The sequence below is a fragment of the Aminipila butyrica genome, from assembly GCF_010669305.1.
GTDB classification, from domain to species: domain Bacteria; phylum Bacillota; class Clostridia; order Peptostreptococcales; family Anaerovoracaceae; genus Aminipila; species Aminipila butyrica.
Genome location: NZ_CP048649.1, coordinates 1,555,273 through 1,612,943 on the forward strand (window position 1 = coordinate 1,555,273; position 57,671 = coordinate 1,612,943).

General features: G+C 45.9%; 59 protein-coding genes (2 of these 59 only partly in view). 55 read left to right on the plus strand and 4 right to left on the minus strand.

Annotated elements, in window-relative coordinates; all coding sequences use genetic code 11:
- The 41 genes from Ami103574_RS07375 to Ami103574_RS07575 form a co-directional block, all read left to right on the plus strand.
- Positions 1 to 93, plus strand: partial view of a S41 family peptidase gene (locus Ami103574_RS07375; RefSeq protein WP_163066160.1) — the final stretch only. Its footprint begins 1,086 nt before the window's first position; only the last 93 of its 1,179 coding nucleotides appear in the window; its start codon lies off the left edge, out of view; the stop codon is at positions 91 to 93.
- 223 nt (positions 94 to 316) lie between these two features.
- The gene (locus Ami103574_RS07380) at positions 317 to 1,567 is read left to right on the plus strand and encodes a sensor histidine kinase (RefSeq protein WP_163066162.1); all 1,251 of its coding nucleotides are present in this window, start codon (positions 317 to 319) and stop codon (positions 1,565 to 1,567) included.
- A gap of 35 nt (positions 1,568 to 1,602) precedes the next feature.
- Positions 1,603 to 2,646 carry an AraC family transcriptional regulator gene (locus Ami103574_RS07385; protein WP_163066164.1) on the plus strand — a complete coding sequence of 348 codons (1,044 nt, stop codon included), beginning with the start codon at positions 1,603 to 1,605 and terminating at the stop codon, positions 2,644 to 2,646.
- Between the two features lie 392 nt (positions 2,647 to 3,038).
- A complete protein-coding gene (gene pduB, locus Ami103574_RS07390; RefSeq protein WP_163066166.1) occupies positions 3,039 to 3,830 on the plus strand; it encodes a propanediol utilization microcompartment protein PduB in 792 nt (263 codons plus the stop codon).
- Between the two features lie 20 nt (positions 3,831 to 3,850).
- A complete protein-coding gene (locus Ami103574_RS07395; RefSeq protein WP_163066168.1) occupies positions 3,851 to 5,518 on the plus strand; it encodes a propanediol/glycerol family dehydratase large subunit in 1,668 nt (555 codons plus the stop codon).
- 11 nt (positions 5,519 to 5,529) lie between these two features.
- A complete protein-coding gene (locus Ami103574_RS07400; protein WP_163066170.1) occupies positions 5,530 to 6,198 on the plus strand; it encodes a propanediol/glycerol family dehydratase medium subunit in 669 nt (222 codons plus the stop codon).
- 12 nt (positions 6,199 to 6,210) lie between these two features.
- Positions 6,211 to 6,723 carry a diol dehydratase small subunit gene (locus Ami103574_RS07405; protein WP_163066172.1) on the plus strand — a complete coding sequence of 171 codons (513 nt, stop codon included), beginning with the start codon at positions 6,211 to 6,213 and terminating at the stop codon, positions 6,721 to 6,723.
- A gap of 27 nt (positions 6,724 to 6,750) precedes the next feature.
- Positions 6,751 to 8,568: a diol dehydratase reactivase subunit alpha gene (locus tag Ami103574_RS07410; RefSeq protein ID WP_163066174.1), complete on the plus strand. Its 1,818-nt coding sequence runs from the start codon at positions 6,751 to 6,753 to the stop codon at positions 8,566 to 8,568.
- Positions 8,569 to 8,570: 2 nt separating this feature from the next.
- Entirely contained in the window at positions 8,571 to 8,930 is a 360-nt protein-coding gene (locus Ami103574_RS07415; protein ID WP_163066176.1) for a glycerol dehydratase reactivase beta/small subunit family protein, read from the plus strand.
- A 36-nt stretch (positions 8,931 to 8,966) separates the two neighbouring features.
- Positions 8,967 to 9,647 (plus strand): BMC domain-containing protein, encoded by a 681-nt coding sequence (locus Ami103574_RS15955; RefSeq protein WP_207710528.1) that lies wholly within the window; start codon positions 8,967 to 8,969, stop codon positions 9,645 to 9,647.
- A gap of 58 nt (positions 9,648 to 9,705) precedes the next feature.
- Complete coding sequence (locus tag Ami103574_RS07425) at positions 9,706 to 9,984, plus strand: BMC domain-containing protein (protein ID WP_216859248.1); 279 nt, start codon at positions 9,706 to 9,708, stop codon at positions 9,982 to 9,984.
- 18 nt (positions 9,985 to 10,002) lie between these two features.
- A complete protein-coding gene (gene pduL, locus Ami103574_RS07430) occupies positions 10,003 to 10,650 on the plus strand; it encodes a phosphate propanoyltransferase (protein ID WP_246213216.1) in 648 nt (215 codons plus the stop codon).
- A 34-nt stretch (positions 10,651 to 10,684) separates the two neighbouring features.
- Entirely contained in the window at positions 10,685 to 11,515 is an 831-nt protein-coding gene (locus Ami103574_RS07435) for a flavoprotein (RefSeq protein WP_163066178.1), read from the plus strand.
- Positions 11,516 to 11,525: 10 nt separating this feature from the next.
- Positions 11,526 to 11,795, plus strand: a complete 270-nt coding sequence (locus Ami103574_RS07440; RefSeq protein WP_163066180.1) for a EutN/CcmL family microcompartment protein — start codon at positions 11,526 to 11,528, stop codon at positions 11,793 to 11,795.
- A 13-nt stretch (positions 11,796 to 11,808) separates the two neighbouring features.
- A complete protein-coding gene (locus Ami103574_RS07445; protein ID WP_163066182.1) occupies positions 11,809 to 12,822 on the plus strand; it encodes a cob(I)yrinic acid a,c-diamide adenosyltransferase in 1,014 nt (337 codons plus the stop codon).
- A gap of 2 nt (positions 12,823 to 12,824) precedes the next feature.
- The gene (locus Ami103574_RS07450) at positions 12,825 to 14,231 is read left to right on the plus strand and encodes an aldehyde dehydrogenase family protein (RefSeq protein WP_163066184.1); all 1,407 of its coding nucleotides are present in this window, start codon (positions 12,825 to 12,827) and stop codon (positions 14,229 to 14,231) included.
- 15 nt (positions 14,232 to 14,246) lie between these two features.
- Complete coding sequence (locus Ami103574_RS07455; RefSeq protein ID WP_163066186.1) at positions 14,247 to 15,572, plus strand: SLBB domain-containing protein; 1,326 nt, start codon at positions 14,247 to 14,249, stop codon at positions 15,570 to 15,572.
- A 35-nt stretch (positions 15,573 to 15,607) separates the two neighbouring features.
- Positions 15,608 to 16,480 carry a hypothetical protein gene (locus Ami103574_RS07460; RefSeq protein ID WP_163066188.1) on the plus strand — a complete coding sequence of 291 codons (873 nt, stop codon included), beginning with the start codon at positions 15,608 to 15,610 and terminating at the stop codon, positions 16,478 to 16,480.
- Between the two features lie 31 nt (positions 16,481 to 16,511).
- Entirely contained in the window at positions 16,512 to 17,060 is a 549-nt protein-coding gene (locus tag Ami103574_RS07465) for a BMC domain-containing protein (RefSeq protein ID WP_163066190.1), read from the plus strand.
- 85 nt (positions 17,061 to 17,145) lie between these two features.
- The gene (gene eutS, locus Ami103574_RS07470; protein ID WP_163066192.1) at positions 17,146 to 17,490 is read left to right on the plus strand and encodes an ethanolamine utilization microcompartment protein EutS; all 345 of its coding nucleotides are present in this window, start codon (positions 17,146 to 17,148) and stop codon (positions 17,488 to 17,490) included.
- Between the two features lies 1 nt (position 17,491).
- On the plus strand, positions 17,492 to 17,938 hold the full coding sequence (locus Ami103574_RS07475) for a EutP/PduV family microcompartment system protein (protein ID WP_163066194.1): 447 nt from the start codon (positions 17,492 to 17,494) through the stop codon (positions 17,936 to 17,938).
- A gap of 22 nt (positions 17,939 to 17,960) precedes the next feature.
- Entirely contained in the window at positions 17,961 to 19,217 is a 1,257-nt protein-coding gene (locus Ami103574_RS07480; protein ID WP_163066196.1) for a phosphotransferase, read from the plus strand.
- A 158-nt stretch (positions 19,218 to 19,375) separates the two neighbouring features.
- Positions 19,376 to 19,675: a YerC/YecD family TrpR-related protein gene (locus tag Ami103574_RS07485; protein ID WP_163066198.1), complete on the plus strand. Its 300-nt coding sequence runs from the start codon at positions 19,376 to 19,378 to the stop codon at positions 19,673 to 19,675.
- A 105-nt stretch (positions 19,676 to 19,780) separates the two neighbouring features.
- The gene (locus Ami103574_RS07490; protein ID WP_163066200.1) at positions 19,781 to 20,488 is read left to right on the plus strand and encodes a 4'-phosphopantetheinyl transferase family protein; all 708 of its coding nucleotides are present in this window, start codon (positions 19,781 to 19,783) and stop codon (positions 20,486 to 20,488) included.
- A 74-nt stretch (positions 20,489 to 20,562) separates the two neighbouring features.
- The gene (locus Ami103574_RS07495; RefSeq protein WP_163066202.1) at positions 20,563 to 21,198 is read left to right on the plus strand and encodes a regulatory protein RecX; all 636 of its coding nucleotides are present in this window, start codon (positions 20,563 to 20,565) and stop codon (positions 21,196 to 21,198) included.
- 228 nt (positions 21,199 to 21,426) lie between these two features.
- A complete protein-coding gene (locus Ami103574_RS07500; protein WP_163066204.1) occupies positions 21,427 to 21,951 on the plus strand; it encodes an RNA polymerase sigma factor in 525 nt (174 codons plus the stop codon).
- The gene (locus Ami103574_RS07505) at positions 21,920 to 22,987 is read left to right on the plus strand and encodes a DUF4179 domain-containing protein (RefSeq protein ID WP_163066206.1); all 1,068 of its coding nucleotides are present in this window, start codon (positions 21,920 to 21,922) and stop codon (positions 22,985 to 22,987) included. The genes Ami103574_RS07500 and Ami103574_RS07505 overlap by 32 nt, the downstream gene beginning before the upstream one ends.
- 488 nt (positions 22,988 to 23,475) lie before the next feature.
- Positions 23,476 to 26,604 carry an isoleucine--tRNA ligase gene (gene ileS, locus Ami103574_RS07510; protein ID WP_163066208.1) on the plus strand — a complete coding sequence of 1,043 codons (3,129 nt, stop codon included), beginning with the start codon at positions 23,476 to 23,478 and terminating at the stop codon, positions 26,602 to 26,604.
- Positions 26,605 to 26,715: 111 nt separating this feature from the next.
- The gene (rlmN, locus tag Ami103574_RS07515; RefSeq protein WP_163066210.1) at positions 26,716 to 27,759 is read left to right on the plus strand and encodes a 23S rRNA (adenine(2503)-C(2))-methyltransferase RlmN; all 1,044 of its coding nucleotides are present in this window, start codon (positions 26,716 to 26,718) and stop codon (positions 27,757 to 27,759) included.
- Between the two features lie 124 nt (positions 27,760 to 27,883).
- Positions 27,884 to 28,306: a hypothetical protein gene (locus tag Ami103574_RS07520; protein WP_163066212.1), complete on the plus strand. Its 423-nt coding sequence runs from the start codon at positions 27,884 to 27,886 to the stop codon at positions 28,304 to 28,306.
- Positions 28,307 to 28,428: 122 nt separating this feature from the next.
- Positions 28,429 to 29,337 carry a DMT family transporter gene (locus tag Ami103574_RS07525; protein ID WP_163066214.1) on the plus strand — a complete coding sequence of 303 codons (909 nt, stop codon included), beginning with the start codon at positions 28,429 to 28,431 and terminating at the stop codon, positions 29,335 to 29,337.
- Positions 29,309 to 29,950 carry an NUDIX hydrolase gene (locus Ami103574_RS07530; RefSeq protein WP_163066216.1) on the plus strand — a complete coding sequence of 214 codons (642 nt, stop codon included), beginning with the start codon at positions 29,309 to 29,311 and terminating at the stop codon, positions 29,948 to 29,950. Before Ami103574_RS07525 ends, Ami103574_RS07530 begins: the two co-directional genes overlap by 29 nt.
- A gap of 138 nt (positions 29,951 to 30,088) precedes the next feature.
- Complete coding sequence (locus Ami103574_RS07535) at positions 30,089 to 30,970, plus strand: CAP domain-containing protein (RefSeq protein WP_163066218.1); 882 nt, start codon at positions 30,089 to 30,091, stop codon at positions 30,968 to 30,970.
- A 233-nt stretch (positions 30,971 to 31,203) separates the two neighbouring features.
- Positions 31,204 to 32,310, plus strand: a complete 1,107-nt coding sequence (locus tag Ami103574_RS07540; RefSeq protein ID WP_163066220.1) for a BMP family lipoprotein — start codon at positions 31,204 to 31,206, stop codon at positions 32,308 to 32,310.
- Between the two features lie 122 nt (positions 32,311 to 32,432).
- Entirely contained in the window at positions 32,433 to 33,962 is a 1,530-nt protein-coding gene (locus tag Ami103574_RS07545; protein ID WP_163066222.1) for an ABC transporter ATP-binding protein, read from the plus strand.
- Position 33,963: 1 nt separating this feature from the next.
- Positions 33,964 to 35,097, plus strand: a complete 1,134-nt coding sequence (locus Ami103574_RS07550; protein WP_163066224.1) for an ABC transporter permease — start codon at positions 33,964 to 33,966, stop codon at positions 35,095 to 35,097.
- Positions 35,094 to 36,053, plus strand: coding sequence for an ABC transporter permease (locus Ami103574_RS07555; RefSeq protein WP_163066226.1), 960 nt, complete (start codon positions 35,094 to 35,096; stop codon positions 36,051 to 36,053). The genes Ami103574_RS07550 and Ami103574_RS07555 overlap by 4 nt, the downstream gene beginning before the upstream one ends.
- 30 nt (positions 36,054 to 36,083) lie before the next feature.
- Positions 36,084 to 38,009 carry a YgiQ family radical SAM protein gene (locus tag Ami103574_RS07560; RefSeq protein WP_163066228.1) on the plus strand — a complete coding sequence of 642 codons (1,926 nt, stop codon included), beginning with the start codon at positions 36,084 to 36,086 and terminating at the stop codon, positions 38,007 to 38,009.
- A 3-nt stretch (positions 38,010 to 38,012) separates the two neighbouring features.
- Positions 38,013 to 39,335, plus strand: coding sequence for a DNA methyltransferase (locus Ami103574_RS07565; RefSeq protein WP_163066230.1), 1,323 nt, complete (start codon positions 38,013 to 38,015; stop codon positions 39,333 to 39,335).
- Positions 39,336 to 39,380: 45 nt separating this feature from the next.
- The gene (locus Ami103574_RS07570) at positions 39,381 to 40,268 is read left to right on the plus strand and encodes a YitT family protein (RefSeq protein ID WP_163066232.1); all 888 of its coding nucleotides are present in this window, start codon (positions 39,381 to 39,383) and stop codon (positions 40,266 to 40,268) included.
- A gap of 13 nt (positions 40,269 to 40,281) precedes the next feature.
- Positions 40,282 to 42,039, plus strand: coding sequence for an ABC transporter ATP-binding protein (locus tag Ami103574_RS07575; protein ID WP_207710529.1), 1,758 nt, complete (start codon positions 40,282 to 40,284; stop codon positions 42,037 to 42,039).
- Positions 42,040 to 42,186: 147 nt separating this feature from the next.
- On the opposite strand, the gene Ami103574_RS15665 is transcribed toward Ami103574_RS07575, so the two are convergent.
- Both Ami103574_RS15665 and Ami103574_RS07580 read right to left on the minus strand, forming a co-directional pair.
- Positions 42,187 to 42,339 carry a hypothetical protein gene (locus Ami103574_RS15665; RefSeq protein WP_170295610.1) on the minus strand — a complete coding sequence of 51 codons (153 nt, stop codon included), beginning with the start codon at positions 42,337 to 42,339 and terminating at the stop codon, positions 42,187 to 42,189.
- Positions 42,340 to 42,358: 19 nt separating this feature from the next.
- The gene (locus Ami103574_RS07580) at positions 42,359 to 42,973 is read right to left on the minus strand and encodes an HDIG domain-containing metalloprotein (protein ID WP_163066234.1); all 615 of its coding nucleotides are present in this window, start codon (positions 42,971 to 42,973) and stop codon (positions 42,359 to 42,361) included.
- Between the two features lie 188 nt (positions 42,974 to 43,161).
- On the opposite strand from Ami103574_RS07580, the gene Ami103574_RS07585 reads away from it, so the two are divergent.
- From Ami103574_RS07585 to Ami103574_RS07630, 10 genes are all read left to right on the plus strand, one after another.
- Positions 43,162 to 43,839, plus strand: a complete 678-nt coding sequence (locus Ami103574_RS07585; protein ID WP_163066236.1) for a hypothetical protein — start codon at positions 43,162 to 43,164, stop codon at positions 43,837 to 43,839.
- A gap of 33 nt (positions 43,840 to 43,872) precedes the next feature.
- Entirely contained in the window at positions 43,873 to 44,604 is a 732-nt protein-coding gene (locus Ami103574_RS07590) for a SanA/YdcF family protein (RefSeq protein WP_163066238.1), read from the plus strand.
- A 118-nt stretch (positions 44,605 to 44,722) separates the two neighbouring features.
- The gene (locus Ami103574_RS07595; RefSeq protein WP_163066240.1) at positions 44,723 to 45,340 is read left to right on the plus strand and encodes a CPBP family intramembrane glutamic endopeptidase; all 618 of its coding nucleotides are present in this window, start codon (positions 44,723 to 44,725) and stop codon (positions 45,338 to 45,340) included.
- A gap of 79 nt (positions 45,341 to 45,419) precedes the next feature.
- Positions 45,420 to 47,084 (plus strand): glycosyl hydrolase family 18 protein, encoded by a 1,665-nt coding sequence (locus tag Ami103574_RS07600; protein ID WP_163066242.1) that lies wholly within the window; start codon positions 45,420 to 45,422, stop codon positions 47,082 to 47,084.
- Between the two features lie 210 nt (positions 47,085 to 47,294).
- Positions 47,295 to 47,597: a DUF2089 family protein gene (locus Ami103574_RS07605; protein ID WP_163066243.1), complete on the plus strand. Its 303-nt coding sequence runs from the start codon at positions 47,295 to 47,297 to the stop codon at positions 47,595 to 47,597.
- Positions 47,594 to 47,914: a hypothetical protein gene (locus Ami103574_RS07610; RefSeq protein ID WP_163066245.1), complete on the plus strand. Its 321-nt coding sequence runs from the start codon at positions 47,594 to 47,596 to the stop codon at positions 47,912 to 47,914. Before Ami103574_RS07605 ends, Ami103574_RS07610 begins: the two co-directional genes overlap by 4 nt.
- Before the next feature lie 51 nt (positions 47,915 to 47,965).
- Positions 47,966 to 48,688: an NAD(P)H-hydrate epimerase gene (locus Ami103574_RS07615; protein ID WP_163066247.1), complete on the plus strand. Its 723-nt coding sequence runs from the start codon at positions 47,966 to 47,968 to the stop codon at positions 48,686 to 48,688.
- Between the two features lie 166 nt (positions 48,689 to 48,854).
- Entirely contained in the window at positions 48,855 to 49,685 is an 831-nt protein-coding gene (locus Ami103574_RS07620) for a DUF6179 domain-containing protein (RefSeq protein WP_163066249.1), read from the plus strand.
- An 11-nt stretch (positions 49,686 to 49,696) separates the two neighbouring features.
- A complete protein-coding gene (locus tag Ami103574_RS07625) occupies positions 49,697 to 50,257 on the plus strand; it encodes a DUF6323 family protein (RefSeq protein ID WP_163066251.1) in 561 nt (186 codons plus the stop codon).
- A 93-nt stretch (positions 50,258 to 50,350) separates the two neighbouring features.
- Positions 50,351 to 51,991: a hypothetical protein gene (locus Ami103574_RS07630; protein ID WP_163066253.1), complete on the plus strand. Its 1,641-nt coding sequence runs from the start codon at positions 50,351 to 50,353 to the stop codon at positions 51,989 to 51,991.
- Between the two features lie 104 nt (positions 51,992 to 52,095).
- Here Ami103574_RS07630 and Ami103574_RS07635 read toward each other — a convergent pair whose 3' ends face one another.
- Entirely contained in the window at positions 52,096 to 52,965 is an 870-nt protein-coding gene (locus Ami103574_RS07635) for a LysR family transcriptional regulator (protein ID WP_163066255.1), read from the minus strand.
- 182 nt (positions 52,966 to 53,147) lie between these two features.
- On the opposite strand from Ami103574_RS07635, the gene Ami103574_RS07640 reads away from it, so the two are divergent.
- The 3 genes from Ami103574_RS07640 (at position 53,148) to Ami103574_RS07650 (ending at position 56,027) form a co-directional block, all read left to right on the plus strand.
- Positions 53,148 to 53,396, plus strand: coding sequence for a hypothetical protein (locus tag Ami103574_RS07640; RefSeq protein WP_163066257.1), 249 nt, complete (start codon positions 53,148 to 53,150; stop codon positions 53,394 to 53,396).
- A 38-nt stretch (positions 53,397 to 53,434) separates the two neighbouring features.
- Positions 53,435 to 54,394, plus strand: a complete 960-nt coding sequence (locus Ami103574_RS07645; protein ID WP_163066259.1) for a lysine exporter LysO family protein — start codon at positions 53,435 to 53,437, stop codon at positions 54,392 to 54,394.
- Positions 54,395 to 54,596: 202 nt separating this feature from the next.
- Positions 54,597 to 56,027 carry a glycosyl hydrolase family 18 protein gene (locus Ami103574_RS07650; RefSeq protein ID WP_163066261.1) on the plus strand — a complete coding sequence of 477 codons (1,431 nt, stop codon included), beginning with the start codon at positions 54,597 to 54,599 and terminating at the stop codon, positions 56,025 to 56,027.
- A 46-nt stretch (positions 56,028 to 56,073) separates the two neighbouring features.
- Here the strand turns inward: Ami103574_RS07650 and Ami103574_RS07655 are convergent, their stop codons facing one another.
- Entirely contained in the window at positions 56,074 to 56,877 is an 804-nt protein-coding gene (locus Ami103574_RS07655; protein WP_163066263.1) for an AAA family ATPase, read from the minus strand.
- 191 nt (positions 56,878 to 57,068) lie between these two features.
- On the opposite strand from Ami103574_RS07655, the gene Ami103574_RS07660 reads away from it, so the two are divergent.
- On the plus strand, positions 57,069 to 57,671 hold the 5' end (the start) of the coding sequence (locus tag Ami103574_RS07660) for a CCA tRNA nucleotidyltransferase (RefSeq protein ID WP_163066265.1). Its footprint extends 726 nt past the window's final position; the window shows 603 of its 1,329 coding nt (coding positions 1–603); its start codon is at positions 57,069 to 57,071; its stop codon lies off the right edge, out of view.

Consider the following 57,671-nt stretch of genomic DNA (forward strand, 5'->3'; position numbering starts at 1 on the left):
GTAGAACCAGATTATGTGGTCGAATTGCCGGAGGGGAGCAAGACCGATATTCAACTGAATAAAGCGGTAGAATTGCTTACGAAAGGCTTGTAACCGGCATCGTTGCTGAAGGAAAGAAGTGGGAATGAAAAGGCCTTTTTAAGCACCTGAATCAAAGTAGACAAAAAATTACTCTTTCAAATAAGGTTTGTACATTGTGGAAGTGCATTTTTTTGTTATAATGGAAACAGATATTAGACATATGGCTGTTATTGAAGGTATTTTTAGTCCTCCATACATTTTGGGCAAATAAGAAAAAATGAGTGAGGAGAGAACCATGGAAAAGATTAATTCAATTTACGATATCGTAGATGCCGATGCGCTGCAAGAGATGCAGGACAATTTCGCAAAAGCTTTTGGCATGGGCTTCATATCCGTCGATTACAAAGGCAATCCCATTGGAGAGTACAGCGGCTTTTCAGAGTTCTGCTCCCGGGGCCGGGAGGATTCGGCGTTTAAGAACCTCTGCTATCAGTGCGACGCCCATGGTGGGCTTCATACAGCCATTACCGGAAAGCCTCACATATATATTTGTCATGCTGGACTTCTAGACTTCGCCATTCCCTTTATCTATGATGGAGAATACTATGGGGCCATGATGGGAGGCCAGATTAGCACTTATTTTGAAGATGTCCGCATGGATAAAGGTCTGGAACGGGTCATCGAGCGAAAAGTGAACTGGGAGAAAAATCCAGAGCTGGTAGAGAAGTATAAAAACGTATATAAGATGCCTTTTGACCGGATTGAGGCGGTGATGAATCTGATGTTTAATCACACGCAGCGGCTTTTAAAAGAAGGCAGCCATAAGCGAGCTCAAGAAGCCTTGGAAGTAAAAAATGCACAGATTTTAGAGGAGCGTTCCAGAAGAATTGAACTGGAAAAGAGCTTGCGGGAAAACCAGCAATTTTCGGCTGCGGCAGCACTAAAATCTGTCAACTTATTCTCTAGCCTCAACACCATTTCCAGATTAGCTTTTATTGAAGAAGCCAAGAGCACAGAAAACGCGGTTTATGTACTCTCCGACATGCTTCGTTACACCTCAGAAAAACGGGACAGTCAAGTGAGCACCGTAGGCGATGAACTGACCTACGCAGAAAATTATTTGAAAATGCAGCGCATTCGACTGGAAGATCGGCTGAATTTTGAAATTGATTTGGATGAGGACTTTTATAATATCGCTTGTCCTTTCATGATTCTTCAACCCATCGTGGAAAATGCTGTAGAATACGCCGTGCAGCCCAGGAAGGAAGGGGGAAATATAAAAATTAAGGGGGTACAGAGAGGAGAAGATCTGATTATTTCCATTGAGGATGACGGAAACGGAATTTCCAAAGAGACGGTGGAGAACATTATGAATGAAGAGTTTTCCCTGCGGACAGAAGTGAACCGTTATGACCTACATAACATTAATAAACGGCTGACTGGCATCTTTGGAAAGAAATATAAACTAAAAATAGAAAACGTATCAGAAGGAATGGGCACAATAGTACATTTGAAATTACCGGTAAGAAGTAATTTAGTAAAGTGAAGTTTGTGAGGTTTAGGCCTTTTGGAGGTATATGTATGTGTAAAGTACTCGTAGTAGATAATGATCGGATTGAAAGACATGTGACGCGGGAAGTTTTAAACAGGAGCTTTGATTCTATTGACTATGTTTTTGAAGCAGATGACAACGACGAGGCCCTAAGCGTGCTGGGGGAGAGCAAGATTGACCTGATTATCTCGAACATGGGGTATTCCAGCGTTAATTTAATGAAGATGACACATTTTGCTAAACATAAAAACCCTCGAACCGGCATTATCCTGACCACATCCAAAAGCGAAAGAGAAATTGCTCACGAAGTACTCAAATTAAAGGCTGACGGATATCTGCTAAAGCCTTTTAACCCCGATTTGCTTCTGTCCATCGCCAAACCTTACGTAGCAGAGAAAGCAGCGGAAAGTTACGAGCAGCAGAGGACAAAGACCGAGGATGCCTTAGCACAGCTGAAGGCGGGAATCCGTGACCACTTATACAAGCAGTGCATTGATGTGGCAAAAAAATACCTGGATGAAGTCTATGATGCTGGCGGCGATATGAATGAGCGATGCCAGATGGTAGTCAGCTATCTGCAAGGGGTTACTGATATTTCTGCAGAGTACGATCTGGATATTCAGGATATGCTCCATACAGTTACGAGAGAAGTAAAATTAAAATTTGACAAATACGGACTGCGGTACAACACGTATGTGCTCATTACAGACGTCATCACACAGCTGTTCGATGAATTAGATAAAGATTATTATTATACCGATGATGTGACCAAGGTTTTGAATTTTATCGACCGAAACATCAAAGGCGGCATCACCTTGGAAGAGGCAGCTGAACATGTAAATATGAGTTCCTGCTATTTCAGCAAACTCTTTAAAAAAGCCACGAACGAAAACTTTATTACCTATGTTACCAACAGCCGTATCGAACTGGCTAAGGAAATGCTTCGGTATACCACCATGCCGATTATTAACATTGCGTATGAGCTTTCCTATAATGAGACAAATTATTTCAGCAAAGCTTTTAAAAAGAAAGTCGGGAGCACTCCTACAGAATACAGAGAACAATTTTTATAACAGCTTTCTAACAAAAAAGAGCACGGTACTTTTAAGCTAGTACCGTGTCTTTTTTTGTGCTCCCCAAAAAGACTGAAAATTCTGTAACTGAAAAAATATGAAGATAAATTTTATGCTTTATAGAGCAAAAAAGTATCCGGTAAATTATTGCACGTCAAAAAAATCACCTTCCAAAATAGGGGGAATAAGTTGTCAATATATTCCCTGACGTCACCAAGAAAGTTCATCGTGTTTTGATTTTTCTTTTTATATAATACCTTTATAAGTGCAGGACACTTGAAAATAAAAGATATGAAGGAGCTGATTTAAACGGTACGTCAGCAATAGCGCAGTTTTTTATATTCAATAAATGTATTGCAATATATAAAAAATCTAATATGGAGGTATTTTAGATGAAAGATGAATTGATGAGCAAGATTGTTGAAGAAGTGATGAAGAAGGTAGACACCACCGAAACCGCATCTTCAAGCTCCTACACAGCAGGGTGCTGCGGACTGACCGAGTTTGTGGGCACAGCTATTGGACACACCATTGGCTTGGTAATTGCCAATGTAGACCATCAGATCCATGAAAAGATGGATATTGATACGAAGTACCGTTCAATTGGTATCGTAGGAGGTAGAACTGGAGCTGGTCCTCAGATTTTTGCCGCTGACGAAGCTGTTAAAGCTACCAACAGTGACATTCTGAAAATCGAATTACCGAGAGATACGGAAGGCGGAGCTGGTCACGGTTCGTTGATTATCTTCGGAGCCGAAGACGTGTCCGACGTAAAAAGAGCTGTTGAAGTTTGCCTGAGAGAGCTGGACAGAACGTTTGGCGACGTATATGGAAATGCAGCAGGACATCTGGAATTCCAATATACCGCTAGAGCAAGCTATGCATTGAACAAGGCGTTTGGCGCACCAATTGGCAAGTCCTTTGGTATCACCGTAGGTGCACCGGCAGCTATCGGTGTGGTTCTGGCAGATACAGCAGTAAAGGCTGCTACCATAGATGTAGTTGGATATGCTACACCGGCTAATGGCGGCACCAGCTATTCCAATGAGGTTATCCTACAGTTCTCCGGAGACTCAGGTGCTGTTAAGCAGGCTATCATCGCCGCAAGAGACGTTGGTAAGCAGCTGCTCAGAACACTGGATGACGGCCCTCTTGAATCTACGACAACACCATACATCATTTAAGATGAGGAAGGAGAATCAGAATGAAAAGATCAAAACGATTTGAAGTATTAGCCAAAAGACCTGTAAATCAGGACGGGTTCGTAACAGAATGGCCTGAAGTAGGTTTGATCGCCATGAACAGCCCTTTCGATCCAAAGCCGAGCATTAAGGTTGAAAACGGCGTAATTGTAGAATTAGACGGAAAGACCAGAGCCGAGTTTGACATGCTGGACAGCTTTATCGCTGACTACGGTATTAAGCCGGAGAACGCTGAAAAGGTTATGGCTATGGATTCCTTGAAGATTGCCAGAATGATGTGCGATATTAACGTACCTAGAAAAGATATATTAGATTTAACTTTATCCATGACACCGGCAAAGATTGTCGAAGTAGTAGGCCACATGAATGTGTTAGAAATGATGATGTCTGTTACTAAGATGAGAGCTCGTCTGATGCCGAGCAACCAGTGTCACGTTACAAACGTAAAAGACTCTTTTGTACAGATTGCAGCAGATGCTGCTGAAGCTTCCCTGAGAGGTTTTGACGAAGAAGAGACCACTGTTGGTGTAGCTCGATTAGCTCCATTCAACGCCATGGGTATTTTCATCGGTTCCCAAGTAGGTCGTCCAGGTGTTTTGACACAGTGCGCTGTAGAAGAAGCTACTGAGCTGATCATGGGCATGAGAGGCTTCACGGCCTATGCAGAAACGGTTTCTGTATACGGTACCGAGCCAGTATTCATGGATGGTGACGATACACCTTACTCCAAAGCATTTTTGGCTTCCAGCTATGCTTCCAGAGGTTTAAAGATGCGTTTCACATCTGGTACAGGTTCCGAAGTACAGATGGGTTATGCAGAAGGCAAGTCCATGCTTTACTTAGAAGCACGTTGCCTGTATGTAACCAAGGGTGCAGGTGTTCAGGGTTCACAGAACGGTTCTGTTAGCTGCGTTGGCGTACCTGCTGGCGTACCGGGCGGTATCCGGGCAATCCTGGCAGAAAACCTGATTGCCATGGCTCTGGATTTGGAGAGTGTAACTTCCAACGACCAGACCTTTACTCACTCCGATTTAAGAAGATGTGCTCGTACATTGATGCAGCTGGTTCCAGGAACAGACTTCATCTGCTCTGGATATGGCGCAGTTCCAAATTACGACAACATGTTCGCCGGCTCCAACTGGGATGCAGAGGACTATGACGACTGGAACATCATCCAGAGAGACTTAAAGGTGGATGGCGGACTTCAGCCGGTAAGCGAAGAAGAAGTCGTAGCTGCAAGAAACAAGGCAGCCAGAGTTATGCAGGGTATGTTCCGAGAACTGGGACTTCCTGAGGTAACCGACGAAGAAGTTGAATGCGCTACATATGCTCACGGCAGCCAGGATATGCCGGACCGTGATCAGGCAGCTGACATTCGGGCTATCGAAGAGATGATGGCGAAGAAGGTTACTGGTGTAGATTTTGTTAAGGCATTAAACAGAGCGGGCTTCCCGGATGTTGCAGACAGCGTATTTAAGATGCTGAAGCAGCGTGTAGCCGGTGACTACCTGCACACAGCTTCTATCGTAAACGAGAATTTCCACGTTATGAGTGCTGTCAACTATCCTAATGATTATCGCGGACCACAGACCGGATATCAGATTAGCGAAGAGAGATGGGACCAGATTAAGAATATTCCGAATGCGATCAGCCCAGAAGATGTGAAATAGGAGGTGGAAGTATGGCACTTGATGAAAGAATGTTGAAAAGCATTATTGAAGACGTTATAAGAGAGATGAATATAGATTCCGCAGCTACATCTACAGCTGCACCGGTAGTTTCAGCTGCTGCCAATCCAGAAAGCAAGCTGGTTCTTACCGAAGTAGGCAATGCTGAAAAGGGTACAATTCCTAACGAAGTGGTAATCGGCGTAGCCGCAGCCTTCGGTGTTCAGCAGACCAAGACGATTACCGGTATCCCGCACGATAAAGTGCTAAAGGAAATCATCGCAGGTATCGAAGAAGAAGGCGTAAAATACAGAGTGATTAAGGTGTATAGAACGTCTGATGTTTCCTTCGTAGCTCACGATTCCGCAAAATTAAGCGGATCTGGTGTCGGCATTGGTATTCAGTCCAAGGGAACGACTGTTATACATCAGAAAGACTTATTCCCTCTTGCTAATCTGGAGCTGTTTTCACAGGCACCTCTTATCGACCTGGATACATTCCGTAAGATCGGTAAGAACGCAGCAAAATATGCCAAGGGTGAATCCCCTGCTCCGGTTCCTGTAAGAAACGATCAGATGGCGAGACCAAAGTATCAGGCTATTGCAGCCCTTCTCCATATCAAAGAAACAGAAAACGTAGATTTGGATAAGAAGCCGCAGGCACTGAAAGTAGAATTTAGATAGGAGGGGCTTTGTATGGATCAGGAAATGATGATGAAACAGATAGTGGAAGAGGTTATGAAGGCAATGGGCGGGACTCCGGCAGCTGCTGGCGTTGGAAGCGCATGCCAATCCTCTGGAGTGACTTCAGCCAATTATCCTCTTGGTGAAAAGATGGCTGACAAGGTTTTCTCACCGACAGGTAAGAAGCTCAGCGATATGGCTCTGGAACAAATTTTAGATGGCCGGTTGACAGCAGAGGATATGAGAATTGCCCCTGAAACACTGGAAATGCAGGCACAGGTAGCGGAATCTGTAGGCAGAGATGCTTTTGCAGGAAATCTGCGGAGAGCCTCAGAGCTGATTGCTGTTCCAGATGATCGGTTACTGGAAATCTACAATGCGCTTCGGCCTTACCGTTCCACAAGACAGGAACTGGAAGACATTGCAAACGAAATGGAGCACCAGTATGGCTGTAAAGTAAATGCAGCATTTATCCGGGATGCAGCAGCGATATATGAAAAGAGAGGCAGATTGAAGAGAGACTAATTTCTCTTAGCCAAGATGGAGGACTTTATGAAGATTATTGCGGGTATAGATATAGGAAATGCTACGACGGAAACATCCATTGGAAAAATTGAAGATGGCAAAGTAGAATTTCTGTCCAGTGGTATTGTTCCTACTACCGGAATAAAAGGAACCTCAGCGAACATCAGCGGCCTTTTTAAATCACTTACAGATGCTTTGGATAAAGCAGGGCTGAAAATGGAGGATCTGGAAGAAATACGGGTCAATGAAGCTGCTCCGGTTATCGGAGACGTAGCTATGGAGACCATTACAGAAACAATTATCACAGAATCCACCATGATTGGTCACAACCCATCTACACCCGGCGGATTAGGGGTAGGTGTTGGTGAAACTGTTTTGATTACGGAGTTGGAACAGGCTTCGAATAACAAAGATTACATTGTTGTAATCCCGGCGTCTGTAGACTTTGAGAAAGCTGCGGCAGAGATTAATCGGTTCTCCGGACAGAAGACCATTACCGCCGCCATTGTTCAAAAGGACGACGGAGTTCTCATAAACAATCGGCTGGATAAGAAAATACCTATTGTAGACGAGGTCGGACTTGTCGATAAAGTTCCCCTCCATATGCTCTGCGCTGTTGAAGTCGCCGATGCAGGCAAGGTCGTTGAAGTTTTGTCTAATCCCTATGGAATTGCTACCATGTTTGGTCTGGATTCCGATGAGACAAAACAAGTAGTACCCATCGCCAGAGCGTTGATAGGAAATCGTTCGGCAGTTGTTATAAAGACGCCGGAGGGTGACGTAAAGGAAAGAAAAATTCCGGCAGGAACCATAGAGATTGTAGGTTCGCAGAAGTCCGTTAAGGTCGACGTAGACAACGGATCGGCAAAGATCATGGAAGCAGTCAATACAATCATGGACGTGGAAGACGTAAAGGGAGAGCCGGGAACCAATGCAGGCGGCATGCTGGAGAGAGTAAGACAGGTCATGGCAAACTTAACCAGTTTGCACCCGCAGGTAGTGAAGATCAAGGATCTGCTGGCAGTGGATACCTTTACACCGCAAAAAGTTCAAGGGGGTCTGGCTAATGAATTTTCCCAGGAAAACGCAGTAGGTATCGCAGCTATGGTAAAAGCCAGCAAGCTGCAAATGGATAAAATTGCGTTGGAATTGTCCGAGAAAATTCAGGTACAGGTAAACGTAGGCGGTGTGGAAGCCGATATGGCCATCCGCGGAGCATTAACTACACCAGGTACAAACAAACCGCTAGCCATTTTGGACATGGGCGCGGGCTCCACAGACGCTTCTATTATAACTCCTAGCGGAAAGATAACCTCTATCCATTTAGCCGGTGCAGGCAATATGGTAACCATGCTGATTCAGTCGGAAATGGGCCTACCGGACTTTAATACCGCTGAAGATATTAAAAAATATCCGCTGGCCAAGGTAGAAAGTTTATTCCACATCAGACATGAAGATGGAACGGTGCAGTTCTTTGAAACCCCTTTAGATGCAAACGTATTTGCGAAGGTAATCATTTTGAAAGAGGGAACCATGGTTCCCATGGAGGGAGATTACTCTATTGAGAAAATAAAGCTTATAAGGAAGGCCGCAAAGGAAAAGGTTTTTGTAACAAATGCGATTAGAGCGCTGACAAAAGTTAGTCCAACTAATAACGTGAGAGATATACAGTTTGTCGTTCTCGTCGGAGGTTCAGCTTTAGACTTTGAAATACCTCAGCTTGTTACAGACGCCCTCGCTCAATACCGAATTGTATCGGGGAGAGGCAACATCAGAGGGTCGGAAGGGCCGAGAAATGCAGTTGCTACAGGCCTGGTCCTGTCGGCGGCAGAGAAAGATGGTTGATTATGTTGTTGAGCGAAGAATCGAAGCCGACCATTCGAATCCATGTAGAGGAATCCTTTGGCGGCAAAAACATCCTCAATCAGATATGCTTCGGCATTGAAGAGGAGGGAATACCTTACGAGATAATAGCGGTAGATGACAGCAATCATATCGCAATGGCATATGAAGCTTGCCAGCATTCTAGGCTTGGCGTAGGGATTGGTATTACGGAGGGACACATCGCCCTGCACTACGAAAAATTGCAGGCAGAATCCCCTTTGTTCAATATCTCTACCCACGATGAAATGGGAAAGATTCGGTCCATAGGAACCAACGGGGCCAGATTGGTAAAGAGGATGCCATTTAGGACAATACAGGAATAAGCAGGCCGGAGGTTTGCAGAAGGAGGTGAACCAGTCATGCTAAAAAGCCTCGGTTTAATTGAAACCCTGGGTCTGACTGTCGGTATAGCGGCAGCGGATGCAGCGGTGAAATCCGCCAACGTGGACCTTGTGGGCTACGAGTTGGCCAAAGGGTCCGGAAGGACGGTCATCAAAGTAGAAGGCGATGTCGGAGCGGTGAAGGCAGCCATCGAAGCAGCTAAAGCAGCAGCTTTGCAGGTGGGTGGAGTCGCAGCGACAAAAGTCATCGCAAGACCGTCAGAAGGTCTCGAAACGATGATTCGAAATGGAGACACAGTTGGATATACTGCCCCGAAAAAAGCGGAGCAAAAACCAGAGCAGGAACCGATTATCGAATCACCGGAAGAGATAAGTGAACCGGGAACTGGGTCAGAACCTGTGTCAGAGCCGGCAGAAGCAAAAGAACCGATTGTTTCTGAACGTGTGACAGAACCTGAAGCAGCAGAGAAAATTGATGTTGTAGAAGAGCCGAAACACACGAAGGAAAAGCCGGAAGAAAAGCTGGAGGAAGTAATCGCTCCGAAGGAGACGGAACCAGAGCAGGAGGTAGCGGAAGCGGCACCAGCCGAAGAAGCAGCCAAGCCAGCGGTTCAGCCAGTACAGGAGACGAAGACGGAGATCAAATCGGAGACGGCACAGAAGAAAAACACAAGAAGAAGCAATAGACCGAAGAAATAAAAACAAGAGCAAGTTAAAAGCTATGGCAAAGTAAAATCTATGATAATAGGAGGATTTTATCATGAATGAAGCATTAGGAATGATTGAAACAAAGGGATTAGTTGGAGCTATCGAAGCAGCAGATGCGATGACAAAGTCAGCTAACGTTAAGTTAATCGGATATGAAAAGATTGGTTCCGGGTTGGTAACTGTAATGGTTCGCGGCGATGTAGGAGCTGTAAAGGCTTCCGTAGATGCTGGCGCTTGCGCAGCAGCTAAAGTAGGCGAAATCGTATCTCAGCATGTTATCCCAAGACCTCACACGGATGTTGAGAATCTTCTGCCAAAGGGTCTGTAAGAAGAAGAGGAGAATCATATGAGTACCTTAGATATGACCAATGAGGAATTCGTGCGAATGATTACTAAGTTGGTAATGGAGGAACTCTCTCTCAGAAGCCTGTCTATACCGATTGGAGTATCCAATCGCCACATCCACCTGGATCGAGCGGACATGGATATTCTTTTCGGTAAGGGTTCTGAGCTTACCAGAATAAAAGACTTGAAACAACCGGGACAGTATGCCTCCAAAGAGGTAGTGACCCTGAAGGGTCCTAAAGGCCAGCAGGAAAATGTGCGGGTTTTAGGACCTCTTAGGGCTCAGACTCAGATAGAGATCTCGACGAATGATACGTATGTCCTGGGCGTGAAAGCTCCTATCAGAGAGTCTGGTAAGTTAGAGGGTACACCTGGTCTTGAAATAATCGGCCCTATGGGTACTGTAAAAAAGGAACAGGGGCTGATTGTAGCAGCAAGACACATCCATATGCCGCCTGACATCGCCAAAAAAATTGGTGCAAAGAACAGAGATCTCGTCAATGTAGAAGTAGGGGGAGAACGGGGAGCCATTTTAAAGAATGTGCTTCTCCGAGTATCTGAAAAGGACGCATTGGAGATTCATTTGGATATGGATGAAGCAAATGCAATTGGTGTGAAGAATGGTGATGGTGTGAGAATCATCAAATAGCATTCTCACAGCCACACATAAATGGTGGTATTTTATGTCAAGAGAAGACTTGAAAGATGTTATTTACGAGGTGCTGGTAGCTTGCATCGCCGAAAGAGTCGCAGAGAAAATTGCCCTGTATAATAAGCGGGCCCTGGTGGTGTTCACTGGTTCCCTGCTCAATGCAGATCAGGCTATGGAACAACTGAGACGGCTTCGGCAAGACGGTTTCCAATTCCACGTATGCTTATCAGAAAGTGCCGCTTCCCTTCTAAATTTATCCCAAATCCGAGAGGTGTTGCAGCCTGAGGAAATTTATCAGGACAATTCAGGAAAATCAGGTCTGCCGGAACAGTTGGCAAGAGAGTTTGAAACTATCATTGTTCCCACTATGACCATCAATACGGCGGCAAAGCTTGCCTGCTGTATAGCTGATACCCCAGCCTCCCGATTAATCTCCAACGCGATGATGCGAGGAAAAAATGTGATTATCGGTATAGATGGCTGTTGTCCAGATAATAAGGAACGTGCTGCAAAGGGATATCAAATGAGGGAGCCGCTGAAAGAGCAGCTGAGAGATAACATGAGAAAAATGGCTTCCTATGGAGCATATTTGACTACTCTTGAAAACTTATATGACAGCACGAAGAAGAAGGTATTGCATCAGGGACCGGGAAGTTCTGCCTCTGGGGCGAAAAAAGTCGAAACATCAGGCGGAACGGGTGTGAATTCCAGGTGCGGTTTGATTACTGGTAAAGTAATCGGCAAAACCGATATCCTGTTAAATGCAGGGTGCAAAGTCATTAAGATCAGCAAGGATGCACTTGTGACCAAATTGGCGGAGGAAACAGCAAGAGAAAATAAGATACAGTTAATTAGAGAATAAGGAGATTAATATGTATTTAGCAAAAGTAGTTGGAACAGTCGTTTCCACACGCAAGGATGACAATTTGATCGGCAACAAGATGTTACTTGTTAAAGAATTATCGGATGCAATGGAAGTCGTCGGTAAAACGGAGATAGCAGTTGATACGGTGGGGGCAGGTACAGGAGAAATGGTTATTATTGCCAAGGGCAGCTCTGCAAAGTACGCCTTGGGTAATCCAACTACTCCTGTGGATGCCACCATTGTTGGTATTGTAGATTCTGTAGAATTAAATATATAGGATGTGATGGATTTTGGCAAACTTATATACCAAAACGGGGGATAAGGGCCAGACCGGATTAGTAGGCGGAGCGCGAGTGCCAAAAGACAGTCCACGGGTGGATTGTTACGGAACCATTGACGAAGCCAACTCGATGCTGGGTTTAGCATACTCTTACACAGAGCACCCCTATATCAGAGAATGCATACATGGCATTCAAAAGAAGCTGTTTGTTCTTGGTGCAGAATTAGCCAGTGATGAAAAGGGGCTATCCATCCTGAAAAATACCATTTCTGACGAAGATGTAGCTGTTTTGGAAGGTATTGTGGACACCTGTACGGAGACGACAGGAAAGCAGACCGCTTTCGTCATTCCAGGAGTGAACAGTGCTTCGGCAGCGATGCACGTGGCAAGGACCATTATCAGACGGGCAGAGCGGACCGTTATTTCCGCCTCGAGACAAGTAGATATTCGAGAGAATCTGCACCGCTATATCAATCGGCTGTCCGATGCTATATATGCTTTAGCGAGACTGGAAGAAACCTATGTGGAGCAGGCGGAGCTGAGAGCCAAAGTAGAAGAGACGGTCAGAAAAGTCGTAGAAAAAGCCGGGGGGCAGCGAGATGATTGTCAAAACCCGCCTTTCGATTTGGAAACCATCAAACGAATGGCTCAGTACGCAGAGCAAAAAGCGAAAGAAATGAATGTTCCTATGGTTTTTTCAGCCGTGGACAGCGGAGGAAATCTGATGTTGCTCCATCGGATGGAAGAATCGCTTTTAATCAGTATCAAGGTCTCTTTCAGTAAAGCTTATACGGCAAATGCGCTGAAGCTGCCAACGGAACAGCTGGCAGAGCTGATTGAGCCAGGCGGAGAATTTTACAGTCTCCAACATCTGCACGAAGGACATATCATTGCCTTTGGCGGCGGTATTCCGTATAAGGTGGACGGAAAGATTGTAGGGGCTATCGGCGTCAGCGGTGGCAGTTCGGAAGAAGACATGGCGATTGCACAGTTTGCATTAAAGCAAGTTTCAGGAGGTCAGTAAGAATGAATATAGATGTAAACATGATAGAGGCATTGGTAAAAAAGGTAATTGAAAATGTGAACGTAAATGCCTCATTAGAAAACAAAGAGTACGGATATGGAATCTTTGAACATATGGACGATGCGGCCGAAGCCGCTACCATTGCGCAGCAAAAATATTTGAACTGCAGCATGTCAGATCGGGCCAAGTATGTGCAGGTAATCCGAGACGTAGTCTTAAAGAAAGAAAACCTGGAATTGATATCTCAGATGGCAGTAGAAGAAACTGGCATGGGCAAATATGAGCACAAGCTGATTAAAAATGCTCTGGCTGCCAATAAGAGCCCAGGTATTGAAGATTTGACAACAGAGGCTATGACTGGTGATGACGGGTTGACTATCGTAGAATATTCCCCGTTTGGTGTAATCGGAGCTATTGCGCCAACTACAAATCCGACGGAGACTATCATCAGCAACTCCATCGGTATGCTGGCAGCAGGAAACTCTGTAATTTTTAGCCCTCACCCAAGAGCCAAGAACGTATCGCTAACCTTGATTAAGTTAATAAACAAGGGCTTAGAGGAGGCTGGTGCACCGAGAAACCTTATCGTGACAGTTAAGGAACCATCTATTGAAAATACCAACAAGATGATGGCACACCCAGCTGTGCGGATGCTGGTGGCAACGGGTGGCCCTGCCATTGTAAAGACGGTATTGTCCAGCGGCAAAAAAGCCATCGGTGCAGGAGCGGGAAACCCGCCGGTAGTTGTAGATGAGACAGCGGATATTGAAAAGGCAGCAGCCGATATTGTGGATGGCTGCAGCTTTGACAACAACCTTCCTTGCATTGCAGAGAAGGAAGTGGTAGCCGTAGACTCCATCGCCGACTACTTAATCTTCAATATGAAGAAGTGCGGAGCCTATGAGGTAAAGGATCAGGCGCTTATCAGTCAACTGGAAGAGCTGGTTTTAAATGAAAAAGGCGGTCCAAAAACCAATTTTGTAGGCAAGAGTGCTCAACACATTCTATCTCACGTAGGCATTCAGGTAGGTCCGGAAGTGCGGGTCATCCTTATGGAGGCTTGCAAGGAGCATCCGTTTGTGCAGGAAGAATTGATGATGCCGATTCTGCCGGTAGTCCGGGTAAAAGATGTAGATGAAGCCATCCAGCTGGCCATTAAGCTGGAGCATGGGAACAGACATACGGCAATCATGCACTCTAGGAATGTCGATAAGCTGACCAAGATGGCAAAACTTATCCAGACGACTATTTTCGTTAAAAATGGTCCATCTTATGCCGGAATCGGTGTTGGTGGAGAGGGCTATACCACCTTTACCATCGCTGGACCGACAGGAGAAGGTCTTACATCGGCCAAATCCTTCGCTAGAAAACGCAGATGCGTGTTGGTAGGAGGATTGGACGTAAGGTAAAGGTGAGGTGTCAGCATGGAAAAAAGTTTAACAGCTTCGGTAGAACAGGCAGGGATTGTCGGCGCAGGCGGCGCAGGTTTTCCCAGCCATGTGAAATACAATGCAAAAGCTGAATATGTAATTATAAATGGGGCAGAGTGTGAACCTTTACTGCGAGTGGACCAGCAGCTAATGGCCCAAGAAGCTGAAAAGCTTCTTGGGGGCTTGCAGCTGATTGTCGATCACGTTGGGGCAGCGGAAGGAATTGTGGCTTTGAAAGCGAAGTACCACGATGCGGAAGATGCGTTAAAGGCCCAACTACATAAGTATCCTAAATTGCGACTTTATCTGTTGGGTAATTTTTATCCAGCAGGGGATGAGCAGGTGGTGGTATATGAGGTGACCAGGCGAATCGTGCCAGAGGGTGGCATTCCGTTGAATGTAGGTGTTATCGTTACCAACGTGGAGACTGTTTTAAACACCTATGATGCTTGTGTCAGTCAGCAGAATGTGACGGATAAGTATATTACCGTCACTGGAGCGGTGGCGAAGCCAATTACCGCTCAGGTTCCTTTGGGCATTACAGTAAGGGAAGCCCTTGAGCTGGCTGGAGGTGTCACCGTAAAAGACTATGTGATTGTCAATGGCGGACCGATGATGGGTAAGACCATATCCCCGGAAGATGTAATCACGAAGACTGTAAAGGGGCTCATCGTGCTGCCGGCAGGTCATCCACTGATTAACAGCTTGACCAAAGGTGTGTCTCACATGATGCGGGAAGCAAAAACCGCTTGTATGCATTGCAGCCTCTGTACCGAGGTCTGCCCAAGAAACTTGCTGGGACACAGGCTGGAACCCCACAAGCTGATACGCATACCAAGCTATGGAAAAATCTGTGATGGCCAGTCTTCTGCGATAAATGCTTTTTTATGCTGCGAATGTCGGTTATGCGAATACGCCTGCATACAAGACTTGCAGCCGTGGAAGATGAACAGCACCTTGAAAAAAGAATTGGGCAAGGCCGGTATCAAAAACACGCTGCACAATCAGCCCGAAAAGGCCGCAGCATTTCGCGAATACAAAAAGTTTCCAGTAGCGAAGCTGGTCACTAAGTTAGGTCTTAGTTCCTATGATCAGCCTGCTCCCATGGTAGCTCTCGATAAAGAATTTAAAAATGTATTTCTTCCTCTGAGACAGCACGTGGGCGCACCGGCGGAATCCGTTGTTAAGGAAGGCGATTCTGTGGACAGAGGACAGTTATTAGCAAAGATTTCTGAAGGTAAGTTGGGAAGTAACATTCATGCCAGCATTTCGGGAACCGTTACGGCTGTAACAGCTGAGGGTATTCGTCTACAGGCATAATCAAATTCTATGATTAGAAAAGGAAGGAACGGATTATGGAAAATTTACAATGGTTATTAATTATAGCCGCATTTGGCGGCGGTGTAATCGGTGCTTATATTGGCGCATTACCGGCATTTATTTTAACAGGTTTTATTGCCATTGCAGGTGGAACGGCTGCCCTAGCAGGTGCAGCGGACTTAACAGTAGGTTATGTGGCTTTTGGTGCGTATCTGGGTCCTCACGTAGCCTTTGCCGGCGGCGTTGCGGCAGCAGCTTACGCTCACAAGACGAAGAAACTGGATAACGGCGTGGATATTACAGCTTCCCTATGGGGGACTGGCGATCCGATGACCCTGATTGTAGGCGGTATTTTCGGTCTGGTTGGTATGTTGATATTTCAGGTGCTGGCAGCTATCAGCTTCCCATCGGACTTACCAGGAACAACGGTTGTTATTTTGGCTGTAGTGACTCGGTTCATGTTTGGTACCACCGGTCTCACTGGTAAATATGAAGGCGAAGGCAACCGGGTATGGTTCTCCGGCGGAAAAGGCTTCGCTTGCAATGTGCTTCTCGGGTTAGGCATTGGTGTTGCCATCAGCTTAATTTATGCAGAGATGGTTCGTGCTGGAGTGGATGCCGCAGTTTTGGGTTCATTCCCTATCGTATGCTTCGGTATTGCAGCCGCTTCGCTGATTTTCACCCAGACTGGCTTCGCTTGCCCAGCAACCCATCATATCGCTTATCCGGCAGCTTGCGCAGCAGTTTGGTCTGGCAACCCAGCGATGGGTATCATCTTCGGTATTCTAGGCTCTTTGATCGGTGACTTTGTTATCAATACCTTTAACAGTCACTGCGACACCCATATCGACCCGCCAGCTACCACGATTATGATTTTGATTTGCGCAGCTACGCTCTTATTTGCCTAGTTAATTTGATTGATGAAAGTGGAGGTAGCTCATGGGACAGTCAATAGGATTAGTAGAATTAAAAAGTATTCCCGTAGGCATAGAAACTACTGATGACATGTTAAAGGCCGCCAGTGTGGAATTGCTCCTGGCAACGCCCATTTGTCCGGGAAAGTATATCATAATAGTAGAAGGAAATGTGGGCGCGGTAAAGAGTTCAGTGAAAGCGGGAATCGCAAAAGCGGAAACGTTTTTAGTGGGCCATCACATTATAAACAATGTACATGAGTCCTTACCTTCTGCCATTTCAGGAACCGCCGAGGTTGCCAACATTTCTGCATTGGGAATTATTGAAACCATTTCTGCTTTAACGGCAGTAACCGCAGGAGATATTGCAGCCAAGGCTTCCAATGTTCGTTTGATAGAGATAAGAATAGCAAGAGGTCTGGGAGGAAAAGGTTTCTTGATTTTCACAGGGGAGATTTCCGCGGTGAAATCCGCAGTGAATTCCTGTCTGAACGAGCTAAAAGAAACGGGGGAAATTACCAGTTACAGCGTTATTTCTTCTCCTCACAAAGACTTGATTAAAAGTATCATGTAAAGACAGAGGCTATCAAGGGTCTATGCCGCAGGGTATAGCCCCTTGTTCAATAATTGCAGCACCGTAGAGAGGGAGGCTAATAAAAATGGAAACCGAAAAGCAGCGGGTCATTCAAGAATATGTGCCAGGAAAACAAGTTACTTTGGCTCATATCATCGCAAAGCCTACAGATGAATTATATGAGAAATTAGGGTTGGTGGAATTATCCGGAAGCGTTGGTGTTTTAACCATAACTCCCAGCGAAGCGGCAATTATTGCCGGAGATCTGGCGACGAAGGCGGCAGATATCCGCATTGGTTTTATTGATCGGTTCAATGGTTCTCTGTTTATTGCAGGGAACATTACGGCAGTAGAGTCAGCCTTAAAAAACATTTTAGTCTTGCTCTGTGATAAGATGGGGTACGCCAGAACGGAGATTACAAGGACATAATATGCAGAAAACAGCAAAAAAGATGATGATGATCGGCCGAAGCGGAGCGGGAAAGACCACTCTCTGCCAGTTTTTAAACCAGCAAGAGCTGGCCTATCACAAGACCCAGTACGTACAGGTCATTGGAGAAAATATGATCGATACCCCCGGCGAGTACACCGAGCGGCGGTCTCGCTACAGCAGCTTGCAGATTACCTCAGCAGATGCAGCAGTCATTGTATTTGTTAAGGATGCCACAGAGCCAGGGAGCATTTTCCCACCAGGATTTTCTTCCATGTTTGCCAAACCGGCGGTAGGTGTTATTACAAAAGCAGACTTGGCTGATCCGCAGATGCTCCAAAAAGCAGAGAGGTTTTTAAAGCTGGCGGGTGCAAAGCAGTCCTTTGCAGTCAGCTGTGTAACGGGTGAGGGGTTCGAAGAGCTGATTCGCTTTATTCAAAATCTTTAAAATCAGAATAGGGGAACAGGCAATGGTTATATTGACAGAATACAATATAGTAGATTATCTGAAAGACCATACGAATCTTTTAGAGGGGGCTCAGCAGATTACTTCCCGATACTTTGACAGCGGAACATCGGAAAGCGGCAGCGGAGATGGGTACATTAATTTTGTTTTTTGTGTGGATTACGCTCTGGGCGGAGAACAGAAGTCTTTGGTTATCAAGCAGGCCCGGCCTTATTCCAAGCTTATTCCCATAGAAGTACCTACCTGCCGAAATAAAACGGAGTATGAGGCAACCCGCCTTAAGCGTGCTGTAGTGGCAGAATATTTACCAGAACTGTACCTGATGGACCAGGAAAACAATGTTTTTGTCATGGAATCGCTCACCCAGTGGAAGATTCTACGATATCAGTTCAATAAAATGGAAAAGCAGCCTGGCTTGTCTCGAAAAATTGCAGAATATCTGGCGGTTTCCAACTTTTTTACGTCGGAGATTTATCTGGATACCAGCATTTTTCGTCAGCTGGAGTGTACTTTTGTCAACGGAGACATGCGAAGAGTTATTGAAGCCGGGATTTTTATCCCGGAATTCACGCCTTTGGGCGAAAAGGGCGAAAATGCGGAGCTGAATTCAGACCTCTATGCACTTTCCAGAAACATCTGGGAAAACCATGATTTAATCGCCCAATGTTACCTTATGCGGGATATTTATATGCGTAAAAGTGAATGTCTGATTCATGGAGACTTTCATACCTCTAACATCTTTATTCGGGGAGAGGAGATGAAGGTTATCGATATGGAATACGCCTTTGTGGGGCCCTATTCCTACGATTTGGGATATTTGCTCAACAACTATATCTCCCAGTATGCAGCCTGTGCTTTTAAATCCCCGGAGAATCTGAATCAGGCAGCGAGCTTTCAGCAATATTTACTGGAGTCTGTCCGGGAGATTTACATTGCTTATGTAGAGATATTCGATTCCCTCTGGGATCAGTTTGGTAAAGAAACGTATAGCCACAGCAGGGAATATAGAGGGGCCATTTACCGAAATATCCTGCAAGAGATGCTGGGATTTGCAGCTGCGGCTAACATATCCAGAATCACCATGCTGACTGAATTTCCGGATTTCGATGTGATCCGGGATCGGGGAAAACATCTGCATGCGAAGCGACTGTCGTTGATTATCAGTCAGCAGCTGCTACTCAATCGGACTTCCTATGAACACATAGATGAAGTGGTGCAGGATATCACTCGTATTACGAGCATATATAAATCCAATATTTAATAATGGAGTTCTTCTAATAAAGTCTTCGCTTTCAGTAGGGAGGACTTTATTTTCTTGTGTATGGCAGCCACCTTTTTGCCGTTTTTCGTTGACGGTTTCCGGAAAAAAATGCTATAATCGTCCTGTAAAGTGTTAAAGTGGTTGAAAGGAGCTTGGTCATGGCATACGAATCAAAATTTAAGCGTGACGATATCGACGAATTGTTCAAAGCGATCCTAACTTTGCAGGATGAGGAGGACTGTTACAGATTCTTTGAGGACATCTGTACCATCAACGAAATCCACGCGATTGCCCAGCGGTTGCAGGTAGCGAAGCTTTTATCGGAAAAGAGGACCTACAGCGAGATTGAGGAGGAGACCAAGGCAAGCACTGCGACTATCAGCCGGATTAACAAATGTCTGGTATACGGCTCCGAGGGGTATCAGCGGATTTTATCCAGGCTGAGCAGTCAGAAGTAAAGGTTGATGCCAGCGAACAAAAATTAAAATTTATTGAAGAGAAATAAACGGAGCACCATGTATCAGATTGCATATGTGGTGCTTCTTTGATAGGAGTTTTAATAGATGATTGCATATGTGCACAGGGGAGCAGAGCATAAAGGGGCAGCCGGAGAGACCTTAATTCAGGCGGCTCTGGCAGACTATATGGGGGCGGAATGGGAAAACTGGTTAAAAGAGGCCGCGGGCAGGAAGGGGGCCTCCGGGAGGGTGCCTGATGGTTTGATTCGGCGGACTCCTCACGGAAAGCCTTATATCGAGGATTTTCCCCTCTACTTTTCCATCAGTCATTCGGGAGAATTGTGGGTCTGCCTGGTAGCGGAAGTGGAAGTGGGCGTGGACATTCAGGTTCCTAAGCCCCTACCTTACGAGAAGTTAGCCAAACGTTTTTTTACAGAGACGGAGGCAGCATATATCCGACAGGGGGGACTAGAGGCCTTTTTTCAGGTATGGACCAGAAAAGAGGCCTATGTCAAGTATACGGGTTTAGGGTTTTCGGGAATGGGATTTTCCAGCTTTTCCGTGGTGGAAGCCAGGAAAAGGAGCTTTCTGGACGGTGCTGAGGCCGGCGGAACAGGAACTGGTGAAGATCAACTGGAATTGGTTTTGGCTTCTCAAGTAGCAGGAATCCTTATGCAGCCATTAGTGTTGGAACTGGGGCAGGAGTTAGAGGCAGTGGGACCGGGATTAGGGCCGGGGCTTCTGCCTGGGGAGCAGGTATTTGGGGCTGTCTGCGGGAAGCAGAAACAGACGGTTGTGGTCAGATGGTTATAGGCGACCGAAACGATATGGAATTGGACAGCAGTATTGAAAGATAACTTTAAAAGCCCATTGGGACAGGAGGAGCCATGAGCAGAGAATATAGGAGAGGACAGAAAACCGGAGCAGACAAGGGGCAGGAAACTCTTTCGGGTCACGTAAATATGGACGAGATTTATCAAACGGACAAAGAAGAGAAACAAAAAAAGAAAAAAAAGGACCCCCTCGAAGCTGCATTGAAACATTTAGCGTATAGGGACCGGACTTGTCAGGAGATGCTCCGCCACCTGGAGGAAAAGCAGTATAACCAGGAGGAAATCCAGCAGGCTATGAAGTATCTTTTAGAACGGCACTATCTGGATGATGAAGCTTATGTGGAACGATACGTGGAGTACGGTATTTCTAAAGGAAAAGGTCTGGTTAAAATCCGCTATGAACTGGGACAGAGGGGCATAGACAGGCTGCTTTTAGAAGAGCTTTCCCATCTCTTTGAGGAGTTGGAAAAGCCAGCTGAAAGGGAGCGGGCCTTGGAGCAGGGGCGGAAACTTCTGGCGGGTCTAAGTTGGGATACTGCAAGAACGGAACCAGAAAATTATGAAGAAAAAAAGCAGCAGTATAAAGAACTGCAAAAAATCAAGGGGAAGGTGGCCAGAAAACTGGAAGGCCAAGGGTATACCATGGACGATATCTTCTATGTACTGGACCGGCTGTTTTCAAGAGAGTAGCGAGAAGGACACGATCAAGTCAATCATATAATATTTAGCCAAACGGCGGTTCAAATGAGCCGTCGTTTTCTATTATATAGTTGTTTAGATACTAAAAATCTATCAAATAATGAAAACAAAAGTGGCCCTAAGTTTGTTTATATAGTGTAAGTGATATTGACCAGCAGATTTGCTAGCGATGAATATTGGAATTAAACAAGCATGACTTGAGCACTAGGAGGTGGTTGCATGAACGGTTCGCCGTTACATACAGACAAGAAAATTGAAGAGATTTATTATCAGTACATTGATATGGTATATCGCATTGCGCGAATGCTCCTTAAAGATTCCCGTGAAGCAGAGGATGCTGCACAATCAGCCTTCGTCAAATTGATGGCGTCAAATCACACCTTTCAAAATGACGAACACATAAAGGCATGGTTGATTGTGACAGTGAAGAATGAATGCCGTAATACCTTGGCGCATTGGTGGCACTCTAAAAGGGCCTATCTGGGGACGATGGAAGAAGAAGGCTATTTAGATGAAAATACAGATTGCGATTTGTGGAATGCCGTGGAAGGTTTGCACAGCAAATACAAGCTTCCACTGTATCTCTACTATTATGAGGGGTATAAAACAGTAGAAATTGCAGAGATGCTTGGTGTCAACCATGCTACCATCCGAACGCGCTTGCTGGCAGCCAAGCGCAAGTTGAAGTTAATACTGGAGGAGGATGATATAGATGAACAAAGAAGAACTAAATCGATACTTTGAGCAGATGACACCTGGAACTGTGCAGAAAGAGCGGATGCTTCAAGGTATTACAAGCTGCAATAAAAAAGAAGTAACCCCCCTGAAAAGAATGACGCGAAGAGTTACAATTCAAGCAGCGGTGATCATCCTATTGGTTATGATTACAGCTACGTCTGCACTGGCCGTAACCTTCAACTGGCATGTAAAGCTGATGGAGTATTTCGGCATTCAGCCGGGGCAGGAAGCAATGCTGGAAGAAGCACAAACCGCGCCAGATGCCACTCTGACCCATGAGGGGGTAACTGTTACCGTAAAGCAGACTTTAGCAGACAGCAAAGGGCTCTATGTTCTTTACGAGATGTCCGTGCCGAAATCAATTACACTGAAGGAGGCAAGTGAGACAGCGTTATCCGACGGAACGACATTAGAGGAACGTACTGACTGGGGATTCTATTCCTTAAATGCTCCGATAGAGAATCTGGAGGGAGACACCGCCATGACTATTACAGGACACGAAATTTTGGCGCAAAGCCAGCACCACCGCACCGGTATAGTATCTGTTACGCCTACCGGAAAACTGGTTGATGGAACCATTGAGCTTGTATTTAAGGACTTATCCGCTGAAAGGGTTTATCGGACCGCGGAGGATTTAAAAGATGAGAGTACCGTATTGGTGAAAGGAGAGTGGAAGCTCGCTTGGGACTTCACCTACAAAGACAGCAGTAAAATCATTGCTCCAAATCAAAACGTAGAGGGCAATGATGTCTCCTATCGAGTTAGTGAAGTGTCGATATCGCCGATTTCTTCTTGTGTTACGGTAAAAGCTGCGGCAAACGCCGGCAATCTGTTTCGATTTCCGGTTCATCTCAATTTGAAGGACGGAAGTCGGATTACTTATGATAGGAACAGCAAAAACAAGCGGTATACCTGCGTTTCAAAAAAGGAAGGCAATGAAACCGTCTATGAGTATCAAATGTACAACCGCTTTGACAGACTGATTGACCCGGAAGCTGTAAAAAGCATATCTATCGGTGATACCACTGTGCTAATAGAATGAATAGGCCTATTTCATTTAAGACCTAAGTGCTAAACAGAATCTCCTGGACAAATTTCTTGACAGAAACACTACATCTAGATATAATGAAAAAGTATATAGGGTGAAAGGGATGATTTCATCCGAATACTGTCAAATTAAATAGCCTAGGGCCTTGATGGAACCAGTAGACCTGTGTAAAATCCTTACAGAGAGGTGCGCATATGCTGAGAGCGCAGCGGTGAAGCAGTAGTTGAATATCACTCCGGAGCCTGATCCAATATGAGAGGTGAAACGCTGACAGGGCGGACCCCGCAAGGGTACCCCGGCAGCCGGTGTTTTGCAAATAGGGTGGTACCGCGGTCTGGAAAGATCGTCCCTAATTCACAAAAGTGGATTAGGGCTTTTTTGTTTTTTGTATTGCCCTACATTTTAACAAAGCCATTTCCATGGCGAAACGAAAAATGCAGCGTGGGAAGACCACGTTTTTTGAAGAAAGGAAGATTGCAAACATGAGGTTTCAAAATTTATCTGAACAGCCTATTGCAGAATGGCAGAAAGCACAAGCGAAAGCTTGGAAAGAAGAACATTTACTGGAGAAGTGCGTGACTACTAGAGAAGGCATGCCTTCCTTTATCTTTTATGAGGGACCGCCAACGGCTAATGGAAGGCCTGGTATTCACCATGTTATCGCTAGAGCCCTAAAAGATTCTGTATGCCGTTATAAAACCATGCAGGGTTTTGCTGTAAAGCGAAAGGCTGGGTGGGATACCCACGGTCTGCCGGTAGAAATCGAGGTGGAAAAGCAGCTGAACATGTCCGGAAAGCAGGACATTGAAAAGTATGGCATCAAGGAATTCAATGAAAAGTGCCGGGAATCTGTCTTTACTTATGAAGGCATGTGGCGGGAGATGACGGAGCGGATGGGCTATCTGATTGATATGGACAACCCTTACATCACCTTGGATAACAATTTCATTGAGAGCGGATGGTGGATACTAAAAGAATTTTTCAAAGCGGGCTTGATTTATGAAGGCCATAAGATTCTGCCTTACTGCCCGCGTTGCGGAACCGGCTTGGCTTCTCACGAAGTAGCTCAAGGTTATAAAGAAGTGAAGACACAGACGATTACCGCTAAATTTAAGAAAAAAGACACAGAAAACGAATATTTCCTGGCTTGGACCACTACCCCGTGGACCTTGGCTTCTAACGTGGCTCTTACGGTAGGGGCTGATATTGACTATGTAAAGGCTCAGATTAACGAGGATGCGGCTTCGTCGGAGGCAGGCAGGGTGTTTTATCTGGCGAAGAATCTGGCTGATAAACTTCTGGGTGCAGACAAATACCGCGTACTAGCAGAAATGAAGGGCAAAGAGCTGGAATATATGGAATATGAGCAGTTGATGCCATTTCTGAAGCCAGACAAGAAAGCCTTCTTTATTACTTGCGCTGATTATGTAACGACAGAAGACGGTACCGGCATTGTTCATACTGCACCGGCTTTCGGTGAAGACGACTATCAGACAGGCAGAAGATATCAGCTGCCAGTACTGAATCCGGTGGACGAACAGGGCAAATATAACGATACGCCGTGGGCAGGCCGTTTCGTTATGGAAGACGGTCTGGATGTGGATATCATCAAGTGGCTGGCAGCGGAAGATAAGATTTTTGCCAAAGAAAAGATGGAGCACAACTATCCGCACTGCTGGCGGTGCAGTACGCCGCTGATTTATTACGCAAAGCCGAGCTGGTACATTGAGATGACCAAGCTGAAAGACCAGCTGGTGGCTAACAACAAGACTGTCAACTGGTTTCCGGATTTCGTCGGCGAAAAACGGTTTGGCAACTGGTTGGAAAATGTCAATGACTGGGCTATCTCTCGAAATCGTTACTGGGGTACGCCAATTCCGATTTGGCGGTGTGAATGCGGCCATCTGGAGTGCATCGGCAGCCGGGCCGAGTTGGTGGAAAAGGCAGTAGAAGATATTACAGCGGATATCGAGCTGCATCGGCCATATGTGGACGATGTACACTTAGCCTGCTCCCACTGCGGCAAGACCATGTCCCGCATACCAGAGGTAATGGACTGCTGGTTTGATTCCGGCTCCATGCCGTTTGCCCAGCAGCATTATCCGTTTGAGAATAAGGAAAACTTCGACGAAGAGCTGTTCCCGGCAGACTTCATCTGCGAAGGCATTGACCAGACCAGAGGTTGGTTCTATTCGCTGATAGCCATTTCTACCTTTATCAAGGGCAAGGCCCCGTATAAAAATGTACTGGTAAATGACTTGATTTTGGATAAGGACGGCAAGAAGATGAGCAAGTCTAAGGGCAATACGGTGGATCCATTTACTCTGTTTGACAAATATGGGGCTGACGCTACTAGATGGTATCTGCTCTACGTATCTCCGGCTTGGTCCCCGACCAAGTTTGACGAGGACGGCTTGATTGAAATCGTCAGCAAGTTCTTTGGCACCCTGCGAAATGTATATAACTTCTTCGTGCTCTATTCCAATCAGGATGAAATCGACATAGAGCAGTGTTCGGTGGATTATGAAAATCGGCCGGAGCTGGATCGGTGGGTTCTGTCTAAATACAATCAGCTGATTTTGGATGTGACGGAAGAGATGGATCGGTATGATCATATGAAGTCTGTGCGCAAGATTCAGGAGTTTGTAACAGAGGATTTCTCCAACTGGTATATTCGGCGAGCCAGAAGACGGTTCTGGGGAGAAGCGCTGACGGAAGATAAGCAGAGTGTGTATGCTACCACCTATGAAATCTTGGTGGGTATTTCTAAGCTGATTGCACCGTTTGCACCGTTTATTGCGGATGAAATCTATACGAAGCTCACCGGAGAAGAATCGGTACACACGGCTTTCTTCCCGAAGGCAGACACCAAGTTGATTCATAAAAATGTGGAAGAGCGTATGGATTTGGTGCGAACCTTAGTTACTTTGGGCAGAGGCACCAGAGAGAAAGAGCGGATTAAAGTGCGGCAGCCGCTGGCAGAGATGCTGGTAGACGGAAAATATGAAGAGCTGATTGGAGATTTAACTCCGCTGATTATGGAAGAGTTGAATGTGAAGCAGGTAGTCTTTGAAACGAAGTTGGATCAGTTCATGAATTACAGCTTGAAGCCGAACTTTAAGGTGGCCGGCCCTGTGCTGGGCGGCAAGATTAAGGCCTTCGGTGGCGCTTTAGCCCAGGCCGATCCGGCAGCATTAGTGGCCAAGCTGGAAGCGGACGGCAAGGCAACAATCCTCATGGATGGTGAAGATCTAATTGTGGAAAAAGAGATGGTAGAGGTTAAAATCAGCGCCAAGGAGGGTTTCTCTGTGGCCATGGAAAACAATGTGTTTACCATTTTAGATACAACCCTCAATCAGGAACTGATAGATGAAGGTATTGCCAGAGAACTGATTTCTAAAGTCCAGCAGTTGAGAAAACAGAAGGACTTTGAGATGATGGACCATATTCGTATCTTTGTTACAGCAGATGAAAGCGTACAGAAGGCGCTGGCATCTCACAGGGCATATATTATGAAGGAAACTTTGGCAGAGGCATTGGAGGAAAAGACTGGCTTGACCGCCTATGATCTCAACGGACACAATACCGGGATTGACGTAGAACGCGTATAGCTTCTGTAGACAAGTAGAAGCATATATAATAGAAGACTTTGACGAAAGAGGGGGCAGTACAAAAGCTGCACCCCTTTTTCAACGATAGAATAGGATGGAAAGGAGAACCTCATGGCAGATCAGGTTCAGTTAAAAAACCTCAGTTTGGAAGAAATGGAGCATTTCTTTGAAGAGCTGGGAGAAAAGAAGTTCCGGGCCAAGCAGGTGTACAAATGGTTGTATAGAGGGGCAGGCAGCTTTGCAGAAATGACAGACTTGTCCAAGGAGCTGCGGCAAAAGCTGGAGGAACGAAGTGAGGTCGGCAGTTTACGGCTGTTACAGGTCCAGGTCTCCCAGGAAGACGGCACAAGAAAATACCTCTTTGGTTTGGACGACGGTAACAGTGTGGAAAGTGTCTTTATGAAATATAAGCACGGCAATTCCATCTGCATTTCCTCTCAAGCCGGCTGCCGCATGGGCTGTACTTTTTGCGCTTCTGCGGTAGGGGGCTTAAAGAGAAACCTGACTGCCGGAGAGATGGCGGAACAAATCGTATCGGTGGAACGAGAAACTGGTCAGCGAATCAGCAATATCGTGGTCATGGGCACTGGAGAACCTTTTGATAATTATGATAACTTATTTAAGTTTATACATTTGGTTCACAGCAAGGAAGGACTGAATATTGGGCTGCGGAGTATCACCGTCTCCACCTGTGGCATTGTGCCGAAGCTTGCTCAGTTTGCCAAGGATTTTCCGCAGGTGAATGTGGCTGTATCTCTTCATGCGCCTAATGATTTGATTCGAGAGCAGACCATGCCCATCAACCGAAAATATCCTATTCAGCAATTGCTTCAGGCTTGTAAGGAATACACCCAGGAAACCGGAAGGCGGATTACCTTTGAATATGCATTGGCTGCAGGGGTTAATGATCAGCCTGTTCACGCCCAGGAGTTGGCTAAAAAGCTGAAAGGGATTCTCTGTCATGTAAACCTGATTCCTTTAAACAGTGTGACGGAAAGTCAAATGAAGGGAGCTTCTAGGGCTCAAGCCCAGGAATTTCAACGTCAGCTGGAAAGGCTGGGGATTACGGCTACCATCCGCAGAGAGCTGGGACGGGACATCGATGCAGCCTGTGGGCAGCTTCGCTTGAAGAATTACGAAAATTTAGAAAATTGAGGAGCGTTTGGTTGATTTGACTTGATAAGAAAAAGGCGATAGTGTATAATGTGGTTACACAAGCTACTTCAATAGCAGGTTTAGGGGTGCAGATATTGCATAGCTCAAAGAGGAGGCGGTTACAATGGTTAAGTTATTAATCGGTAAGAAAGGTTCGGGGAAGACCAAGACAATGCTGGACATGGCCAACGAAATGGTAGAGGACAGCAAAGGCAATATTGTATTTATTAATAAAAACCAGAGACTGATGTGTGATTTGAAGCACAAGATCCGGGTGGTATGTATGGAAGACTTTCAGCACATCACCAACAGCGATGAGTACATAGGGTTTCTTTATGGAATCATCAGCTCAGACCATGATATCGAGACTGTTTTTATCGACAGTATCTTAAAACATGCAGACATTCATGAAGATAACATTCCCGAGTTCGTGGACAGACTCAAGAAGATTTCAAATCGGTATGACATTGAATTCGTCGTAAGCCTCAGCGCGGAGAAGGAAACCTTAAAATCCGTCGATTTCAGCCAGTTTGAAATATTAAATTAATGGAGAATATTGAGCAGGTAATTGCTTGAAAAAATGGCGGTGATGGATTCACCGCCATTTTTGAACTCATAGAGAGATAAAAAGGAGCCTATAGAAACAATAGAAACAGAGGATAAACACAGATGAAGAAAGTTGGAATATATATTTTTTTAACAGCATTTTTATTCGGGACCATGGAGGTAAGCTTAAAACTGGCCGGCAACGGTTTAGATTCGCTGCAACTGACTTTCCTACGCTTTTTTATCGGTGGAATTTTCTTACTTCCGCCAGCGCTTCGAGAAATGAAGAAAAATGACATTCGCTTAGAGGTGAAAGATGTAGGTTATTTGTTGGCTTTGGGTACACTATGTATACCGATCAGTATGGTATTTTTCCAGCTGGGCGTGATGAATTCCAATGCTTCCACTGCCTCGGTCATCATGTGCATCAATCCCTTGTTTACCATGATATTTGCTCATTTTATGTCTGATGAGCATTTCAATCGAAAAAAGCTGGCCGTGCTGTCTTGGGGCTTGCTGGGGCTGCTCTTCATGGTGCGGCCATGGGACATCCAGAAAGGCAACACGATAGAGGGAATTGCTTTTATACTGATTGCAGCCGTTACCTTCGGTCTTTACACCGTAGTCGGGAAAAAGAGCATACAGAAGCTGGGTATCTTGGTTCAGACCAGTATCAGCTTTCTCTTGGGTGCGCTGGTGCTGTTGGCTGTCATGGTGATGTTGGACAGACCAGTCATCCAGGGAGTGCGGTCAAACTTGATTCTAGTGCTTTATATCGCCGTCTTCGTAACAGGCCTAGGCTATTATTTCTACTTTAATGCCATCAAATTGTCCGATGCAGCTACAGGTTCTATTGCTTTTTTCATCAAGCCGGCGATTTCACCAGTTATTGCAGTTTTGGTGCTGGGAGATCATTTGTTATGGAATACCTATGTGGGTATAGGCCTAATCTTAGCTGCTTCTTACTTAAATATACATTATAAAAAAATAGAGGATAAAAACATTGAGCAAGAAAAAATTGAACTTACCTGAGATAAAAGAGTTATTTAAAAATAGAAAGCCCCACGCGATTGGCTATTACAAGTATTTTTCCGTATTGGTTCCTTTGGTGGAAAAGGACGGAGAAGTCTATCTGCTGTACGAGATTCGTGCCAAGTCATTGAAGACTCAGCCAGGAGAAATCTGTTTTCCTGGAGGAGGCTTGGAGCCGGGGGAGACCAGAAGACAGTGTGCTATCCGAGAGACGTATGAGGAGTTGGGCATTAAGAAAAAAGATATTCGAATTATTTCCGAGATGGATTCCCTCTACACATACAGTAACTTTACCATGTATTGCTTCCTGGGAGAGATTCCTTACTCCGCGTTGATGGAGGCAAAGATTAATACGGACGAGGTTCAGGAGTTCTTTTTGGTGCCCTTGGATTATATCAAAAATCAGCAGCCATTTATCTATAAAGTGGATATTGTCCCAGAGATTGGGGAGGACTTTCCCTACAATCTGCTAAAACTTGACAATGGATATAATTGGAGAAAGGGTAAATCAGAGGTACCAGTTTATGTGTATGAGGACAAAGTTATATGGGGCCTAACCGCTCGAATTACACATAATTTAGCAAATATCTTAAAACACGGAAGCAGGGGGTAAAAACTTCCTGCTTCTTGTATTGGTAATTTTTATATAATGATTTTTGGGCAAAAGGGGGTCTATACTTTTTCCAGGAGGCAAAACAAAATAGACCAAAGTCTCCTAGTTTTGGATAAAGTGGAAAGAGAGGACAAAAACATGAAAACCAAATTTGTCAAAACAACGTTATCACTATCATTACTGCTTCTGGCAGCAGCACCGACTGCAGCTTTTGCAGGAACAAACTGTAACGCAAATGTTTCAGTTCCATTGAACCAATCTGTGGTTAAGAATTTCAGCAGTTATTTAAACGGCACAGGAACACAAGATGCTTTTAAAAATCTTAGTGGCTCCGGCTCCAATTGCTATGTTCAGTACGTAGACGGCAAGCTAAAGCTTGTTTCTAATAACAATGGCAGCCAGACTCAGCAGAAGGTTCAGAATTCAACCAACTGCAAAAATGGTACCGACACAAAGACGAACAATGGTACAAAGACAGATACTGACACAAAGACCAACACTGGTACAAAGACAGACACTGACACGAAGACCAACAATGGTACAAAGACAGATACTGACACAAAGACCAACACTGGTACAAAGACAGACACTGACACAAAGACCAACACTGGTACAAATACTAATACGAACGCGGCTATTGGTGACTATGAGCAGCAAGTCGTGAATATCGTAAACCAGGAACGAGCTAAGGAGGGTCTGGCACCGTTGACAGTCAACGCGAAGTTGTCTCAGGTAGCAGAAAAGAAAGCGGAAGACATGCGGGACAACAACTATTTCTCCCACACATCTCCTACTTATGGATCTCCGTTTGACATGATGAAGCAGTTTGGTGTTACCTATACGGCTGCCGGCGAAAACATTGCCAAAGGCCAGAAGACACCGGACAGCGTTATGACCGCTTGGATGAATTCCTCCGGCCACCGGGCTAACATCATGAACAGTACGTATCAGCAGATTGGTGTGGGTTATGTGACCGACAGCAATGGTACTACTTACTGGGTACAGGAATTCATTAAATAAGTCCCTTCGGAATAAATAGGGGAAAAGCTGGCATTGGACGAATCTGCTGAGCGGAGACGTTAAAAGGCTGTGAGACCACAGGTACATAGACAAGTCCGGCAGGATAGCCGGTACAAAAAGGCTTGTGCAAGATGACAAAAGTGCACACAATAAGTCTGTTGAAAAATTCCTTCATAACATTTATAATAAAAATATGGAAAAACATCAACCGTATTCCAGAAGGGAGAAATTTTATGAAGAAGTTTTTGGCGATCATGCTGGCCCTTGTTCTCGTACTGGGTCTGGCAGCCTGTGGCGCCAGCGAAGAAGCACCTGTAGACAAGGAAGCTTCCACCTATGAGATCGCAATGATCACAGATGTAGGCGAAATTGATGACAAATCCTTTAACCAGGGAACCTGGGAAGGTATCAAAGCCTATGCAGAGGAAAACAACATTACTCACAAGTACTACAAGCCGACAGAACAGAGCGTAGATGCTTATCTGGCAGCCATTCAGCTGGCTGTAAAAGGCGGTGCAAAAGTTGTAGTAACGCCGGGATATTTATTTGAAGTGCCGATTTATCAGGCTCAGGAAATGTATCCAGACGTAAGCTTCATCCTGATTGACGGATATCCGAATGACGGAACTACCGATGAAAATGGTAACACTACCGCCGCTCCGGCTGATAACTCCGTAGGCATTAAGTTTGCTGAGGAACAGTCCGGCTATCTGGCTGGCTATGCAGCTGTCATCGATGGCTACACCAAGTTAGGCTTTATGGGCGGTATGGCCGTTCCAGCAGTAGTTCGGTACGGATATGGCTTTGCACAGGGGGCAGAAGCTGCGGCTAAAGAGCTGGGCATGGCCCCAGGCAGCATTCAGATGAAGTATAATTATACTGGCGGATTTGATGCTACACCAGAAGTGCAGACTTTAGCTTCCTCTTGGTATTCCGATGGCACTGAAGTGATCTTCGGTTGCGGCGGTAAAGTAGGAAACTCCGTTATGGCAGCAGCTGAAGCTGCTAATGGTAAGGTGATTGGCGTGGACGTTGATCAGAGCAACGAATCCAAGACTGTCATCACTTCTGCGATGAAGGGCTTGGCCGCTTCTGTAAAGTCTACTCTGTCAGAGTATTATGACGGCAAGTTCCCAGGCGGAAAGAGCCTGACTCTGGGAGCTGAACAGGAGGGCGTACAGCTTCCAATGGAGACTTCCCAATTTACTACATTTAATCAGGAAGACTACGATACCATCTATAAACAGCTGCAAAGCGGTGAGCTTAAGCTGCAGAAGGATGATGTAGCCAGTGCAGACAAGCTGGGCTTGAGCTGCGTAAAGGTACAGGTCATCAAATAGATAACGAAAAAGACGGTTGATAAAATGATTTTGAAAAAGAGACAACACACCTTTTGGTGTGTTGTTTTTTATATCAAATTTAGGTATAATGGGTATATTATGTGGAAGAGAGGCGGCTATTTATGGAATATATCATAGAGATGTTGAACATTACAAAAGAATTTCCAGGCATCATTGCCAATGATGATATTACCCTACAGTTGAAAAAAGGGGAGATTCATGCGCTGCTGGGAGAAAACGGAGCAGGAAAGTCCACCTTGATGAGCGTGTTGTTCGGCATGTATCAGCCGGAGAAAGGCGTGATCAAAAAGAATGGGCAGGAAGTGAAAGTTAGTAACCCCAACGACGCCAATGAGCTGGGCATCGGTATGGTGCACCAGCATTTTAAATTAGTCCATAACTTTACCGTGCTGCAAAACATTATTCTGGGCGTGGAAACTACCAGACACGGCATTTTGCAGATGAGTCAGGCCAGAGAGAAAATCGTGGCCTTATCGGAAAAGTATGGCCTGATGGTAGATCCAGAGGCTAAAATTGAGGATATTACCGTAGGTATGCAGCAGCGGGTAGAGATTTTAAAGATGCTGTACCGAGAAAACGAAATTTTGATTTTTGACGAGCCTACTGCTGTGTTGACGCCTCAGGAGATTGAAGAGCTGATGAAAATCATGAAGGGGTTAGCGGCAGAAGGAAAGTCTATCCTCTTTATCACTCATAAACTGAACGAGATTAAAGAAGTAGCCAATCGATGCACCGTATTGCGTAAAGGCAAGTATATCGGCACTATTGATGTAGCCAGCACCTCCAAGGAGGATATGTCGGAGATGATGGTGGGAAGAAAGGTGGATTTGACTATTCAGAAGGAGAGTCAGGCGCCAGGAGAAGTAGTGCTGGAGGCCCGGGATTTAACCATCCGTTCCAAGCATAACGGAAAAAATGCAGTCAGCCATGTATCTTTCCAAGTGCGTAAGGGGGAGATTGTCTGTATCGCAGGCATCGACGGAAATGGTCAGTCGGAACTGGTCTACGGGATTACCGGCTTGTCGCCCTTGGATTCAGGAGAAGTCCTTCTCCGTGGAGAGCCCATGGCGAAGACCAGTATCCGCCGGAGAAATTTAGCAGGATTGAGTCATATACCAGAGGATCGCCACAAGGATGGATTGATTTTAGATTATAACTTGACGGAAAATCTAATTTTGAAAAACTACTTTAAACCAGGATTTCAGAAAAAAGGTTTTATTAATTTCAAGAAATCTAGAGAATACGCAGAAAAGCTCATTCAGCAGTTTGATATTCGCAGCGGACAGGGAACGAAGACTACCGTTCGCAGCATGTCGGGCGGAAATCAGCAGAAGGCCATCATTGCCCGGGAGCTGGACCAGGATCCAGACATTCTCATTGCCGTTCAGCCCACCAGAGGCTTGGATGTAGGGGCGATTGAATATATTCACCGACAGCTGGTGGAAAAGCGAGACGAGGGGAAGGCCATTCTGCTGGTTTCCTTGGAGTTGGACGAGGTTATGAACGTAAGTGACCGTATTCTGGTCATTTATGAAGGCGAGATTGTGGCAGATGTGGACCCGAAGGAAATAACCATCCGGGAATTAGGCCTGTATATGGCAGGCTCCAAGAGAAGTGAGGTGACAGCGTAGGATGGAGCGAGTGAAACGGATATTAGTCAGCGATGGATTTAATAACGCTATGTCGTCTATCTTTGCCATATTGATTGGCTTGTTATTTGGATTTATTATTTTATTAATTAGTAATCCCTCTCAGGCGGCAGAGGGACTGGTGATCATTTTAAAGGGCGGCTTCAGTGCAGGAGGCAAGGGTATGGGACAAGTCCTCTACTTCTCCACGCCGATTATTCTCACCGGTTTGTCGGTGGGCTTTGCCTTTAAGACGGGGCTGTTCAACATCGGTGCTTCAGGCCAGTTTATTATGGGGGCTTTTGCAGCTATTTTCGTCGGGGTTCATTGGACTTTCCTTCCGGCGCCACTTCACTGGATGGCCGCGCTGCTGGCATCAGCTGTCGCAGGGGGGCTGTGGGCCTTGATTCCAGGGCTGATGAAAGCCTATCTGAATGTCCACGAGGTTATCTCTACCATTATGATGAACTATATTGGTATGTATACAGCGAATTATTTGGTCAAGCTGACCGTTTATGACAGCTTGAAGGCCCAGTCCTTGAACACGGCGCAGACTGCTGTTCTGCCGAAGCTGGGGCTGGATGCTATTTTTTATAACACCATGGGCGGAGGAAAGGATTTGTCCACGGTGAACTGCGGCATTTATATCGCAATCATCATGGCGATCATCACGTACCTGCTGTTAAATAAGACGACTTTTGGCTATGAATTGAAAGCTTGCGGCTTCAATCCCGATGCCAGCCGGTATGCGGGCATCAATGAAAAGCGAAATATTGTGTTGTCCATGGTTCTGGCAGGGGCATTAGCTGGTTTGGGCGGCGGACTGTTGTATTTGTCTGGAGCAGGTGGACGGCACATCAAAGTGGCGGACATTTTGGCCGGAGAAGGCTACAATGGTATTTCAGTAGCGCTACTGGCTTTGTCCAATCCCATCGGTATTATTTTCTCCGGAATTTTTATCGCCTACATAACCGAAGGCGGCAATTATTTACAGAGTTTGAACTATGCCCCAGAGGTTATTCAGATTATTATTGCCTGCATCATCTATTTCAGCGCATTTTCTCTGATACTGCGGCGAATCATACCGGGTATCATCAAGCGTCGGTCGGAAAATAAGAGAGGAGGAGAGCAAAAATGAGCGTTTTATACTTAGTGGTTCAGCAGACGATGTTCTTTTCCATCCCTCTTTTGATTGTAGCCCTTGGAGGTATGTTTACCGAGCGAGGCGGTGTCACCAACATTGCCCTGGACGGAACGATGATTATGGGGGCCTTTGCTTCCATCTACTTTATCAACCAAATGCAGGATTCTATGAGTGGACAGTTATTGTTGCTCTTGGCTGTTCTCATTGCAGTGGCAGTGGGGGCGATATTCTCGCTGCTGTTGGCTTATTCGGCCGTAAACATGAAAGCCGGTCAGATAATCGGTGGTACAGCCTTGAACATGTTTGCTCCGGCTTTTGCCATCTACGTGGCTCGAATGATTCAGGACAACGGTGTACAGCAGATTACTTTTATGAACACCTTCCGTATTGATTCCATGCCGATTCTGGGAGATATTCCGGTTATAGGCGGGTTGTTTTTCAAAAACGCCTATATCACCACCTATATCGGTTTTGCCATCTTAATCTTATCGGTAATCGTCCTTTATCGGACTAAATTTGGTCTCCGTCTTCGGGCCTGCGGCGAGCATCCCCAGGCGGCGGATTCTGTGGGTGTCAACGTGTACCGGATGCGGTATGCCGGCGTCATGATTTCCGGCGGTTTAGCAGGTCTTGGCGGTTTAGTATTCGTTATCCCTACTTCCACCAACTTTAATGCGACGGTGGCGGGTTACGGGTTCCTGGCTCTGGCTGTTATGATTTTTGGCCAATGGAAGCCTTTGCGAATCCTTTTTGCGGCTTTCTTCTTTGGCCTGATGAAGACCATCGCTTCCGCTTATTCGGTTATTCCAGTGTTGGCGGTAGCCAACATTCCAAGCGACGTATACAAGATGATTCCGTTTATTGCTACATTAATCGTACTGGCTTTCAGTTCCAAGTCCTCTCAATCACCGAGGGCAGTGGCTGTGCCTTACGATAAAGGCAGCAGATAAGCATATAAGTTGAACAAGAAAGAGGTTTACATGGGATTTTTACCCGTTACAAGAGAAGAATGCGAAGAGAGAGGCTGGCAGCAGCCGGACTTTGTTTTCATCACGGGGGATGGCTATATAGACCATCCCTCCTTTGGCACGGCCATTATCAGCCGGGTGCTGGAAAACCGTGGCTATAAGGTAGCCATTCTGGCGCAGCCGGACTGGAGCAGAAAAGAGGATTTCATGCGCTTTGGCCGGCCAAGGCTGGGATTTCTCATTAATGGCGGCAATGTAGACTCCATGGTCAATCACTATTCTGTTTTTAAACACAAGCGGCGGACTGACGCTTATTCTCCAGGAGGAGTTTCAGGCAAGCGGCCAAATCGAGCGGTCATCGTCTACAGCAATCGAGCCCGAGAGGCGTATAAAGATGTGCCTATTATTATTGGCGGCATTGAGGCCAGTCTCCGTAGACTGGGGCATTACGACTACTGGGAAGACAGTGTCCGCCGGTCGGTGCTGTTGGATGCTAAGGCGGATATTTTGATATATGGCATGGGCGAGAAGGCTATAGTCGAGGTGGCAGAGGCGTTGGATTCCGGTATTGAAGCTCGGGATGTCAGTTGGATTAGAGGCACTTGTGTTAAGGCCCGAGAGCTTTATATGGATGAAGATACTCGGCTGCTGCCGGACTTTCAGGCGGTTTCTTCGTCTAAACAATCTTATGCAGAGAGTTTTGCCATTCAGTATGAGAATAATGATTATGTGACCGCTAAACGGTTGGCGGAGCCTTATGGCGAAAATCTGTATCTGGTTCAAAATCCGCCACAGCCCCCTTTGGATACCCAGGAGTTGGACGATGTGTATAGTTTGCCTTATGAGGGCACCTATCATCCCATGTACGAAGAAGCAGGAGGGATACCGGCTATACGAGAGGTGGAGTTCAGCATTATCAGCAGCCGAGGGTGCTTTGGCGGTTGTGCTTTTTGTGCCTTGACTTTTCACCAAGGGAGACAGGTTCGCAGCCGCAGTCGGGAATCCATTCTCCGGGAAGGACAAAAATTGACGTCATTACCGGGCTTTAAAGGGTATATACATGATGTAGGAGGGCCCACGGCTAATTTTAGAGGGCCTGCCTGTCAGAAACAAGTGACCAAAGGAGTCTGTGCCCACAAGGATTGTTTGTATCCACAGCCATGCAGCCAGCTGGAGGTGGATCACCGGGAGTATTTGGAGATTCTTCGGGGGCTTCGAGGCTTGGACGGCGTGAAAAAGGTCTTTATCCGTTCAGGCATCCGGTTTGACTACCTATTGGCAGACTCCAATGAGGATTTCTTGCGGGAACTTTGTCAGCATCACGTCAGCGGCATGCTGAAAGTAGCTCCGGAGCATATTTCGGATCAAGTTCTTTCCTATATGCACAAGCCGCCGAAGGAAGTTTTTGAGGCTTTTAGCCGAAAATATAAAAAAATTAATCAGCAGTTAGGGCTCAAGCAATACCTGATTCCTTACTTGATTTCTTCTCATCCGGGGAGTCGGCTGGAGGATGCCGTAGAACTGGCGGTTTTTCTCCAGGATAACGGTTTTGTGCCCGATCAGGTGCAGGATTTCTATCCGACACCGGGGACTCTGGCCACCTGTATGTACTACACGGAGTTAGACCCCCTGACCATGAAAAAGGTCTATGTGGCCAAAAGTCTGCAAGAGAAGCGAATGCAGCGGGCGTTGATTCATTTTAATAAGCCAGAGAACCGGGAGCTGGTCCGAGAAGCTTTGGTAAAAGCCGGACGGCAGGATCTGATGGCAAAGCTGCTGGGTGGTTCAGGTAAAGCTCGAGCTGACTTCCGGAAGAATCAGTCCGGGGGAGGAGGCCAAAGGCAGCTGGGCCGTTCTAGAAATGAAAAGAATTCCCAATCAGCCCGAGACAGCAAAACGCTGAAAAACGGGGAAAAGTCACGAAATAAGAGGAGCTGATGTATGAGCTTGATTTATAAGCTGACAGAAATAATTGAGGTTTGCCGAAAGGAGCATCAGGATTTTTTAGAAGACCTGGAAGCAGAGAAAAATGCGGTGTTTAAATTGCGGCAGCTGTATGGGAGGCCACGGCCGGAGGAAAATCTGCTGGCCTGGGGTGATAACCTCCATTTTATGAAGTATCTGCTTGAAAAGGGCTATGGGGAAAAACTACAATTAATTTACGCAGATCCGCCATTTTTCTCTAAAGCAGACTACAAGGCTCAGGTGAAAATTTATGCAGATGGTGGGATTCAACCGCTAAAGTTGGCTCAGCCGGCCTATACAGATACTTGGAGTCAGGGGTTGGAGGACTATTTGCGGATGCTGACCAGCCGACTGTTTCTAATGCGCGATCTGCTGGCTCCGGAAGGGTGTATCTGGTTGCATTTGGATTGGCATGTGGTCCACTATGTGAAGATTCTTATGGATGAAATTTTTGGCATGGATAACTTTGTCAATGAAATCATCTGGCAATATAAATCTGGCGGCAGCAGTAAACGGCATTTTGCCAGAAAGCACGATACATTACTGTTTTATGGGAAAAGTCCTCATTACTACTTTGCGGCTCAGCAGGAAAAGTCCTATAACAGAGGGCTGAAACCTTATCGCTTCAAAGGAGTAGAAGAGTTTGAGGATGATATCGGCTGGCATACGCTGGTAAATATGAAGGATGTATGGCAGCTGGATATGGTGGGGAGGACGGCTTCTGAACGGACGGGATATGCCACCCAAAAACCAGAACTGTTGTTGGAACGAATCCTCACTAGCTGCTCTCGAAAAGGAGATTTGTGTGCAGATTTTTTCGGGGGATCTGGAACCTTGGCCGCTACAGCTCATAAACTGGAACGTCGCTGGGTGACCTGTGATACCGGGAAAAATGCCGTAGCAGCCATCACAAAGCGTTTGCTCCAAAGAGAAGCCCACTTTAGGGTACTTCAAGAGCAGGACCGAGAGGAAGAGCTGGGGCGGGTAGAATTCTGCCTACAGCGAGACGAAAACCGATGCCAGGTGGAGATAAGCAGGTATCACCTCCAAGAAGAGGCGATTCAGCTTTTTGGGGAAGAGGATCAGGCTTTGATACGTCAAGTTCTCAGGCGAGATTCCCTCAGCCTTTTGGATTGCTGGAGTGTGGATTTTCAATATGACGGGCAGGTCCATCGGCCTCAACAAGTGTTTCTGCGGGAGAAGGACAGCCTAAAGTGCCAGGCGGAGGGCCCGCCAGGTGGACGAATTCACCTGTGTGTCACCGATGTTTTCGGTCATGTCTCCAGTCAAACTTTATAATATAGATTTTCGTACTGCATGTTTATGCAGGTAGGGAGGTATTTGATGAAAAAATGGACGAAAGAAAAAGTCAAGAACGCCCTGATTGACTTTATTTTAATTCTCATTGCCTGTTCAGTGGGCTCTTTTGCCACGGTATCCATCATGTTGCCTAACGGGCTGTCCAGCGGCGGCCTCACAGGTGTTATTCGAATCTTACAGAGTTTCCTGCCCTTAGGTTTCTCCACCATGTATTACCTGGGGGCCCTGCTTATTTTAGCAATTTGTGCCGTTACCCTGGGATTGAAAGAGGCGAAAAAGATTCTCGTTATGTCCATCATGTATCCGACGGTAATGGTCATCTTTGAACGGATGAATTTTCAGCTGCTGGAAGAGAAGGATATGTTTTTGGCAGCCATCTATTGCGGCGTATTCATGGGAATATGCAGCGGTATTGCTTTTTCCCGAGGTTATTCTTCGGGAGGATCTGATACCGTGGCTAAAATTATTCAAAAAAAGCTGTTGCCTTATGTAAGCTTGAGCAAGCTGCTGATGACCATTGATATTTCTATCATCGTACTTTCTGGGTTTGTCTTCGGCAGAAATATCGCTTTATACGCGTTAGTTACCACCGTAATTATCTCCAAGACCATTGATTTGATTCTCTTTGGTTTGGCGACTAAGATTATTCAAATTGAAATTATTTCAGAGACGCCAGAGGCTATCGCCGACTACATCATGACGGATATGGACAGAGGCGTATCCATTGAGACCATCGTGGGAGCTTATTCAGGGAAAGAAAAGCAAAAGCTGTTGGTGCTGTGTTCACCGCGGGAAGGCATTTTAATCCGGCAGCATGTGGCTAAGGCCGATCCACGGGCTTTGGTAACCATGATTCATGTGGATTCCGTTTGGGGTAATGGACACGGCTTTAACGACATCGACAAAGAATAAAGAGGAAGAAAGAATGGATGAGAACATTGTAACGAAGAAGACCTCCTATCTAATTAAGAGGTTTATTCCTTATTTTAAAAAATATAAATGGGTGTTGGTGCTGGACTTGTTCTGTGCCACCCTGACCACCTTGTGCGACCTGGTACTTCCGTTGATTGTGCGGTTTATTACCGAGAAAGGCATGAATGATATTGGGGCACTTACGGTGGAGACAATCTTGAGCTTGGGTTTGCTGTACATGGTACTGCGGGTGCTGGATGTGATTGCCAATTATTACATGGCTAACGTCGGCCACGTCATGGGCGCCCGAATTGAGACAGATATGCGAAAAGATCTCTTTTCCCATATGCAGGAGCTCTCCTATTCCTATTACAGCAATACAAAGATTGGTCAGCTGATGGCCAGAATTACCAGCGACCTCTTTGACATTACTGAATTTGCTCATCACTGCCCAGAGGAATATTTTATTGCCGTTCTAAAGATTGCTGTATCCTTTGGCATTCTCTGCTCGGTGGATGTATGGCTGACGGTGATTATCTTTGCGATCCTGCCAGTGATGATTTTCTGCTCCATGCAGTTCAACGGCAAGATGAAGAAGGCTTTTAAAAAGCAGCGAAATCAGATTGGTGAGATTAATGCGCAGGTAGAGGACAGCTTGCTGGGCATACGAGTTTCCAAATCCTTTGCCAACGAAGAAATTGAAAAGGCGAAGTTTGAGGAAGGCAATGGCAAGTTCTTGGGTGTAAAGATCGAATCTTATAAATATATGGCTGGTTTTCAAGGGACGGTACGTTTCTTTGACGGTATCATGTATATCGCTGTGGTAGTAATCGGTTCTCTATTTATGATAAAAGGCAAGATTGCTCCATCGGACTTAGTGGCCTATCTGCTGTATGTAGTTATGCTGTTGAATTCAGTTCGGCGTATTGTGGAATTTACAGAGCAGTTCCAGCGAGGAATGACTGGTATCGAACGTTTTATTGAGGTCATGGATGAGCCAGTGGAAATCGACGATGCAGAGGACGCGGTGGAATTGCAGGATGTGAAGGGAAATATTATCTTTGAAGACGTAAGCTTTCAGTATCCTGACAGCGATAATATTTTAGAGCACTTGAATATTCATGTGAAGGCAGGAGAGAACATTGCCTTTGTAGGGCCGTCGGGAGCTGGAAAGACTACTTTGTGCAATTTGATTCCGCGGTTTTATGATGTGACTGCGGGGCGGATATTGGTGGATGGGTCGGATATTCGCCAAGTGACGGTGAAGTCTTTGCGGTCTCAAATTGGTATGGTGCAGCAAGATGTATACCTGTTTTCCGGTACGGTTTATGATAACATCGAGTACGGCCGGCCCGGCGCGACCAAGAAAGAGATTGAGGAAGCTGCTAAGATGGCCGGTGCTCATGAGTTTATCAGTCAGCTGACTGAGGGCTACCATACCTTTGTCGGCGAACACGGGGTTAAGCTGTCCGGGGGACAAAAGCAGCGAATCAGCATTGCTCGGGTATTCCTAAAAAATCCGCCCATTTTAATTTTAGATGAGGCGACCTCTGCGCTGGACAATGAAAGTGAGATGATTGTGCAGGAATCGCTGGCGAAGCTGGCTAAGGGGCGAACAACCTTGACTATCGCTCATCGCCTGACCACTATTCGCAATGCTGACCGAATTATGGTGTTGACGGACAACGGTATCGAGGAAGAAGGCAACCATGAGGAGCTGCTGGTAAAGCAAGGAGCCTACGCCAAGCTGTATAACCTGTATAAACAGTAGGTGTGAGGATATAGGTGCCGGCTTCACTATTTTAAGGCTCGGCGGGTCCTTAGAAGCCAAATAAAATATGTTAAAAGTGACAAAAGAGGAAAAGAGATCTTTTATAAGACCTTTTTTCCTCTTTTGTGATTTAACAGGAGGGTGATGTTATACGGGATTAGCCCGTTTTTTCCCGCTCTTCCCCTTGCCTTGAATTTCCGGCACCGGCTCTTGGTCATTCTTTGGCAAATGAGTTTTATGGTTGCTTTCTGTTCCGTGTGGGTCCTTTGGATCTGGTCTTCTCATTCCAGCTTTAGCCATGGTTTGTCCTCGCTTTCTGCTACTTTTTATTCATCAATTTCGACAAGAAGAGGGCTATGTTTTGCTCTTCCAGGGCTTGGTCGGCGTTGGTCCGGCCCAACCGATCGCATAGTCCCAAGAGCGCCACTTCCTGAGGGTCTGTATGGGATTTCAGGGCCTGCATATCGCCATAAGGCATGTTCTTTGCGGCATAGAGAACGTGCATGTGGAACCGAACCAAGTCCGCCACCTGCTGGATAAAAGCCTCGGGAGCATCTAAGGTCAGCAGGAATTGCCTGGATAGCTTTTCACCAATTTTATCGTGGTCATAAGCTGTTAATTTACCTCGAATTCGCTTGGTAGCTGCTGGCTTGCCAATGTCGTGAAGCAGAGCGGCCCACATAAAGGCTCTTGGTTGGGAACTTTGATCCCGGCGGCTGGCGGCCTGGTCGACGACCAGCATGGTGTGGTTCCACACATTGCCTTCCGGGTGGTGGGTTGGTTCCTGATCTGCTTTTTTTAAAGCTAACAGCAGGTTAAAGGGGTATTCCTGAAATTCAGGCAGTCGGGAGGCTGCCTGGAAGTAATCAGAAGGTGTGGCATCCTCCAGCAAATGCTGGTCCATTGCAGCGAATAGCTGTTTTTCTACTGTCATAATAGCACCTCTATAGTTGTAGTATTAGAAGAACCTCTGGAAATATTCCTTTAAATTTGGGACAGAGGCCTGCAAGGAAATCGTTTATATGATATAATATATCATATTTTCATTTTACTGAAATGAAGAAAAAGAAGCAAGCCCAGCTCTAGGGGATTGGTGGAGCCGGGAAACAGGAGGGGTAGGTATTGGCGAAAAAACTGAAAATTATCTTTGGGGTGGGTGTTCCTCTGGGGCTCCTGATGGCAGTCCTAAAAAATGCCTTGAATATAGAAGACGATCGGTTCTGGCGGTATTATGCAATTGGCGCGGCCATTGCCATCTTCGGAGCGATTTTAATCAATTTATTCTATCAGTTGCGTTTGGTTAAGAAGCTTAAAGCCGTGACCAATCACGCAAAGGAGAATCAAGATTATGATTTGCTTATCAGGGAGATGGAGCAAATGCTGGCAACCTACAAGGGGAAGTATAGCCGCAGTCTCTTCAAGATGAATATCTGCTACGCTTTGGCTAAGAAGAAACAGTATGCAGAAGGTCTTGAGCTGTTAAATAGTCTGGATGTAAAGACCGTTAAGGGCTTAAATAAGCTGATTTTTTATTTGAATCAGGTCTATTTTTACTTTTATTTGGACAACCTGGATGAGGTTATCCGTATTAATCAGGAGTGGGGCAGAGAGTTTGCTAAATTTGAAGAACATCCCCAGCTGGGGGAGCACGTGGCAGCGAATAGAGTCTATCTGGCAGTAGCCCAAGGGCAGTTAGAGCAGGCCTGGGATTTGTTGGCAGAAGCAGAAAGAAAGTGGACGGACCGGGGGGCTCAGGAGGAGCAAAGGCTCTTAAAGGAGAAGCTGGGGTCTGAACGGTGAGCTTATTGCAGCAAGAAGGTAGAATAAAAGGATATGAACTATAAGTGTAGAAACAAGAGAAAATTTTGGTTAACAGGTATTTTTATTTTAACGCTCATAGCAGTCCTTCCACTGATAATTAATCAATACATGATAAAAACTGCGGGAGTAGCTGTTATCGCAGAAATGAAAGCAGACAGAGAAGTCAACTTTGTGAAGGCACAGAATCCCGTATTTTCAGGCTTGGGAGCAGAATGTATCCTTGTCCTTGGCGCAGGGCTTAAGCCAGATGGAACCCCGAACCATATGCTGGAGGATCGGCTGGAAACGGCATTTGCTTTGTATAAATCAGGAGCAGCGCCTAAACTGCTTCTGTCCGGGGATCATGGCAGAAATGAATACGATGAGGTCAACGCCATGAAGCGGTATATGCTGGAGCATGGTGTACCAAAGAAAGATATCTTTTTAGATCACGCAGGGTTTTCTACCTATGATTCCATGTATAGAGCAAAAGCTGTTTTTAAGGTAAATTCTGTGATTGTGGTCACGCAGAGATACCATCAGTACAGAGCGTTGTATCTGGCTGAAAAACTAGACTATAAGGCTTATGGCGTCTGTTCTGATCAAGGTGTCTACAGGGGGCAGGGCATGAGAACTATTCGAGAGATCCTTGCTCGAAACAAGGATTTCTTTAAAGGGATACTCAAGCCGGCTCCAGCTTATACGGGAGCTGCTGTCCCGATTAGCGGCAGTGGATTAGAAAGCTGGGATCAAGAAGAAAAGTAAATTTGTCATATCACAGAAGAAAACAGCAAAAAGTTTGTAATATGGGGGCGTTTTGGAGGAGAATTTAAGAAAAAGTTACAGAGGTATTCTCATAATCATGATTATGAGCTGCCTGTTCATGGGATTTACGGATGCGATTTGGCAGCCCGGCTACGGGATAAAATCAACATTAAAGATAATTACTTTTTTATTTGTTCCATTCTATTATGGTGGTGTAAATAAAAATATTAAGCTTAAATCTTTGTTTGTCTTCAGACGAAAAGGGATGATCCATGGGATTTTAATGGGAGCAGGAGTGTATGCCTTTATACTGGCATGTTACTTTACAATTGGAACTTTTTTTAATTTTTCAAGGGTAACAGAGGCCTTAAATGAAAATATGGGGGTTACCAGAGAGAATTTTGTATTCGTTGCAATTTATATTTCTTTTGTCAATTCACTTTTAGAAGAATTTTTCTTTAGAGGGTTTGTCTTTACGAACCTGAAGAGATTGGGTGGCAGAAAATCGGCATATTGGATAAGCGCTACAGCTTTCGGCTTGTACCATATAGCCATGATGAGAGGCTGGTTCTCTTTCTGGCTATTTATACTTCTGCTGATGGCATTAGTGGGAGCTGGAATATTTTTTAATTGGCTGAATGAAAAACAAGAGAATATATATAACTCATGGTTTGTGCATATGTCTGCCAATTTTTCAATTAATACAGTGGGATTTATACTGTTTGGTATTCTCTAAAAAAGAGGAAATACGATTGAAAAAGCAACCGTTTAAGAGCATAATAAGAAATATGATGAACAAAGGGGGAAAGAAGATAATGATAAGTTTGTTTAAAAAAGTTATGAGTATTGCTTTGATGTGTATCCTGGTAACAGGAATGGTTGTTCCGTCAATACCAGTATTTGCAGATATTACATACAGCGATGTGCCGGCAGACAGCTGGGCGGCTCAGTCGATTGCGGATGCTGGTTCTTATGGATTGATGAAGGGACAGGCAGCCGATAGTTTTGGTTATGGGAAAACAGTGACAAAGGCTGAGTTTGCTACCATCTTATGCAATATGATGAAGTGGCAGACCGTATCCCCGTCTCAGCCTTCTTTTACGGATGTGGCGGCAGGCCAATGGTATTACGGCGCGGTAGAAACTGCACTTGCCAATGGGGCGTTGAACCAGGGGAGCAGTTTTCAGCCAGATACACCGATTACCAGAGCGGAGATGGCGGTCATGTTTGTAAAAGCGTTAGGCTTATCCGATGCAGCGAAAGTTGCAGAATCCGCAGCACTGCCCTTCACTGATGTGACGGTGGATAAAGGCTATATTGGCGTTGCTCACGATATTGGCATGATTAACGGGATTTCTGACACAGCCTTTGGTCCCTCCAGCACGGCTAAGAGGGAAGAGGCGGCGGCCATGCTGACCAGGGTCTACAGCAAATATTATGGAAAGACCCAATTCCTCCACGGATTTTATGCCATTTCTTCCTATTCTCAGAAAGATTTAACTGCCCAAATGGATGCGGTGACTCTGGGGTGGAGCGCCATGGCCAATGACGGCAATGGTGTCTGGTTGAACACGGGCAGCAGCTTGGATAACGAATATAAGATTCCGTCCGGTTATCAGGACGTAGTGACTTATTTGCAGAGCAATAACACGAAAGCGCACTTGGGTGTCTATATGGACACCTCAGATGGTGTAAAGGATATGCTGACTAGTGCAGACAAGCGTAAGGCGGCAGTGGCAGCTATTATGGCTGAACTGGAACGGACTTATGAGGAGCTGGGAAAGAATCCATACAGCGGCGTAACCATTGATTTCGAGGGCCTTAAAGGGACAGAGGTCAAGGCGGGATTTAACAGCTTCCTTACCGAGTTGTCCAGTCAGCTGAAAGCACAGAACAAGACTCTTTACGTAGCCGTGCAGCCAGCTTTGTCTGGCGGGGCCTATTTCGATGGATTTGATTATCGGACCATCGGTCAGCTGGCGGATAAAGTTATTCTGATGGCACACGATTATAACCCGACCTCTTTAGAGGGGTATACGGGTACGGAATGGTACAAGAATACAGCACTGACCCCTATTGGTAGTGTATACTATTCTTTGAAGGCGATTACAGACAGCACAAACGGCGTAGAAGACAAGAATAAAATCGTTTTGGCCATCAGTTTTGCTACGGTAGGCTGGGAGTTGACGGACAGTGGCAAGCTGGCAGCGACAGCCCCGCTTCACGCCAATACGGAAGCCGTATATAAGTGGATGACGACCACAGGAACAGTTAAGGGCTTTTCGGCAGTGTACCGGAATCCGTATCTGACGTACACCACGCCTGAAGGCCGGAACATGTTCCTCTGGTATGAGAATGAGCAGAGCGTCTTTGAGAAGGCAGCACTGGCTAGAATGTTCGGAATCGACGGCATTTCTGTCTGGAGATTGGGATTGGTGCCTAATTACAATGGATACAGCGTTGTAGACAGCTTAAAGTAAGCAGAGGATTGCGGCTTGTTAAGCGGTGGGTAAGAAAAGATAAACAAACATTAGAAGATAAGCAGGGTCGCCCACAGGCACCCTGTTTTTTTCAAATAAATACTGCTCCTAAGGAAAGGAAAGCCTGCGGCATAAATATTATTCAGTTTTATTTACTATTGATTTTAATAATGTTATAGTGTATATTTAATATTATTAAAGGAGGTGCCTATGTCTATGGAAGTTGTGCCGGATTGGATGGTCAATCTGGAAGAAGAGGATGTGTCCTTCATCAAGAAGTTTATCCTAGCATCGGGGTCCTTAAAGGAGATTGCCGGTCAATATGGCGTTACCTATCCTACTGTCCGTCTGCGGCTGGATAAGCTGATTCAGAAGATTCAAATTTACGAGCAGGAGGCAGATGAACCGTACATTAGTTTAATCAAGCGACTGGCAGTTAATGAAAAGTTGGATTTTGATACCGCTAAGATTTTAATTCATGAATATAGAAAAAATAAGGGAGACCAGAGATGAAGATTGCAAGTATTTCTATTGTTATGCTGTTACTTTTTATGATAGGAGCTGTCTTGTTACAGGTCTTTCTTTCCAGTAGGGAGAACAAGTGGCTGGGCTGGGTGCTGCCTGGAATTAGCTTTAGCTATTCCCTTCTGATACTCTGCTATATTTCCGTGCTAGATTCCATGGGGCCTTGGCAGGTGGTCGCCATGCTGGCTTCGACCTTTTTTATCGCTAATATTCCCACTATCATTTTCCTGGTTATTTATTTTACAATGAGAAGAAGATTTAAAAAGAACAGAGAGATGGAAAAGATGCAAATTCAAGATTTATGAGAAAAAATCGGTACGTCCTATGGGGATGAAAGGATATGAAAGGGTGGAATAATGGATTGCTTACAACAGGAGCCGGTGACTTGTGAACAGATGAAAGAAATAGAGCATCGAGCCAATGACGGGGGACTGTCTTACGATAAAATGATGGAAAATGCGGGTTTAGAGGCTGCATCAATCATTTGGCAGCTTCTGTTTCCCGAGGTGGAGGGAGAGATTCAAGAGGAGAAAACCACAATTTGTGGCACAAACCGGCAAGGGGATGTGGTTATTTTTTGTGGCAAGGGAAATAACGGCGGGGACGGCTGGGTGGTAGCCCGAGAATTGGCTGCCAGGGGACTGTTTGTGACAGTAGTTCTCGCTGAAGGTAACCCGAAGACAGAAACTGCCATTGGAAAGGCCAATGTGGTTCTTCGGCGGGGGATTCCTGTCATAGATGCGAAGGCCTATTTGGGTGAGCTGCGGGAAATCTTGGAAGCGGCAGACTTGGTGGTGGATGCCATGTACGGAACGGGCTTTCACGGACAGCTGCCCGAGACAGTAAGAGCTTGCGCCAGACTGATTAATAGCACATGCAGCCGAGAGAGCCTTATCTCCAAACAAGTTTTTTCCTTGGACATTCCTACCGGATTGAATGGAGATTTAGGGCAGCCGGATCGGGATACTGTCCGGGCTGATTACACGGTGGCCTTTCACCGAACTAAGCCGGTCCACCACCTAAAGGAAGCAATGCCTTACTGTGGAAAAGTATTGGTGGCAGGAATTGGGATTGACTAAAGCAAAAAAATCTAAAGAATCATTTGTTTAAAAGCAAAAAAGTAGAGAAAGGGATGGATTATCTCTTTCTCTACTTATATTATAAGGCAAATTTCAAAAAAATTCAAGTCTGTAAATCCATGGGGACCTGTAGTAGAATCATAGTCTACGAAGGGAGATGAGAGGCGTGCAGTACGAAATGGCGGAGCTAATTCCACTGGTAAGGGCCTTGACGGAAAAGTATACGGGCAAGGCCAGCACATCGGTAACCTATGAAACAGCCCAGCAGCTGATGGGCGCTATTCTCTACTGTCTGGAACAGGCAGGGGAGGAGTCAACAGGAGAACTTATGCTGCTAGAACGGTTGACAGCAGAGGAGGCCTACAAGGAAGGCGTTAAAGCTGTATTGGAGAAAACCCGGGCTGCCCAGGGCCTGTATGTCCGTCTGATGGAATCCTTTGACGGGTATGGTCAGCCGGCTTATGAAGAGACCTTGCGCAAGACCATACCGACGTTTTTTATGTGGTATGATGTACGGTTTTACCCCCAGCAAGAAGTATTTCTACCTTATCCGGTGGCTTTACAGCAGACGGAGAGTCGGGGTATTCACCAGGTGTACGACTATTTGCGCTGTATAGAGGCGGAACAGGAGTTTCTTCAATGCCTGCCTCCGGATTATGTTCAGGAGGTGCTGTGGGCTTATAGCGGAGACTATAGAGAAGAAGTTGTCAATATAGCAGGTATTGTCCTTAAAAAAATTCTTCTGCATTTATTGTTAGGCATTCCCTTAGATCCAATTCGGCGGTCAGAGGAAGCAGAGCGGAAGCTGGCTGAACTGGTACGGTCCATGAGCAGCAATCACTTGCAGGAGAATTTGCAGGAATTATTGAACCGATTTTTGATTAGACAGTGTCAAGGCCATGAAAGCCTGGGAAACTACCTGCGGAATTATGTGACGGAACTTACGGCAGAGTTGATACAGGGGGCAGAGAATGGCTGGTTGGATCAGATGGTATAGGAGGGATTTAGATGGACGGCATATGGGAACTTATGGTAGCGGATCAGCAGGAGAAACAATTGCAGACTATTCTTTCCTGCAATGAGAAGAGCGGGAAATATGGGCTTCAGCTGACCGAGGACGATGCAAGAGAATTATTGGCAGGCCGGAAGGAGTCTTTAAAAGAGAGCCAGCGAGTGGAGTTCGGCGGAGGCATATTGGAAGAGCTGATTGAGGCCTTCTGCGATTCGGTCTATGTAAATCAGCAGAATTATAAGGAGATTTTGGATCAACTACAGGAATTGTTTTACTTGTATAAAAATGAATCTCAGGATCAGCTGACCGATTCAGAATTAATTGGCTTTATGAGGAAGCATTTTGACGATGTGTGCTTTGGGGATGTCGATTATCTGGGGGGAACCTGTCTGGACCGCTTTGCCCGGGCCATCCGGGCCGGGTATCAAACTCAGGATCAGCAAGGGCTGCGGGACGAATACGCCTTGCGGGATACCGAAAACGAGTATGAACAGTGGGATGAAGAGAGTCGCTGGTCCTACGACCTGTATTGGCAAACTTTAGAAGATTTATTTTGATTCGGCGGCAGTTGATAAGTGCGGGGGAGTAGGATATACTTGGAGCAAAGAATCATAGATTTTGTGTGTATGTCAGGAGAAAGAAGGGGTTTGATGAAAAAGTATATATGCAGAGTGCTTATTTTTATGGTGACTATTTTCACCATGGGAATCAGCGGATTGGGTTCGGAAAATGTCTATGGAGCGCAGGGTGGCAGCGTTAGCATTGAACTGCCCAGCTTTAAAGTAATTATGAATGGAGAAACCGTCAACAATAATTACAGCCAATATCCGTTGATTGTCTACAAGGATATTACCTATTTTCCCATGACCTACAGCGACTGTCGGTACCTGGGCATTGAATCCACCTGGAAAGGTGATAAGTTAGGCTTATCCGTAGATGCTACCGGAGTAACGGCCGCTTATAATCCATATACGTCCTCTTCCAGGAATGGAAAGAACTATAAAGCTTCCGTTCCCGCCTTTCCCATTCAGGTTAACGGAAAAGCGATAGATAACAGCAAAGAGGAATACCCCTTGCTGTCCTTCCGCAATATTACGTATTTCCCTATGACTTGGAAATATGGGGTGGAGCAGTTCGGCTGGGATTATAGTTTCAACCAGAAGAGCGGCCTGGCCATCACGTCCAAAAATATCAAGCTGAAACAGACGGCCATTTCAGCCAACCGGCCGGAAGAACCGGAGTACAGCAGCTTTGTGGGCAAGAAGGATACAAATGTAGTTGTAAAGGGGGGATATGTCTACTTCACAAATAAAACGGGAGGCATTCTGCAAGCACCTCTGACAAATCCAACGAAGACGAAGCTGGTGTATCAGCTGGAAAAGAACACGTATTATGGTGGAGATTACAATCAACACAGTCTCTATGTAGAGGGAAGCAAGGCCATGCTTTACTATCACCGGGGAGGGGCTGTTATGGGTGCAGACTGCCGATTGGAGCTGAATCCAGACGGCACGGTACGTCCGCTTCAAAGCAGCTATTATGATACCACAGCCATAGGAGATAAACTCTTTATGGTTTGGCGGGGGCCTGCCCCTGGTTTGGGCGGCTTGCGCATGGCAAAGGATGTTGATGATGAAGGGGTACCGCTTGGCAGTGCAGGCTACTGGTACTATCCATTGTCTAATAGCGCACCATTCTTTTCCGTATATGACAATCAGCTTCTGGTGCGGGCGGCTAAATCTCTTGAAAATGCGGAAAATGAGCGGGATTTAGAAGTTTGCCAGGTATATAAGGTGGATGTAAACACCAATAAGCTGACCCAGGTGAGTCATGCGCCAGAAGATGTGGTTGGCGCCCAGCTGGAGGGAGATAACTTGTATTATCTGAGCAAAAGCCAAGTTTATCAGATTTCTTTGAAAGATGGCGCGGAAACCTTGCTGGGGACGGCAACGGGGCTGTCTGCATCGATAAACGAACAGCCCTTTAAGGTTCTGGGAGGGAAGGCGTACTTTACCAAGGAGGATGGTCAATTATACACTTTGGGCAAAGAAACCTCTTTGAATCCAAAGGCAGAACTGCTCTCCATGAGAAGAACGGGAGATAACCAGGAATATCTAGCCTGCACATTTAAAGAGGATACAGCGGTTCCTTACCGGACGCTGGTTTTTGATCGCAGTGGTTCCGTTGTCTTTAAGTCCTCTGATTGCAGTACTGGTCTGGAAGTTGAAGGGAGTACGCTGTCTTTCTACAACGTGACCACTCAGAAAGTATGCAGCGGAAAAATCAAGTAGCGTGACAAAATAAAAAGACTTTTCCCGTCGTGGAGGCTTTCTTCCATGGTGGGAAAAGTTTTTTTATTGGAAGGATGAAACTTCACAAATCCTTCCTTTGCAAATTATTCTGTGCAGTAAGTTTCCACTAGCAGATCTAAAAAGCACTTGCCAGTTCGAGACACCCGGTTCAAGTCGTTGAAGATTACAGCCACCTCTGCGGATGCTGGAAAGGCCAGAGGGAGTACATCCGTCTTGCAGCGAAAGGTTTCCGCTAAATTTTGGTTCATCGCCACCAGTCCCAATCCTTTTTCGGCCATGGCAGCGGCGGATAGCAGGTCGGGTGCAGATAAGGCTTTTTTCAGACGAATGCCTTTCTGTGCGGCTATTTTCTCCAGCAGACCCAGCTCTTCGTTTCCTTGGGATTCAATAAATTCTAGGTTACCTAAGTCTTCTAGCGCCAGCGGGCCAGTCATGGAATCGGGTCTAGCTCCCACCAGACAGAGCTCTTCCCGGAGTAGTTTGACATCAATTAGCTCCGAGGTCACCGGGAGATAAACAAATCCAAAGTCGATAGACTGAGTTGTCGCCAGTTCCTGGATCTGTCGGCTGCTGCCGGTGACTAGCTGGTATTGCACATTGGGATACTTAACTTTGAAATGGGCCATGAGGTCTGCAATCCAAGTGTGGGCTACGGAATGAATCAAGCCGATTTTTATAATTCCTTTGTCGATGTTGTGCATGGATATGGCTCGTTCGCTGAGGGTGTCGTGACTGTGGCACAGGTCTTCGATAAAGGGCAACAATTCTAAGCCTTCATCTGTGACAGCGATGCCGGATTTACTGCGAAATAAAAGCGTCGTATTCAGTTCTTCTTCCAGGCTGTTGAGCATCTGACTTACAGCAGACTGGGTGTAGCCCAGACTTTTTCCGGCCTTAGTAAAGCTTTTCAGTTCTACTACTTTTAAGAAAGCTTGGTATTTGGTGTAGCTCATGCAAAGTTCTCTCCTTTTGGGGGTAATAATTAGAAATGCTTATCAAGCTTATTAAAAAGATTCGTTTTACTTATTTATAGCCTCATCATATACTATTGAGAGCAAGAAATCAATAGCTTGCAGGTGCATGTCGGCGAAAGGTTTATACTTGAAGAATCGGGAGAAAGGCGGAGAAGGACATAATGGATGAAATTATGGATATCAAGTACCAGCGGGAACAGCTTTTGGAAAAAGCCCTGAAAAACCCTTCATTTATGCAGGTCTTCTATGGAGACCTGGAAGGGGATGACGATGAGTTAGCGCTGAAAAACAAGCTGCTTCTTCTGAGCAAAAGCATTGAGGACTTTCAGACTGATGTCTGTGGCTGTGGCCAGGGCATCCGGCTTCAATCCATGAAGAGCCTGATTCGGGAGATTTGCACTTATATCTAGTTTTAGCACAATCTGTACTTTTAGAAGGAGAAAAAATTATGACATTTATGCCCTTTATTTGTTTGGCAATTGGCGTGGCACTCAGCATCCGGCCTCTGCCGGAGCATCTGTTGAAGGCGGTGGACTGGATTATCAACGCGGCCTTGATTGCGTTGATGTTGACCATTGGCATGAATATCGGCATTAACGATTCTGTTATGCTGAATCTGCCCATTATTGGCTTGAACTGCGTGGTAATTTCTTTAAGCGCCATTATTTTCAGTGTGCTCTTGGTATACCTGGTGGAAAAGACTTTGCTGCCACTTTCTGACTTGCAGAACAAGCTTTTGGAAGATAAGATGAGCGTCAGCCAGGAGGTGGATATCCAGCAGGAGGAAGAGAAGAAAACATCTCATCTGGTGTGGATTATGCCTGTATGTATCATCGCTGGCGTACTGGCTGGTTTTTTTCTTTTAGAAGAAAGTTTTTCTGCCTATTTAGATTACAGCCTATACGGCTCCTTGATTCTGTTGTACACAGGGGTAGGCATCAGCTTAGGCACCAATCGTAAGGTTTTTAGATATGTAAAAATATTGGGTTTTAAGATTCTCTACATCTCCCTAGCCATTTTTTTAGGAAGTTTAATCGGCGGGCTGCTGTCTGGAATGGTTTTAGGCCTGCCTCTCCACGTGTCCGTGTTATCAGCAGGGGGTATGAGCTACTACAGCATAACAGGAGCCTATATGACACAGACTTATGGCATTGAGATCGGAACTTATGGTTTCATGGTCAATGTTATGCGGGAATTTTTTACGGTGGTTTTTTTACCGGTTTTGATAAAAATCAGCAAAGGAAGTCCCATTGCTGGGGGTGCAGCAGGGAACATGGATACCATGCTGGTGCCGGTAACTAAGTTTATCGGGCCGGAGCTGGGGCTGGTGGCTTTGATAACGGGTGTGCTTTTGACTTTCTTCGTACCATTTGAACTGCCAGTGCTGGCAGCTATTCTGGGGCTCTGAGGATGCTGCTGGGACAGAAGTCGGAAAAGTATAAGGATTTTCTCCATTTATCGCCCAAGGGGTGGCGCTGTGCTTGGGAAAAGTGGTATACTATCCTATAGAAAAAAGCGGAAATGGTGAACGCAACGATTCTGATTTTCGCAGGGGCTTATAGGTTTGCTCAAAAAAATAAAAACAGGGGGAAAAAGAGATGCTCGTATCCATGAAAAAGAAGTTGCTTTTATTTGTACTAGGAGGTCTGCTGGTTTTCAGTCTGCCTGGCTGGAGTTTTGCAGCAGAAAAGAGTGAATCCAGTGAATTTAAAGTCGTGGGTTATTATTCGGGAGACTTGTTTAACGAATCCGTCGATAAACTTCAGACGGACAAGATGACCCATATTATGTATGCTTTTTTGATTCCCAAAGAAGATGGCACGGTGAAACCGCTGAAGAAGCCAGAGCAGCTGGCAGCGGTGGTGGAAAAAGCACACAAGGATGGCTGTAAGGTATACATCGCCTTGGGCGGCTGGTCTGACGAAGGGGTGCCCCTTTCAGGGACCTTTGGGAAGGTAGCAGCGGATAACACCCTGCGGGCTAAACTGATTAGCAGTGTAGTTCAGTTTACGGAAGATAATCAGCTGGACGGAGTAGAAATTGACTGGGAATACCCGGATGCCTACACCTTAGGCAATTATGAAAAGCTGGTGGTGGAGCTGTCCAAAGCCTTGGCAGCCAAGGGAAAACATTTGACCGCAGCGGTGAATGGGGCTTGGTCTGCTACGGCGGGACCAGAGGTGTCCCAGTTGATGACAAACACCTGCTTGAATTCCTTTGAATTCATCAATGTTATGAGTTACGATATGAACAATCAGGAGCACAGTCCTCTGTGGTTTGGCAGTACCTCTATCGGTTATTGGCTGAACCGGGGCGTTTCTCCGGACCGAATTGTGTTGGGCATGCCCCTCTACGCAAGGCCGAGCTGGATGCAGTATCGGGACATCGTTCAGCTGGACGCTGCCAATGCGTATAAGGATTATGCGGCTACCAGTCCCTTGGAATCTTACTACAATGGGTTGAATACGCTGCGAGAAAAGACTTCCATCGCGTTGAAAAACGGCGGAGGAGTGATGTTCTTTGATGTAAACGAGGATGTAGATTGGCGGGATCCTCAGCTGGGAAGCTATAGTGCGGTGACAGAAGTATATAAGACCGTGGAAAACGCCAGGGGGTTGACTAAGGCCGAGCGGCAGAACGCTGTAACGGTGGTGCTGGATCGGCAGGTCATGGGCTTTAGCAAGGCCCAAGGTTTAGGCATGCCTTTTTTAGATGAAAACCATCGGACTATGGTGCCTATGCGAAAGCTGCTGGAAAGCATCGGTGTAGAACTGACTTGGGACAATACTGTCAAGAAAGTGACAGCCGTAAAGACTTTGGCGGCTAACAATGAGTATCCGGCAGGCAGGATGATTACCGTGGAGGCCGCCATCGGTGAAGATTTCATTACTGTCAATGGAAAGACGGTGAAGATGGACACGGCAGCGGTTATTCGAGATGGCCGGACGTACCTGCCAGTACGGGCAGTGCTGGAAGCCTTCGGTTACGGTGTATCCTGGAGCGATGCCAGCAGCACCGTTTATGTTCAGTCCCCGTCTTAAGTTGTGGCAAAGGGCTTGTACCTCTTGTTGGTGTGGTACGAAGAGACTAGCAAAATTCTTCCTCATGTTCTTTAAAGAACTGGTGGTAGAAGCGGACGTTTTCCAGCTGGCTCCAGTGACAGGAGCGAAGGTCAGCCGTATCTAAGTTGTAAATACTGGCATCTAAGGTGCCTAAAAAAAATGGTGAATGAGTGGCGATGATAAATTGACAGGATAGAAATCTCGCCCACTCATTTATTTTTTTTGCCAATAATACCTGATTTTGCGGGGAAAGAGACATCTCCGGCTCGTCCAGAATGTAGAGAGAATCTGCATAGATGCTGTCTTCAAAAATCTGCAAGGAGGTCTCTCCGTTGGAGTATTTTTCCAGGGCAAAGCGAATTTCATCCAGTCGATTTTTACAAGCCCAGGAATGCTCATACTCCGCCAGCTTTCCCAGGGAAACCCCTGCCAAAAACTGTTGGTATAGATGGCTTTCCACCAACAGAGAATCCTGTTGAATCTTTTTTACTTCGTAGAGGATGTCTTCACTTTTGATGTAGCGGCTATGAGGAGAAAGCGTCTGGAAGCTTCGGCCTTGGTCGTCCTCGTTGAAGGTAAAGCTGCACTCGCCGATAAACTGCTGGAAATACTGGAAATCTCCACGGATGGTTTCCGCTCCTTTTATTTGGAACTTATTGGCCATGATGTTCAGTAAGGTGGATTTGCCGGAGGCGTTGTTGCCATATAGAACAGTGATGGGACCAAGGGGCAGATAGCCCCAGTCTTTGTGCTCAAACACATTGTAAGGGTACGCATTGGTGCGTTCTATTTTGTGGGTAGAGATTTGAAATCCATTTATATAAACCATCGTGTCTATTCCTCCGTCTATGGTGATAATCTTCAAATGAGAACTTATGTTCTGAAAATAGTATAAGCCATATGGAAGCAGATAGCAACAGGAGATTTTCGCAGGAGGGGTAAGACGCCTATACAAAAACGAGAAAATAAGGTAAAATAAAGCATATACCTACAGGAGAAACCTGTGGGACGGAGGAAAACGTGATTATCAACATACCGATAGATGTGGAAAAAATAATAAGCAGGCTGGAGGCTGAAGGATTTGAAGCCTATATCGTAGGGGGCTGTGTCCGGGATCAGCTGCTGGGAATTGTTCCAGAGGACTGGGACATCTGCACCTCTGCCAAGCCGGAGCAAGTGGTGTCTTGCTTTTCGGATTGCAGGCTGTTGAATACAGGAATCCAACATGGCACCGTGACCATCCTTTTAGGGGGACAGGCCTATGAGGTGACCACTTACAGGCAAGATGGCACTTATATGGATGGCAGGAGGCCGGAGGAGGTGGCGTTTGTCACCTCCCTGGAAGAGGACTTAGCCCGACGGGATTTTACCGTAAATACCTTGGCTTATAACGCGCGGAGGGGACTTGTAGACCCCTATGGTGGATGCAAGGACTTACAAGCTAAGCTAATACGCTGTGTAGGGGAGCCTGGGGAACGGCTGCGGGAGGATGGGCTGCGGATTATCCGAGCCTTGCGCTTTGCTTCTGTGCTGGGATTTTCCATAGAGGCGGAGACGGCCAGAAGTCTTCATAACAGCGGTTCGTTATTGTCCATCGTAGCGGTAGAGCGAATTCAGACAGAG

Coding starts and splice junctions, on each gene's coding strand:
- Ami103574_RS07380 (WP_163066162.1), top strand. CDS start 317: ATGGAAAAGATTAATTCAATTTACGATATCGTAGATGCCGATGCGCTG.
- Ami103574_RS07385 (WP_163066164.1), top strand. CDS start 1,603: ATGTGTAAAGTACTCGTAGTAGATAATGATCGGATTGAAAGACATGTG.
- pduB (WP_163066166.1), top strand. CDS start 3,039: ATGAAAGATGAATTGATGAGCAAGATTGTTGAAGAAGTGATGAAGAAG.
- Ami103574_RS07395 (WP_163066168.1), top strand. CDS start 3,851: ATGAAAAGATCAAAACGATTTGAAGTATTAGCCAAAAGACCTGTAAAT.
- Ami103574_RS07400 (WP_163066170.1), top strand. CDS start 5,530: ATGGCACTTGATGAAAGAATGTTGAAAAGCATTATTGAAGACGTTATA.
- Ami103574_RS07405 (WP_163066172.1), top strand. CDS start 6,211: ATGGATCAGGAAATGATGATGAAACAGATAGTGGAAGAGGTTATGAAG.
- Ami103574_RS07410 (WP_163066174.1), top strand. CDS start 6,751: ATGAAGATTATTGCGGGTATAGATATAGGAAATGCTACGACGGAAACA.
- Ami103574_RS07415 (WP_163066176.1), top strand. CDS start 8,571: ATGTTGTTGAGCGAAGAATCGAAGCCGACCATTCGAATCCATGTAGAG.
- Ami103574_RS15955 (WP_207710528.1), top strand. CDS start 8,967: ATGCTAAAAAGCCTCGGTTTAATTGAAACCCTGGGTCTGACTGTCGGT.
- pduL (WP_246213216.1), top strand. CDS start 10,003: ATGAGTACCTTAGATATGACCAATGAGGAATTCGTGCGAATGATTACT.
- Ami103574_RS07435 (WP_163066178.1), top strand. CDS start 10,685: ATGTCAAGAGAAGACTTGAAAGATGTTATTTACGAGGTGCTGGTAGCT.
- Ami103574_RS07440 (WP_163066180.1), top strand. CDS start 11,526: ATGTATTTAGCAAAAGTAGTTGGAACAGTCGTTTCCACACGCAAGGAT.
- Ami103574_RS07450 (WP_163066184.1), top strand. CDS start 12,825: ATGAATATAGATGTAAACATGATAGAGGCATTGGTAAAAAAGGTAATT.
- Ami103574_RS07455 (WP_163066186.1), top strand. CDS start 14,247: ATGGAAAAAAGTTTAACAGCTTCGGTAGAACAGGCAGGGATTGTCGGC.
- Ami103574_RS07460 (WP_163066188.1), top strand. CDS start 15,608: ATGGAAAATTTACAATGGTTATTAATTATAGCCGCATTTGGCGGCGGT.
- Ami103574_RS07465 (WP_163066190.1), top strand. CDS start 16,512: ATGGGACAGTCAATAGGATTAGTAGAATTAAAAAGTATTCCCGTAGGC.
- eutS (WP_163066192.1), top strand. CDS start 17,146: ATGGAAACCGAAAAGCAGCGGGTCATTCAAGAATATGTGCCAGGAAAA.
- Ami103574_RS07475 (WP_163066194.1), top strand. CDS start 17,492: ATGCAGAAAACAGCAAAAAAGATGATGATGATCGGCCGAAGCGGAGCG.
- Ami103574_RS07480 (WP_163066196.1), top strand. CDS start 17,961: ATGGTTATATTGACAGAATACAATATAGTAGATTATCTGAAAGACCAT.
- Ami103574_RS07485 (WP_163066198.1), top strand. CDS start 19,376: ATGGCATACGAATCAAAATTTAAGCGTGACGATATCGACGAATTGTTC.
- Ami103574_RS07490 (WP_163066200.1), top strand. CDS start 19,781: ATGATTGCATATGTGCACAGGGGAGCAGAGCATAAAGGGGCAGCCGGA.
- Ami103574_RS07495 (WP_163066202.1), top strand. CDS start 20,563: ATGAGCAGAGAATATAGGAGAGGACAGAAAACCGGAGCAGACAAGGGG.
- Ami103574_RS07500 (WP_163066204.1), top strand. CDS start 21,427: ATGAACGGTTCGCCGTTACATACAGACAAGAAAATTGAAGAGATTTAT.
- Ami103574_RS07505 (WP_163066206.1), top strand. CDS start 21,920: ATGAACAAAGAAGAACTAAATCGATACTTTGAGCAGATGACACCTGGA.
- ileS (WP_163066208.1), top strand. CDS start 23,476: ATGAGGTTTCAAAATTTATCTGAACAGCCTATTGCAGAATGGCAGAAA.
- rlmN (WP_163066210.1), top strand. CDS start 26,716: ATGGCAGATCAGGTTCAGTTAAAAAACCTCAGTTTGGAAGAAATGGAG.
- Ami103574_RS07520 (WP_163066212.1), top strand. CDS start 27,884: ATGGTTAAGTTATTAATCGGTAAGAAAGGTTCGGGGAAGACCAAGACA.
- Ami103574_RS07525 (WP_163066214.1), top strand. CDS start 28,429: ATGAAGAAAGTTGGAATATATATTTTTTTAACAGCATTTTTATTCGGG.
- Ami103574_RS07535 (WP_163066218.1), top strand. CDS start 30,089: ATGAAAACCAAATTTGTCAAAACAACGTTATCACTATCATTACTGCTT.
- Ami103574_RS07540 (WP_163066220.1), top strand. CDS start 31,204: ATGAAGAAGTTTTTGGCGATCATGCTGGCCCTTGTTCTCGTACTGGGT.
- Ami103574_RS07545 (WP_163066222.1), top strand. CDS start 32,433: ATGGAATATATCATAGAGATGTTGAACATTACAAAAGAATTTCCAGGC.
- Ami103574_RS07550 (WP_163066224.1), top strand. CDS start 33,964: ATGGAGCGAGTGAAACGGATATTAGTCAGCGATGGATTTAATAACGCT.
- Ami103574_RS07555 (WP_163066226.1), top strand. CDS start 35,094: ATGAGCGTTTTATACTTAGTGGTTCAGCAGACGATGTTCTTTTCCATC.
- Ami103574_RS07560 (WP_163066228.1), top strand. CDS start 36,084: ATGGGATTTTTACCCGTTACAAGAGAAGAATGCGAAGAGAGAGGCTGG.
- Ami103574_RS07565 (WP_163066230.1), top strand. CDS start 38,013: ATGAGCTTGATTTATAAGCTGACAGAAATAATTGAGGTTTGCCGAAAG.
- Ami103574_RS07570 (WP_163066232.1), top strand. CDS start 39,381: ATGAAAAAATGGACGAAAGAAAAAGTCAAGAACGCCCTGATTGACTTT.
- Ami103574_RS07575 (WP_207710529.1), top strand. CDS start 40,282: ATGGATGAGAACATTGTAACGAAGAAGACCTCCTATCTAATTAAGAGG.
- Ami103574_RS15665 (WP_170295610.1), bottom strand. CDS start 42,339: ATGGCTAAAGCTGGAATGAGAAGACCAGATCCAAAGGACCCACACGGA.
- Ami103574_RS07580 (WP_163066234.1), bottom strand. CDS start 42,973: ATGACAGTAGAAAAACAGCTATTCGCTGCAATGGACCAGCATTTGCTG.
- Ami103574_RS07590 (WP_163066238.1), top strand. CDS start 43,873: ATGAACTATAAGTGTAGAAACAAGAGAAAATTTTGGTTAACAGGTATT.
- Ami103574_RS07595 (WP_163066240.1), top strand. CDS start 44,723: ATGGGATTTACGGATGCGATTTGGCAGCCCGGCTACGGGATAAAATCA.
- Ami103574_RS07600 (WP_163066242.1), top strand. CDS start 45,420: ATGATAAGTTTGTTTAAAAAAGTTATGAGTATTGCTTTGATGTGTATC.
- Ami103574_RS07605 (WP_163066243.1), top strand. CDS start 47,295: ATGTCTATGGAAGTTGTGCCGGATTGGATGGTCAATCTGGAAGAAGAG.
- Ami103574_RS07610 (WP_163066245.1), top strand. CDS start 47,594: ATGAAGATTGCAAGTATTTCTATTGTTATGCTGTTACTTTTTATGATA.
- Ami103574_RS07615 (WP_163066247.1), top strand. CDS start 47,966: ATGGATTGCTTACAACAGGAGCCGGTGACTTGTGAACAGATGAAAGAA.
- Ami103574_RS07625 (WP_163066251.1), top strand. CDS start 49,697: ATGGACGGCATATGGGAACTTATGGTAGCGGATCAGCAGGAGAAACAA.
- Ami103574_RS07630 (WP_163066253.1), top strand. CDS start 50,351: ATGAAAAAGTATATATGCAGAGTGCTTATTTTTATGGTGACTATTTTC.
- Ami103574_RS07635 (WP_163066255.1), bottom strand. CDS start 52,965: ATGAGCTACACCAAATACCAAGCTTTCTTAAAAGTAGTAGAACTGAAA.
- Ami103574_RS07640 (WP_163066257.1), top strand. CDS start 53,148: ATGGATGAAATTATGGATATCAAGTACCAGCGGGAACAGCTTTTGGAA.
- Ami103574_RS07645 (WP_163066259.1), top strand. CDS start 53,435: ATGACATTTATGCCCTTTATTTGTTTGGCAATTGGCGTGGCACTCAGC.
- Ami103574_RS07650 (WP_163066261.1), top strand. CDS start 54,597: ATGAAAAAGAAGTTGCTTTTATTTGTACTAGGAGGTCTGCTGGTTTTC.
- Ami103574_RS07655 (WP_163066263.1), bottom strand. CDS start 56,877: ATGGTTTATATAAATGGATTTCAAATCTCTACCCACAAAATAGAACGC.